Annotated in this window: 54 protein-coding genes (1 of these 54 running past the window's edge); 25 read left to right on the plus strand and 29 right to left on the minus strand. The window is 38.1% G+C overall.

The genetic code is table 11. The features are described 5' to 3' along the window. The first annotated feature begins 47 nt into the window (after nt 1-47). From J8L85_RS11575 to J8L85_RS11585, 3 genes are read left to right on the plus strand one after another with little or no spacing between them, the layout of a single operon-like run. Complete coding sequence (locus J8L85_RS11575) at nt 48-629, plus strand: TetR/AcrR family transcriptional regulator (protein ID WP_211017393.1); 582 nt, start codon at nt 48-50, stop codon at nt 627-629. Between the two features lie 35 nt (nt 630-664). Continuing rightward, complete coding sequence (locus J8L85_RS11580) at nt 665-1,297, plus strand: NAD(P)H-dependent oxidoreductase (protein ID WP_211017394.1); 633 nt, start codon at nt 665-667, stop codon at nt 1,295-1,297. An 11-nt stretch (nt 1,298-1,308) separates the two neighbouring features. Beyond that, nucleotides 1,309-2,307, plus strand: a complete 999-nt coding sequence (locus J8L85_RS11585; RefSeq protein ID WP_211017396.1) for an NADP-dependent oxidoreductase — start codon at nt 1,309-1,311, stop codon at nt 2,305-2,307. Between the two features lie 105 nt (nt 2,308-2,412). On the opposite strand, the gene J8L85_RS11590 is transcribed toward J8L85_RS11585, so the two are convergent. Both J8L85_RS11590 and J8L85_RS11595 read right to left on the minus strand, forming a co-directional pair. Further along, a complete protein-coding gene (locus J8L85_RS11590) occupies nt 2,413-2,952 on the minus strand; it encodes a dihydrofolate reductase family protein (RefSeq protein ID WP_211017398.1) in 540 nt (179 codons plus the stop codon). Nucleotides 2,953-3,100: 148 nt separating this feature from the next. Then, nucleotides 3,101-3,781 carry a metal-dependent hydrolase gene (locus J8L85_RS11595; RefSeq protein WP_211017399.1) on the minus strand — a complete coding sequence of 227 codons (681 nt, stop codon included), beginning with the start codon at nt 3,779-3,781 and terminating at the stop codon, nt 3,101-3,103. 353 nt (nt 3,782-4,134) lie between these two features. Here J8L85_RS11595 and J8L85_RS11600 point away from each other — a divergent pair, with 353 nt between their 5' ends. The 5 genes from J8L85_RS11600 to J8L85_RS11620 all read left to right on the plus strand — a co-directional run bounded on the left by J8L85_RS11600 (nt 4,135) and on the right by J8L85_RS11620 (nt 6,705). After that, a complete protein-coding gene (locus tag J8L85_RS11600; protein ID WP_211017401.1) occupies nt 4,135-4,554 on the plus strand; it encodes a hypothetical protein in 420 nt (139 codons plus the stop codon). Then, entirely contained in the window at nt 4,520-4,993 is a 474-nt protein-coding gene (locus tag J8L85_RS11605) for a helix-turn-helix transcriptional regulator (RefSeq protein ID WP_211017404.1), read from the plus strand. Before J8L85_RS11600 ends, J8L85_RS11605 begins: the two co-directional genes overlap by 35 nt. Beyond that, entirely contained in the window at nt 4,993-5,466 is a 474-nt protein-coding gene (locus J8L85_RS11610; protein ID WP_211017406.1) for a hypothetical protein, read from the plus strand. The genes J8L85_RS11605 and J8L85_RS11610 overlap by 1 nt, the downstream gene beginning before the upstream one ends. A gap of 282 nt (nt 5,467-5,748) precedes the next feature. Further along, on the plus strand, nt 5,749-6,126 hold the full coding sequence (locus J8L85_RS11615) for a DoxX family membrane protein (RefSeq protein ID WP_211017408.1): 378 nt from the start codon (nt 5,749-5,751) through the stop codon (nt 6,124-6,126). A gap of 51 nt (nt 6,127-6,177) precedes the next feature. Next, entirely contained in the window at nt 6,178-6,705 is a 528-nt protein-coding gene (locus tag J8L85_RS11620) for an STM3941 family protein (RefSeq protein WP_211017410.1), read from the plus strand. A gap of 38 nt (nt 6,706-6,743) precedes the next feature. On the opposite strand, the gene J8L85_RS11625 is transcribed toward J8L85_RS11620, so the two are convergent. Then, the gene (locus J8L85_RS11625; protein WP_211017412.1) at nt 6,744-7,067 is read right to left on the minus strand and encodes a hypothetical protein; all 324 of its coding nucleotides are present in this window, start codon (nt 7,065-7,067) and stop codon (nt 6,744-6,746) included. A gap of 328 nt (nt 7,068-7,395) precedes the next feature. Between J8L85_RS11625 and J8L85_RS11630 the strand changes: the two genes are divergently transcribed. Next, nucleotides 7,396-8,106 carry an NAD(P)H-dependent oxidoreductase gene (locus J8L85_RS11630; RefSeq protein ID WP_211017414.1) on the plus strand — a complete coding sequence of 237 codons (711 nt, stop codon included), beginning with the start codon at nt 7,396-7,398 and terminating at the stop codon, nt 8,104-8,106. A 63-nt stretch (nt 8,107-8,169) separates the two neighbouring features. Continuing rightward, nucleotides 8,170-8,634 (plus strand): GyrI-like domain-containing protein, encoded by a 465-nt coding sequence (locus J8L85_RS11635; protein WP_211017416.1) that lies wholly within the window; start codon nt 8,170-8,172, stop codon nt 8,632-8,634. A 31-nt stretch (nt 8,635-8,665) separates the two neighbouring features. Here the strand turns inward: J8L85_RS11635 and J8L85_RS11640 are convergent, their stop codons facing one another. Genes J8L85_RS11640 through J8L85_RS11650 form a run of 3 tightly spaced genes read right to left on the minus strand, consistent with a single transcriptional unit; the run spans nt 8,666 to nt 10,740 of the window. Then, nucleotides 8,666-9,316: an SCO family protein gene (locus J8L85_RS11640; protein WP_247656643.1), complete on the minus strand. Its 651-nt coding sequence runs from the start codon at nt 9,314-9,316 to the stop codon at nt 8,666-8,668. Nucleotides 9,317-9,335: 19 nt separating this feature from the next. Further along, complete coding sequence (locus tag J8L85_RS11645; protein WP_211017420.1) at nt 9,336-9,899, minus strand: toxin-antitoxin system YwqK family antitoxin; 564 nt, start codon at nt 9,897-9,899, stop codon at nt 9,336-9,338. A 52-nt stretch (nt 9,900-9,951) separates the two neighbouring features. Then, nucleotides 9,952-10,740, minus strand: coding sequence for a YHYH protein (locus J8L85_RS11650; RefSeq protein ID WP_211017422.1), 789 nt, complete (start codon nt 10,738-10,740; stop codon nt 9,952-9,954). Between the two features lie 335 nt (nt 10,741-11,075). On the opposite strand from J8L85_RS11650, the gene J8L85_RS11655 reads away from it, so the two are divergent. The 8 genes from J8L85_RS11655 to J8L85_RS11690 all read left to right on the plus strand — a co-directional run bounded on the left by J8L85_RS11655 (nt 11,076) and on the right by J8L85_RS11690 (nt 22,596). Next, on the plus strand, nt 11,076-11,636 hold the full coding sequence (locus J8L85_RS11655; protein WP_211017424.1) for an RNA polymerase sigma-70 factor: 561 nt from the start codon (nt 11,076-11,078) through the stop codon (nt 11,634-11,636). A 158-nt stretch (nt 11,637-11,794) separates the two neighbouring features. Then, the gene (locus J8L85_RS11660; protein WP_211017426.1) at nt 11,795-12,940 is read left to right on the plus strand and encodes a FecR domain-containing protein; all 1,146 of its coding nucleotides are present in this window, start codon (nt 11,795-11,797) and stop codon (nt 12,938-12,940) included. Nucleotides 12,941-13,062: 122 nt separating this feature from the next. Next, on the plus strand, nt 13,063-16,056 hold the full coding sequence (locus J8L85_RS11665) for a carboxypeptidase-like regulatory domain-containing protein (RefSeq protein WP_211017428.1): 2,994 nt from the start codon (nt 13,063-13,065) through the stop codon (nt 16,054-16,056). Nucleotides 16,057-16,087: 31 nt separating this feature from the next. After that, entirely contained in the window at nt 16,088-17,305 is a 1,218-nt protein-coding gene (locus J8L85_RS11670) for a DUF4876 domain-containing protein (RefSeq protein WP_211017430.1), read from the plus strand. Nucleotides 17,306-17,333: 28 nt separating this feature from the next. Continuing rightward, entirely contained in the window at nt 17,334-18,872 is a 1,539-nt protein-coding gene (locus tag J8L85_RS11675) for a DUF6850 family outer membrane beta-barrel protein (protein ID WP_211017432.1), read from the plus strand. 42 nt (nt 18,873-18,914) lie between these two features. Further along, nucleotides 18,915-20,231, plus strand: a complete 1,317-nt coding sequence (locus tag J8L85_RS11680) for a pitrilysin family protein (RefSeq protein ID WP_211017434.1) — start codon at nt 18,915-18,917, stop codon at nt 20,229-20,231. Between the two features lie 9 nt (nt 20,232-20,240). Beyond that, on the plus strand, nt 20,241-21,683 hold the full coding sequence (locus J8L85_RS11685) for an insulinase family protein (RefSeq protein ID WP_211017436.1): 1,443 nt from the start codon (nt 20,241-20,243) through the stop codon (nt 21,681-21,683). A gap of 25 nt (nt 21,684-21,708) precedes the next feature. Next, the gene (locus J8L85_RS11690; protein ID WP_211017438.1) at nt 21,709-22,596 is read left to right on the plus strand and encodes a ChaN family lipoprotein; all 888 of its coding nucleotides are present in this window, start codon (nt 21,709-21,711) and stop codon (nt 22,594-22,596) included. Between the two features lie 133 nt (nt 22,597-22,729). Here the strand turns inward: J8L85_RS11690 and J8L85_RS11695 are convergent, their stop codons facing one another. From J8L85_RS11695 to J8L85_RS11715, 5 genes are all read right to left on the minus strand, one after another. Further along, on the minus strand, nt 22,730-23,359 hold the full coding sequence (locus tag J8L85_RS11695) for a hypothetical protein (RefSeq protein ID WP_211017440.1): 630 nt from the start codon (nt 23,357-23,359) through the stop codon (nt 22,730-22,732). 10 nt (nt 23,360-23,369) lie between these two features. Further along, a complete protein-coding gene (locus J8L85_RS11700) occupies nt 23,370-24,422 on the minus strand; it encodes a YHYH protein (RefSeq protein ID WP_211017442.1) in 1,053 nt (350 codons plus the stop codon). Between the two features lie 48 nt (nt 24,423-24,470). Beyond that, nucleotides 24,471-25,184, minus strand: a complete 714-nt coding sequence (locus tag J8L85_RS11705; RefSeq protein WP_247656644.1) for a hypothetical protein — start codon at nt 25,182-25,184, stop codon at nt 24,471-24,473. A 140-nt stretch (nt 25,185-25,324) separates the two neighbouring features. Further along, nucleotides 25,325-26,764 carry a CotH kinase family protein gene (locus tag J8L85_RS11710; protein ID WP_247656645.1) on the minus strand — a complete coding sequence of 480 codons (1,440 nt, stop codon included), beginning with the start codon at nt 26,762-26,764 and terminating at the stop codon, nt 25,325-25,327. Nucleotides 26,765-26,797: 33 nt separating this feature from the next. Next, nucleotides 26,798-27,082 (minus strand): EF-hand domain-containing protein, encoded by a 285-nt coding sequence (locus tag J8L85_RS11715; protein ID WP_211017446.1) that lies wholly within the window; start codon nt 27,080-27,082, stop codon nt 26,798-26,800. Nucleotides 27,083-27,271: 189 nt separating this feature from the next. Between J8L85_RS11715 and J8L85_RS11720 the strand changes: the two genes are divergently transcribed. The 4 genes from J8L85_RS11720 (at nt 27,272) to J8L85_RS11735 (ending at nt 31,042) form a co-directional block, all read left to right on the plus strand. After that, entirely contained in the window at nt 27,272-28,345 is a 1,074-nt protein-coding gene (locus J8L85_RS11720; protein ID WP_211017448.1) for a sensor histidine kinase, read from the plus strand. Then, nucleotides 28,338-29,012, plus strand: coding sequence for a LytTR family DNA-binding domain-containing protein (locus J8L85_RS11725; RefSeq protein ID WP_211017450.1), 675 nt, complete (start codon nt 28,338-28,340; stop codon nt 29,010-29,012). Before J8L85_RS11720 ends, J8L85_RS11725 begins: the two co-directional genes overlap by 8 nt. Before the next feature lie 189 nt (nt 29,013-29,201). Beyond that, nucleotides 29,202-29,762, plus strand: a complete 561-nt coding sequence (locus J8L85_RS11730) for a DUF4494 domain-containing protein (RefSeq protein ID WP_211017453.1) — start codon at nt 29,202-29,204, stop codon at nt 29,760-29,762. Between the two features lie 173 nt (nt 29,763-29,935). Continuing rightward, entirely contained in the window at nt 29,936-31,042 is a 1,107-nt protein-coding gene (locus J8L85_RS11735; RefSeq protein WP_211017455.1) for a Gfo/Idh/MocA family oxidoreductase, read from the plus strand. A 91-nt stretch (nt 31,043-31,133) separates the two neighbouring features. On the opposite strand, the gene J8L85_RS11740 is transcribed toward J8L85_RS11735, so the two are convergent. The 12 genes from J8L85_RS11740 to J8L85_RS11795 form a co-directional block, all read right to left on the minus strand. Beyond that, nucleotides 31,134-33,143 (minus strand): M13 family metallopeptidase, encoded by a 2,010-nt coding sequence (locus tag J8L85_RS11740; RefSeq protein ID WP_211017457.1) that lies wholly within the window; start codon nt 33,141-33,143, stop codon nt 31,134-31,136. Between the two features lie 64 nt (nt 33,144-33,207). Next, the gene (locus tag J8L85_RS11745) at nt 33,208-34,482 is read right to left on the minus strand and encodes an aminotransferase class V-fold PLP-dependent enzyme (RefSeq protein WP_211017459.1); all 1,275 of its coding nucleotides are present in this window, start codon (nt 34,480-34,482) and stop codon (nt 33,208-33,210) included. A gap of 105 nt (nt 34,483-34,587) precedes the next feature. Further along, nucleotides 34,588-35,325 (minus strand): LytTR family DNA-binding domain-containing protein, encoded by a 738-nt coding sequence (locus J8L85_RS11750; RefSeq protein ID WP_211017461.1) that lies wholly within the window; start codon nt 35,323-35,325, stop codon nt 34,588-34,590. Further along, nucleotides 35,326-36,345: a histidine kinase gene (locus tag J8L85_RS11755; protein ID WP_211017463.1), complete on the minus strand. Its 1,020-nt coding sequence runs from the start codon at nt 36,343-36,345 to the stop codon at nt 35,326-35,328. Nucleotides 36,346-36,373: 28 nt separating this feature from the next. Next, nucleotides 36,374-37,594: an ABC transporter permease gene (locus tag J8L85_RS11760; RefSeq protein WP_211017465.1), complete on the minus strand. Its 1,221-nt coding sequence runs from the start codon at nt 37,592-37,594 to the stop codon at nt 36,374-36,376. Between the two features lie 2 nt (nt 37,595-37,596). Then, nucleotides 37,597-38,340, minus strand: a complete 744-nt coding sequence (locus J8L85_RS11765; RefSeq protein ID WP_211017468.1) for an ABC transporter ATP-binding protein — start codon at nt 38,338-38,340, stop codon at nt 37,597-37,599. A gap of 4 nt (nt 38,341-38,344) precedes the next feature. Continuing rightward, nucleotides 38,345-39,562 carry an efflux RND transporter periplasmic adaptor subunit gene (locus J8L85_RS11770; RefSeq protein ID WP_211017469.1) on the minus strand — a complete coding sequence of 406 codons (1,218 nt, stop codon included), beginning with the start codon at nt 39,560-39,562 and terminating at the stop codon, nt 38,345-38,347. Between the two features lie 5 nt (nt 39,563-39,567). Beyond that, nucleotides 39,568-40,899, minus strand: a complete 1,332-nt coding sequence (locus J8L85_RS11775) for a TolC family protein (RefSeq protein ID WP_211017471.1) — start codon at nt 40,897-40,899, stop codon at nt 39,568-39,570. A 163-nt stretch (nt 40,900-41,062) separates the two neighbouring features. After that, nucleotides 41,063-44,068, minus strand: a complete 3,006-nt coding sequence (locus J8L85_RS11780; protein WP_211017473.1) for a hypothetical protein — start codon at nt 44,066-44,068, stop codon at nt 41,063-41,065. Nucleotides 44,069-44,217: 149 nt separating this feature from the next. After that, nucleotides 44,218-45,075 (minus strand): aminotransferase class IV, encoded by an 858-nt coding sequence (locus J8L85_RS11785; RefSeq protein ID WP_211017475.1) that lies wholly within the window; start codon nt 45,073-45,075, stop codon nt 44,218-44,220. Further along, complete coding sequence (locus J8L85_RS11790) at nt 45,075-45,980, minus strand: sugar phosphate isomerase/epimerase (RefSeq protein WP_211017477.1); 906 nt, start codon at nt 45,978-45,980, stop codon at nt 45,075-45,077. The genes J8L85_RS11785 and J8L85_RS11790 overlap by 1 nt, the downstream gene beginning before the upstream one ends. A 14-nt stretch (nt 45,981-45,994) precedes the next feature. Then, complete coding sequence (locus J8L85_RS11795; protein ID WP_211017479.1) at nt 45,995-47,191, minus strand: PQQ-dependent sugar dehydrogenase; 1,197 nt, start codon at nt 47,189-47,191, stop codon at nt 45,995-45,997. Between the two features lie 303 nt (nt 47,192-47,494). On the opposite strand from J8L85_RS11795, the gene J8L85_RS11800 reads away from it, so the two are divergent. Further along, nucleotides 47,495-49,672, plus strand: a complete 2,178-nt coding sequence (locus J8L85_RS11800; RefSeq protein WP_211017481.1) for a carbohydrate binding family 9 domain-containing protein — start codon at nt 47,495-47,497, stop codon at nt 49,670-49,672. A gap of 1 nt (nt 49,673) precedes the next feature. On the opposite strand, the gene J8L85_RS11805 is transcribed toward J8L85_RS11800, so the two are convergent. Together J8L85_RS11805 and J8L85_RS11810 are read right to left on the minus strand one after the other, a co-directional pair. After that, nucleotides 49,674-50,921: an FAD-dependent oxidoreductase gene (locus J8L85_RS11805; RefSeq protein ID WP_211017483.1), complete on the minus strand. Its 1,248-nt coding sequence runs from the start codon at nt 50,919-50,921 to the stop codon at nt 49,674-49,676. 67 nt (nt 50,922-50,988) lie between these two features. Further along, entirely contained in the window at nt 50,989-52,542 is a 1,554-nt protein-coding gene (locus J8L85_RS11810; RefSeq protein WP_211017486.1) for a DEAD/DEAH box helicase, read from the minus strand. Nucleotides 52,543-52,653: 111 nt separating this feature from the next. Between J8L85_RS11810 and J8L85_RS11815 the strand changes: the two genes are divergently transcribed. After that, the gene (locus J8L85_RS11815; protein ID WP_211017488.1) at nt 52,654-53,235 is read left to right on the plus strand and encodes a pseudouridine synthase; all 582 of its coding nucleotides are present in this window, start codon (nt 52,654-52,656) and stop codon (nt 53,233-53,235) included. On the opposite strand, the gene J8L85_RS11820 is transcribed toward J8L85_RS11815, so the two are convergent. The 3 genes from J8L85_RS11820 to J8L85_RS11830 form a co-directional block, all read right to left on the minus strand. After that, nucleotides 53,224-54,159 (minus strand): EamA family transporter, encoded by a 936-nt coding sequence (locus J8L85_RS11820; RefSeq protein WP_211017490.1) that lies wholly within the window; start codon nt 54,157-54,159, stop codon nt 53,224-53,226. The genes J8L85_RS11815 and J8L85_RS11820 overlap by 12 nt on opposite strands. A 20-nt stretch (nt 54,160-54,179) precedes the next feature. Beyond that, nucleotides 54,180-54,638 (minus strand): cold shock domain-containing protein, encoded by a 459-nt coding sequence (locus tag J8L85_RS11825; protein ID WP_211017492.1) that lies wholly within the window; start codon nt 54,636-54,638, stop codon nt 54,180-54,182. Between the two features lie 1,063 nt (nt 54,639-55,701). Continuing rightward, the gene (locus J8L85_RS11830; RefSeq protein ID WP_211017494.1) at nt 55,702-56,496 is read right to left on the minus strand and encodes a hypothetical protein; all 795 of its coding nucleotides are present in this window, start codon (nt 56,494-56,496) and stop codon (nt 55,702-55,704) included. A 161-nt stretch (nt 56,497-56,657) separates the two neighbouring features. Between J8L85_RS11830 and J8L85_RS11835 the strand changes: the two genes are divergently transcribed. After that, the gene (locus tag J8L85_RS11835) at nt 56,658-57,287 is read left to right on the plus strand and encodes a GntR family transcriptional regulator (RefSeq protein ID WP_211017496.1); all 630 of its coding nucleotides are present in this window, start codon (nt 56,658-56,660) and stop codon (nt 57,285-57,287) included. Between the two features lies 1 nt (nt 57,288). Here the strand turns inward: J8L85_RS11835 and J8L85_RS11840 are convergent, their stop codons facing one another. Then, nucleotides 57,289-57,671: the 3' portion of a hypothetical protein gene (locus J8L85_RS11840; RefSeq protein ID WP_211017498.1), read on the minus strand. The gene runs 220 nt beyond the window's last position; only the last 383 of its 603 coding nucleotides appear in the window; its start codon lies off the right edge, out of view; it ends in the stop codon at nt 57,289-57,291.

Here is a 57,671-nt window from a genome sequence, read left to right on the forward strand (position 1 = left end):
GAACGTTCATTCATTTTTGTAATATCTTTGTACCAGAAATTGAAACAATGGCAAAACTTCAGAAATGTATGGACAAGCGCAGCGCCTTGGTACAGGCGACCATTGAGCTGGTGAACAATAACGGCTTTCACGCCGCACCCATGTCCAAAATAGCCAAAATGGCGAACGTCTCCCCTGGCACCATCTACCTGTATTTTGAGAATAAGCAAGACCTTGTCAACAAGGTATACTTGCAGGTAAAGGAAGTGTTCACGGCCTATGTTTTTGAAACCTACGACCCCAAAATGTCGGTAGAACAAGGTTTTGAAGTGATTTGGAAGCGCATTGCGGAATTTAAGCTCAAGAAGTGCCAGGAAGCCATGTTCTTGGCCCAGTGCGACAATACCCCCATGATCGATGAACCCATACGGCAAGAGGGCATCAAGCATTTACAGCCCTTGCTCGATCTATGGAAACGCGGTAAGGAAGAAGGCATTATCAAGCCCCTGTCCGATTATATCTTGTATGCCTACACCGTAAATCCGCTATCCTTTTTAATGTTGATGCAGCAAAGGGGCGTATTTAAAATGGGGAAGGAAGAACTAAAGTCGGCCTATCTGGCCGCCTGGAACAGTATCAAATCAGAATAACACAAACAACATAACAAATAATAAATTATAACAGAATGGAATTACTTGATAAATTAAATTGGAGATATGCCGCCAAGGCGATGAACGGGGAAAAAGTGCCCCAAGAGAAAGTAGACCGTATTTTAGAGGCGGCACGCCTTGCCCCTACTTCCAGCGGACTGCAACCTTTTGAAATTATCGTGGTGACCAATCCGGAATTAAAGGAAAAAATAAAGAACGTGGCTTGGAACCAGTCCGTAGTGACCGATTGTTCACACCTCTTGGTATTTGCGGCCTGGGACAACTATACCGAGGAACGCATTAATAAAATGTTCGATCTTACCAACGAGATCCGTGGATTTAAGAACGAGGGTTGGGAAAACTACCGGCAGCAATTGTTGGGCCTCTACCCAAAGCGCGATCCGGAGGTTAATTTTCAACATGCGGCCAGACAGGCGTATATAGCCTTCACCGAAGCCCTGACGGCTGCAGCCTTTGAGGGCGTTGATACCACCCCAATGGAAGGTTTTGACCCCGATGCCGTTGATGAGATTTTGGGACTAAGAGAAAAAGGACTTCGCAGCTGTGTACTATTGCCCATCGGCTATAGGAATACGGAAGAGGATTGGTTGGTGAACCTCGTAAAAGTAAGAAGGAGCAAGGAAGACCTTGTGACCGTAATGGACTAAAAAACAAAAAGATGAACAAGACAATTATATTAAAGAAAAGACCGGTGGGCAGGCCCACTTTGGAAGATTTTGAATTTCAGGAAACCTCGGTGGCCCCTACCCTTTCGGACGGCGAACTGCTTCTGGAGACTAAGTACATTTCGGTAGACCCCTATTTGAGAGGGCGTATGAGCGACGCCAAATCGTATGTTCCACCCTTTGAGGTAGGACAACCCATAAGCTCTGGTGTGGTCGCGGAAGTAATCGCTTCAAAAAACACCGATTTTAAAGAGGGTGATTTTGTTTCGGGATTATTGGAATGGAAGACCCAACAGGTAAGCGATGGCAAGGGGCTGCAAAAAGTATCGAAAGACAAGGCACCTCTAAGTGCTTATTTGGGCGTTGTCGGTATGACAGGTCTAACGGCCTTTTTGGGACTTCACGAAATTGGTAAGCCAAAGGCCGGTGAAACCCTTGTCGTATCCGGCGCGGCCGGGGCAGTCGGTAGTGTTGTGGGCCAGATCGGCAAAATTTTGGGACTCACTGTTATCGGTATTGCCGGAAGCGATGAAAAGACCGAAATGCTGACCTCCGAATTCGGTTTTGACCATGCCATCAATTACAAGACCACGGACGATATGAAGGCGGCAATCGAAAAAGTGGCACCCAACGGAATCGATATCTATTTTGACAATGTGGGCGGACCCATTTCCGATGCCGTGTTGTTCAACATTAACAGGTTTGCTCGTATCATCATCTGTGGTGCCATATCGGTCTATAACAATACCGAAACTCCTAAGGGACTGGCGGTACAACCGTTTTTGGTAAAAAACAGTGCCCTGATGCAAGGGTTTATCGTTTCCAATTATGCGGACAAGTTTCCGCAGGCAATCGGCCAATTGGCCCAATGGCTGCAAGAGGGCAAGTTAAAATACAAAGAGACCGTCGTGGAAGGTTTCGATAATACGCCCCAGGCCTTTATCGATCTCTTCGATGGAAAAAACAAAGGGAAGATGGTGGTGAAGATTTAACCCTTCTCCCAAAAACCCATAAATGAAAAAGTGATGAATAATTTTGAATAAAAAAAGCCCGAGAACAACTGTTCTCGGGCTTTTTTTATTTCTTCGTTACTGTTCTCAGGTATATTTTATCGTGTAGGTATGAAATTGAAGACCGCCATCGTGCGATTCGGTTTCCACAAGTTCCAATTGGCAACCTTGTGTCGAATCCCCGAAAAGACGTACCCCTTTGCCCAAGATCAAAGGATTGATCTTGACCTTTAGCACATCGATCAGCTGATGATCAAAGAGCCATCCGGCAAAAATACCGCCTCCGCATACATAAATATCGGTACGGGAGCTTTCTTTCAATTTGTGGATGGTATCCACATCGTAATCGGCTACCAAGTGTACCTTTTCATGGGCATCCTCAAATTTCAAGGATTTTGAAAATATATAATGGTCCATATGCGCATAGGCCGGTTGCCCTGGCTGTAATCCGTAGGCATAGCCAAATTCATAGGTGTTCTTGCCCATGATAGTGGTTTCGTATTGTTGTAGGTCCGCCATGTATTTGACCACCCCACTCCCCTCACTTATGAAGCCGCTGATATCACTATCCTCTCCACAAATAAATCCGTCCAAAGAAATGGCTACATAGTACACAAGTTTTTGCATCTTATTGCTTTTTAGGGCCAATAAGGTACGCATTTACAACCAGATACAAAGAGATACAGGGTAGAACGACATTCTGGTTTAGGCTATGGGAAAACAAAAAAGCCCGAAAACCGAGGTTTCCAGGCCATGTAAACTATTAAGGTTCCGTTTAAACGGAAACGGACTCCCCTACTTCTAGAAGCAGCAGTTCCTTTCCGGCCTTTTTAAACTTTTCCTTGGCCGCTTCGTGGTCTATTTTTATAAAGGGAAAAGAATCGTAATGCACGCCCATAACCCGGTCGCATTCCACAAAGTCGCTGGCGATAATGGCATCGTCGACGCCCATGGTCACCACATCGCCTACCGGTAGAACGGCAAGGTCGATCTTCGTCTGCATGGGGATCAGTTTCATATCCATCGTCAATGCGGTATCGCCCGCCACGTAAATGCTCTTTTCTCCACAGGTAAAGACAAAGCCACCGGGATTGCCACCGTAGCTGCCATCGGCAAAGCTGCTACTGTGTAGGGCGGTAACGTATTTTACCTTTCCGAAATCAAATTCGCGCACCCCACCGAGGTTCATGGGCATGGCGTTGAGTCCCTTTTCGGCATAGTGGCTATAGACCTCAAAATTACTGACGATGGTAGCCCCCGTATTCTTGGCAATGGCCTCGGCATCGAGGGTATGGTCGTAATGGGCGTGGGTCAAGAAAATATAATCGGCCTTCAGCTTCATAATGTCCACCTTGTCCTTTGCCAGGTCGTTATCGGTAACAAAGGGATCTACGATAATGTTCTTGTTTCCTATTTCTATGGCCAGGCAATTGTGGCCGTAATGTGTGATTTTCATGGGTATCGATTTTAAAACGGGAATGAAATTACTAAGGGAAATGTTTTTTTCCAACCCTGGGGCACTAAATAACAAATCTAGCCTTTAAACAAATTCCCATAGAACTTAGGATTAAGGGTTTATGTTGATTATTCTGTTGATAGGATTTATATACGAACGGCCTATAACAACCATGGAATTATTAATTTGGGGAAAAGTATAATTTTATATTAGTATGTATATTCATGACAAATTGTATTAAAGTACAATAGTATACTATTGATACAATTGATTCCATGTTCAATATTCTGTGACTAATAAAACACAATAAAATGATAATTAACTTGTTATTAATTAACCTATAGCTTAATTTTGTGAAAAAGAAAGCAAAAGAAATTACTAAAAGTCCTGATGGCAAAAGAATTATTTGTATTGATGTTGATAATTGGGAAGAGATATTTGAATACATTAATCAAGATGAAAAGCATCAAAAAAAATTCAAATATATATGTGGAGTAATCTTAGATGGACATAGAAATACTGATGTTTATGATAAGGAAAATATAAATAGTAATTGTAAGGATGTAACGGCAATGAAGTTTTTTAAAGGAAATGATAATGACAGGTTATACTGTAAGGAAATATCATTAGAAGATAAAACTTTCGTTATTATTGCTTGTGAATTATTCCAAAAGAAAAAAAGCCAAAAAAATAACAAAAAAAACATTCCAATAATTAACAAGGTTGGAAAATCAGAATATGAAATCATCAGAAAAAAATATCCAAAATCTTGATTCAGCTTTCGATAGTCTTTTTGATAATCACGAAATTGATTATGATATAGAAGCAAAAGTAATTGCTTCAAAGGTGCTATCTCAAATCTCTGAAATAGCCGAAAAAAAACATATGAATAGAAAAACAATTGCAGAGTTAATAGGAACTTCTGCCAGTTATTTAACACAACTTTATCGAGGCAACAAATTACTCAATTTTGTTACGCTAGCTAAATTAAAAGACAAGCTTAATCTAAATATTGAAATTAAAATTAAAGAAAACAGTTATGATAATTTAGACATAGACTTTAATTATCAGAACTTAACTACTGATATTAAACATGGAAATAAAAAGACTAACTGGGGAATATATAAAAATTTAAACCCTAATAATCAAGAGGCATTTATTGGAGAATCAAAAGCTCCAATGAGAATAACAAAAAAACAATTAACAGCCTAATGAAGTTAGTAAAATCAGAGTTGATTTTAGAGGATTTCTTTATAGTAAACTCTAATTATAATTTTATTGAACCAGAAAAGGACAGCTCAATAAATCCAAAAGAATATATCAAAGATTATGATATAGATATTGATTTCGTGGTTAGAGATATCAAGAAAGAGGATAATAAATATTTGGTTTTCGCTAAGGTCAACGTTAATAATATGGAAGAAAAATTACCTGGATATTCTATTTTTGCAGAAGCTGTTTCTATATTTAGTTTTGATACATCAACAAAACTTAATGAAAAACAAAAATCAGAGTTTTTATGGTCGTCTGGTGTTTCGATTTCTATTAATAGCCTTAGAGGCTATTTATCCACAATGACATCTTTTTGTCCATTGGGCAAATACGTTCTTCCTAGTGTTGATTTAACAACATTATTAAATAAAAAAAGAGAATCAATAATTAAGAGTAGTAATAAGAAGAAATAAAACTTTCTTTTAATAATAAAATATATCACAATAACTTCAAATGCCCTAATCCACATTCCCACAAGTCCCTTTTCGGGACTTTTTTTGTGCCCGACACAAAACAGAAACAAAAAGGGCGGGGAATTTGAAAACAAGGTTTGCCGATAGGCAACCCCTGTTTTCCTTAGGTCTTTACAGGCTAAACACAACATCACATAAACAACTGGTTATCAAAAGAACACCGTTGTTTTTATAATCCATAATGATTAACTTTATAACTATTCCAACCCTAACAATAGAACCATGAAAAGCAAAGTACTTACCGTATTGTGTGTCTTATTCGGACTAATGATGATCAATGCCGGATTGAACAAATTCCTTAACTACATGCCCATGCCCGAAGTCTCGGAAGAGATGATGCAGGTGATGAACGGGTTTATGGCCGTAAAATGGATTTTTCCACTGGTGGCCCTTGTCGAAATTATCGGAGGCGCCTTGATCGCCATCCCCAAGACCCGTGCCTTGGGAGCCTTGGTCATCCTCCCCGTAATGGTAGGTATCATGGTCCACCACCTGGTACACGACATGGCGGGCATTGTAATACCCTTGGTCATGTTCGCCATCAACCTTTGGGCCATTGCCGCCAACTGGGACAAATACGCCCCTATTTTTAAGGATTGACAACGAGAGGTTATATTTGTGTTTCCATGTCCTATTGGAAACCAATTATAAATGACTGAAATCAAACTGTACAAATCCAAAAAAAAGGCCATAAAACTGCTCTTGTTATGCACCCCTTTTGTGTTGGGGGGTATTTGGTTGTTAAGGGAAAATCCGATAGTTGGTTGGTGCAGTATCGCTTTTTTTGGAATGGGCTATGTTGCCGGGATCTATAACCTGATGGATAAAAAACCCATGATCATCATTAATGAAATCGGCATTTTTGACCGTAGTACCCATAATGGTTTTATTAATTGGGAATTGATACACAATGCCTACCCCATGAGTATAAGCGGGCAAAAATTTATTTGTCTCGTCATCGACGAAAAATTTAAACCCTCAAAAAAGAAAAGCAAATGGTCTAAGGGCCTTGCCAAGATGAACGAAGCCATTGGGGCACAAGAATTGAATATCCAGCTAGGCCATATTCAGAAAATCGATGAAATTAAACTGATCCATTTTATTCTCTTGATGTCGCGGGCCAACCCAAGCGAAAAGGCCAGATTGGTAAAGGCCTTGGAAAGCGAAGGATTAAGCTAAAAACAGTGCTGTCTTTTCGTTCTACCCTTTGTAAATAGTTATACCCCTAGACAAGAGCCGAAACTTGGACAAATACGCGGTAGTATAACCCAAACGTGAATAAAGAACAGGATAATAAAAAGCAGGCCTATCCAAAGGGCGTGCGTAATATAAATGGCATCGCCCGTAGGTTTGATCTTGGGCCATAACAAGCCGAAAACACCTGTGGTAAACAACAAGAAAGGTATGCCCGATAAAAAAACGAGGGTTTGTACATTAAATTGGTCCTTTAATACAATAAAGAGAAGATATCCTATAAGGATCGATAAGATCAATACGATCCAATAGATTTTTTGGGGTGTATTACTTTTAATTTTGTCCATTTTATACGTTTTTCTAATTAACTGTTGTTTAAAAGTATTGTAAATCAATATTTTATGATATGATATATATCATTCCAATAAAAAACAGAAATAATCTTCTACCGTTGAAAGAGGCAGTTTCTTGTATTCTATAAGTAGATCGTACTTTGTACCGTTACCGACCATAACGTTGGTGGTTCCCCCCAATTTTTAAAATACTATTATGGACCATTCGTATATAATTTCATACACAAATATTAATGTTGTAACTTACAGTAATACAATATATTATAGGCTTTTTTTGAGTGTTTGTAAATTAAACAACGGTCTATGGTAAAAAAGGAATATTATGGACACTATTGATTTTTCGGGACTTAAGGCGATGTACGTGAATTGTACATTAAAACGTACACCAGAAATTAGCCATACCCAAGGGCTTATGGATGTCTCTATAAAAATTATGGAGAAAGAAGGGGTACAGGTAAGTCAACTAAGGTTGGTAGATTACGATGTTGCTACGGGCGTTTATCCGGATATGACCGATTATAACTGGGAAAAGGACGATTGGCCACGATTGTTCAAAGATATTTTTGACGCGGATATTTTGGTAATTGGAACGCCTATATGGCTTGGTGAAAAATCTTCGGTCGCCCAAATGCTCATAGAAAGACTTTATAGTATGAGCGGTGAAAAAAATAAGAAGGGGCAGTATTTGTACTATGGAAAAGTCGGAGGTTGTGTGATTACGGGAAACGAAGACGGGGTAAAACATTGTGCAATGGGGCTGTTATATGCTTTACAGCATATTGGCTATTCGGTTCCTCCGCAAGCGGATTGTGGTTGGCTTGGAGAAGTGGGGCCCGGCCCTAGTTATTTGGACAAGGAATCAAATGCGGCAGAAAATGATTTTACAAACAGAAATACTACATTTATGACCTATAATTTGATGCACTTGGCAAAATTATTAAAGGAAAACAACGGATACCCCGCCTACGGCAATTCTAGAAAAGATTGGGACAACGGTGCTCGCTGGAAATTTGAAAACCCTGAGTATCGATAGTGTAGGGTACGGTCATCATCTAAATAAAGAGGTACCTTATTCTTAAATGTAGGACAAGCAAAAATGAAACAAATAAAAAAAGGGAACTTTAAACTAGTTGGGTTAAAACTAGAAAACAAGACCACAAACGAAAATGGCCGCTCTAGCATAGATTGTGGCAATCTTTGGCAAAAATTTGAAACAGAAAAGATAGTGGAGCGTATTCCCCATAAACTAAGCGAGGAGATCTACGCAGTATATTATGATTATGAAACCGATGAAACAGGTACGTTTTCTTATTTCATAGGTTGTAGAACCGAGGAGCATTCAAAAACACCTATAGAACTGAACGAACTTCTAATACCATCACAAACCTATAAAAAAGTGGTAGCCAAAGGTGCCATGCCAAGTTGTATTGCGGCGGCATGGAAGAACATATGGACTTCGGAAAGGAACCGAAAATTTGGGTTCGACTTTGAGGTCTATGATGAAAGAAGTAGGGATTGGAACAATGCCGAAATTGATATTTTTATTTCGGTAAACGAATAATACCCTTTGGTTTAGTTAAAACATTCTTTCATTAGTACTCCTGCAACAACGCTTTTACATCTGTTATCAATTGTGCGATGGAGGCTCGGTTGAGTCCGTTGTAAATACCTCTAATATGCTTGTTCTTATCTATTAGCAAGAAGTTTTCGGTATGTAAAAAGTCGTTAATATCCTTGGGAATACCAAGATCGTTCTCAACAAAATAATGGTTTCTTCCGAGGTTGTATATTTCTGTTTTATCACCGGTTACCAAGTGCCATTTATTATTTATGACCCCGTATTTATCGGCATATTTTTTAAGCACCGATACCGAATCAATAGATGGGGTTACCGAGTGTGAGAGTAGTAATACATCATCATATTCTTTAAAGGCTTCTTGAACCTTGGTCATATTATTGGTCATTTTAAGACAAATACCAGGACAAGTAGTAAAGAAAAAGTCGGTAATATAAATTTTGTCGTCAAAGGTCTGCTGGGTGATGGTATCGCCATTTTGATCTACCAGCTTAAAATCGGGAATTTTATGAAATTGTTTTTCCTCTTCGGTGTTGGGGGTCAACCAGTGTGGTGTAAACGACTCATCTTGATAATATGGAAGGTAATCTACCCTACTGGTTTCTGTATCTGTCGTATTTGGCCTTTTGGGTGCTTTTTTGCATCCGACGAAACATATCGCAGCCATTGTAAGTATTATAATGTTTCTACTCATCCCTAACAACAATTTCATTTTCTAATTGATAGCAAGAATTGGCTCTTCTTAAACCAAAAATACGTCCGTTCTTGGCCTCGTAGTTTACATATAGTTTCCCATTTTGTAACCAAGCTTTTTGAAGGCCCTCTTCCCTCCCATTCTTTAAATTACGTTCTTTTGCCAATTGTCCGTTCGGGTACCATCTTTTCTCAACACCTTCTATATTTCCATTTACATAGTTGGTTTCCTGTGCCAATTGGCCGTTTTCCCACCAGGTTTTATAACAGCCCTCTAAGCGGTTGTTTTTATAGTGGTAGGCAGCACGTAACATCCCATTTTCTGACCATTTTTTAGTAATTCCTTCTCGCTTACCATTAAAGAACCCTATTTTTTCGACCAAAGTACCATTACCGTGTATACTAATGGAATAGCCATTATATGGTTCGTTTTTATAATACCAAGTGCCTTCCAATTGGTTCAGTGTAAGTTCTTCTTTAAACCTTGTTACGTTTTCTATTACAGGCTCCCCCTCATTTTGGGCTACATCTTGCGAAGTACGTTTGCATGACAGCATTAGTATGAATATCAGACCAAAAAAAATATAAATAGAAGTTGTTTTCATAGGTCTAGTATCCTTGATAAGGTCCTGCGAATGCTAAATAAGATCCAGTGGTGGAATATACCTCGTTGATAATGTGGTAATGGTATTCTTCCTCTCCATCGGTATACTGCGTAGTAGACACATGCCCGCCAGACTCGTCCATATCGGTAGGATAATCGCCTGTAGAGCTACATTTTCTACCATATAGGAATACTCCATCAAGTAAAATACCCACTAAATTATCGTCATCGTTCGAAAAAGCTTTGGGCTCTAGATGGTAATGGTACACCCCTGGGCCAATATGGGCACCTGTCCAGTCTAGACTAGCGGCCGCAGCATCTAGGGGACCACCACCCTCTTGATCATTGAATATAGATGCGCCACTAACGGCAATACCAATAGTGTCAAAATCGGTAGCTACTGAATTACCAGATAGATCTGGGGTGGCATCTACCCTAATGGTAACCGCATTGTTGTTGCTAGACATTATACTGGGGGTAACGTCTACATCTGGTTCTTCTTTGTATAGCGAATGTCCCTCGCCCCAGTACACGGTTTCGTGATTTGGTAGACCGGTGGTTTCTATAACCACCTCTGAACCATCTAAATAAATGGTTACGGCATCTGTATTAAAAGCTGAATATGCAGCATGAAGTTCGGTAACAACGGTCTCGTCCGTGTCATCGTCTTCGGCCATTTCCTCTTCAATATCGGCTTCGTCCATACTGTCATTACTGCAAGCTATAAAGGCGGTTAACGATAACCCCAATAAAAGGATGTATATGGCAAACTTCTCAATTACATTTTTTCTCATAAAAAGACTATTTAGTTGATATTGTTACTTAACGGGTACAAGAATAGCCATAAAATGAAGGGGTAAAAGTAGAATTAAACGAATCGGGGATAGTTTTAAGTAAACGGGTGAATATATGCTGTAATATGATTTTGGTATCTTACAATGGATAGAAAAAACACACTTGTTTATATGCTTTCATCTTTTGATTTTAGAAAATGATGATTGTTCGTACGACGACAACCCTATACAACCCCATAAAAATCAAGGTTAAAAACTGGTTTAAGGTGAAGGTCGGCGACTGATTTTGTTGCTTTTTTTGATATATTTGACACTTCATTTTATTTTGAACCCACTTGTCCCATACAAAAAAGGTATATACTTTATCCTTAAAGTCTTATAAGGATGTTTACGACACATTATATGTTTCATTGTGTTTGTTTGCCAAAAATTATGTCCATGATTTAGATTTAGCAAAAGATTTAGTTCAAGAGGTTTTTATAAAAGTTTGGGAAGATAAAATAGAGTTTAAGAATGAGGTCGCTGTAAAATCATACATGTATATGGCGGTCAAAAACAAATGCTTGGATTTATTAAAAAGCAAGCAGTTTAGATCAACAGAAAATATGTCTGTTGAAGATATGGACGAATTAAATAAGGACTCTTTTTATTTAAAAGAAGTTGTTATCGAAGAAGTTTCTTCTAGAATAGAAGCTGCGATCAACACATTGCCTACAAAGTGTGCTCAGATAATACGATTGAGTATAAATGGGCTCACAAATCCGGAAATTGCCCAACACCTGAACATTTCGGTCAATACTGTTAAGGCCCAAAAAAAGAATGCCTATAAAAGGCTAAGGCCGTTATTAAAAAATTACTTCGCCTTAATGGCTTTTGTATTCGATTATACTACCTGAAAACATTCGTGTTTTTGTCTTTATTTCTTTGGTCAAATGTTAATTTTTTTAATGTTGGTTAAAAAAAATCATTTTTTTTTAACCCTATCCTATGATTTTGTCGTCTTAGATGTAAATAGTAGTGTTGATATATGCTAAACCTTAGTAAAATTATATTGTTGTCTAAGCAGATAGCTGCTTCCTTGTTAAAGGACGAAAAACCTAATACGTTAGATTCTTCAGAGCTATTTTCTGACCAAGAAAAAGAAGAAATACTCGATAGACTTACCAATGAATCAGAGATAGCTTCACGATTACATTCTAAAGCGAAGATCAATAGTAAAGAAGATTGGAAGATATTACAATCTAAGATAGATGCTCCTAGAAAAACGTATTACTGGCGGTATGCCGCAGCGGCAGCTGTGGTGATAGGAATGTTTACTGCGGTATATGTTTTAAAAGATGATTTTTTGAACGATGATGTTGCCAAACCTATAATCGTAAACAACCAAATAGTACCAGGTGATAATAAGGCAATTTTGACATTGGAAACGGGAGAAGAGGTGAATCTTGTTAAGGATGTAAAATATACCGCTGAAAATTTACAAACAAATGGAGAAGAAATAGTGTATAAAGAAAGTTCGGATCCAGAATTGACCAAAGAAGAGATAGCGTATAACTTTTTAACCATTCCGCGTGGAGGTCAATTTCAAATTACACTGTCGGATGGCACCCATGTATGGTTGAATTCAGAATCAAAACTAAAATATCCTGTACGCTTTATAGAAGGTGGCACGCGAGAGGTAGAACTTTTATATGGAGAGGCTTATTTTGATGTATCGCCAAGTACAGAACATAAAGGTGCAAGGTTTAAAGTGATCAACAAATCACAATCGGTAGAGGTTTTGGGTACCGAATTTAATATTAAGGCCTATAAAGATGAAGTTACCGTGTATACTACCCTTGTAGAGGGTAAAGTAAAGGTTCGTTCGCAAGAGCTGGCACAAGACCTTGTTCCAAATCAACAATCGAAATTAAATACAACGACCAATGTTATAGATGTACACCAGGTAGATGTTTATAATGAAATTGCATGGAAGGACGGCGTATTCAGTTTCGAGGATAAGTCGCTAAAAGATATTATGACAGTACTCTCTAGATGGTACGACATAGATGTTGTCTTCGAGAAGAAAAGTTTAGAGTCGGAGAGGTTCGTCGGGGTACTAAAAAAGAATTACAGTATAGAAACAATACTATCAATTTTTCAAGAAGCGAATATTATTAACGGGTTTGAAATTGATACCAAGTCCGTAATTATAAAATAACAAACAAGATTATAACCCTATTGTAAGAAAAAAAGGAGAAATAGTTCAAACGTCCAAATTCAACACTATTTCTCCGGTACTAATATTAATTAAGTGTTAATCAATTAATAATATACAAATTAATGAAATTTAAATTAATTGGCACCACCCCGATATGGGTGAAAGGTGTGCTAACATGTATTATGCGAATATTTGTATTCTTGTTTTGCGCTACCCTGTTTAGTTTTAATCATGTGAGCTCTCAAAACGTCGAGATTAAAATTGCGGAGGATAAAATAGTTACGGTCGACAAGGTTTTTGAGATTATTAAAAAGCAAACGACGGATTTTATGTTCATATATCCCAAAAATCTGTTCGAAGCTTATCCGAAGGTACAGTTGCGTAAAGGAACCATAACAATAGAAGACCTATTGGACTTGGCACTTTCTGAAGGTAATGTTGATATGACATTGACCGATAATAATATTATTATCATTAAAAAGAAAGATGTAAAGGAGAATAGCAAAGTAGTACGAAAAAGGAAAAATGAGGCGGTAGAGATCAAAGGCCGTGTCATAGATGCCGACAAGAATGCCCTGTCATATGTTAATGTAATTGTCAGGGATTTAAATATTGGAACTTTCACCAATATGGACGGGGAGTTCTCTTTAGAATTGCCCCATAAAAACTTTGAACTAGAGTTGAGCCTTATAGGCTTTAAAACAGAGAAAATAGCTGTTTCCACTCTTCCGGATTTATCCAACGTCGTAATAACATTAAAGGAAGACCTGTTAAGTTTAGATGAGATTGTCGTTACCGCCAAAAAGACCGTTAGTAGAGAAGGTACCTCTACATATAAAATAGGAAGCCAGGCAATAAAACAGGTGCAGGCCATGAACTTATCTGATGTTTTAAGTCTGTTGCCCGGTAATAAAATAGAACAAACAGACCTAACAACTACAAAACAGGCCAATCTGCGTAGTGCTGTTCCTTCTAAAGTAAATGCTTTTGGTACGGCAATTATTTTAGACGGTGCCGCCATTAGTACCGATGCGAATATGCAAACCCAGAATTCAGGGTCTTTAAGTGGTGGAAAATCGGTGGTTGCCGGCGGTGTAGATCTAAGAAGTATCTCTTTGGCCAATGTTGAATCTGTAGAGGTTATTTCGGGTATAGCATCGCCTAAATATGGAAATATATCATCTGGAGGTATTTTAGTAAAAAGTAAAGTTGGTAAATCTCCATATATTGTTTCAGCGAATGTTTCTTCTACAAACTACCAGGCATCCGTTGCCAAAGGATATGATCTAAACAAGTTCGGTATTTTAAATTCAGATCTTTCCTATGCCCATTCTTCGGGCTCACCTACGGAACGTAAATTATTTTATCAAAGCTTTAATCTAGGTTTGCGATGGAAGTTGCCCGTTTTTGAAAATTTGGACTGGAACCATTTTACATCCTTAAGAGTTAGTCATTCTGATGACGGAAACCGTCATGAACCAGAAGAGGTATATAAGAACGAGGCCGATGTAAAAAGCACCTCTTATCAGGCAACGCTTTCCGGTAACTTTAAATCTTCTTTGTTAGGAAAGTTAAATTATAACTTTAGCGGTAGTGTGGTAGACCAACATTCTTATTACGATACGTATGTAATTAATGGTCCCTTTCCCATTATAGAAGCTATAGAAAGTGGTACTTATACTACTGGTTTTTCTCCAACGGCATTTAATCAAACAAGAGACATCAAAGGAAGACCGGTGAATCTAAATGGTAGGCTGGATGCTACCCAGAACCTAAGTTTTAAGAACTTGGATTTTAATTTTGAAACCGGTCTGCAATATACTTTCGACGATAATACCGGTAGCGGTAGGGTTGCCACAGGCAATATTGCACACACACAAGATGTGGTAGGGAGTAGATCTGCAACTTTCGAGAAGATACCGGCCTCCAAAACTTTTTCGGCCTATCATCAAACCATTATTAAACGAAAAGCGGAAAACTCAAAACAGCAATTAAATTTAGGATTGAGATATGACAATATGCTGGAGCGTTACAATTTGATTTCGCCGCGAATGTCATTTTCGTCAAATCACCATAATTTCACAGGTAGGGTTGCTTGGGGTGTTTCTTATAAAGCACCGGCAATGATACAATTATACCCCGGTAGGTCTTATATCGATTATATTAACTATCAGTATTACGCAGAAAACCCCGATGAGCGTTTAGCTGTGGTTACCACTTATATCTACCAACCTACGAACGAGCATTTAAAACCCAATTACTCAGATGTAAAAGAAGTCGGTTTCGACTGGTCTCCTTCTTTTATGAATTTGAACGTCACCTATTTTAAAAAAGATATGCGTAGAGGCATTAATACAACCGAAGAGTTGTTATTGTTGCCAAAGGTTATTTATGAAGTAGTAGATGCACCAACAGGACAACAACCTACGGTAGAACCTACAGGGGAGGTTTACAATATTCCTAGATCCGTAAATGTTATGAAAAATAACTATTACGAATCTACGGACGGTGTTGAAGTTACCTTGAATCCGGAACGGATAAAAGCGACCAATACAGAATTCAACTTCAGATATAGCTATTTAAAAAGTGTAGTAACCGACAAAGGGTTTAATATAAATAAATCTGCATATGTTGTTGGGGACAATTCGGTACGCTTTGGTGTTTACGAAAATGCACTGAGAAAGGCGGTAAGAAGTTTTGGTACGGTAACATTAATACAACATATACCTTCTTTACGATTTGTCTTAACATTATCCGCCGAATTAAACTTTAAAGAAAGTAGCGATTATATAGGAACAAGCCTATACCCATTTGCGTATTATGATACGGATGGAAATTATATTGCCATTCCAGAAGAAAACAGAACAGATCCAGAGTTCGCGGATCTAAAGAAAAATGACAATACATACACCACTGTAAGTACCCCGTTTTACAGCAATTTTAACTTACAAATCAGAAAAGAAACAAAACAAGGGCATTCGTTTAGCTTTTTTGCGATAAATGCACCTTGGTATAACCCGACCTATGATTACTTGGGCAATAGAAGAACTTTGAACAGTAAATTATCGGTAGGGTTCAATGCTACAATACTAATCAATAATAAAACCAACAAATAACATGAAATCAAACATTTTTAAAAGAACAAGCATGACAAAATCAATAATAGCAATTTTATTGTTTGCAACAACCTTAATGAGTTGTAGTAGTGATGATGACAGTGTTGCCAATTTAGGTGACTTGCAAGTACAATTAGAATTAGCGGCCGGCCTTAGCGATATTCCGCTTGAAGGGGTCGATGTTAGTATTACGAATACGGTAGATAACGCAACCACAAACCTTACGACCGATGCGAATGGGTCTGTAACGTTTCCGAATATTTCTGTAGGCACCTATAATATTGTTGCTACCAGTACTACTGATGATTATCAATTAAGTGGTACGGCAAATAATGTTTCTGTTACTATCCAAGAAACAACGCAGACTACTTTAGAAGTTAACGCAACAAACTTTAACGGTGGTCTGGTAATCAAGGAAGTGTACAGTGCCGGATCGGGCTATATTACTTTATTTAAAGATTCGTTTATAGAGATTTTTAATAATTCATCGGAAACATTATACGCGGATGGTATGTACATCGCCAATGCATTTGGAGATTCAGGTAAGTCGGGCGATACTCCGGTATCTAGTATATTAACAGATACCGATTATGTATATACAGATGTAATGAGTCAAATACCCGGTTCGGGAACAGACTACCCCGTAGCATCCGGACAAAGCATTGTAATAGCATTAAATGCCATTAACTATAAAGAAGGAAGTACGAATCCAGATGGTGAATTAGATAATACAGATGCTACTTTAGAGCATTATTCTATCGATTGGTTAGAGGCCCAAGGTCGTGTGGGAAATTCGTTCTTCGAATTGGACAATCCGGCGGTACCTAACATGACCAATATTTATATGTTCGAAGAAACTAATTTCTTTAGGTTGTCTTTGCCAGCAAGTGTGGTTTTGGTTAGTAGCGAGGCTAGTTTTGGTGATTCTGATATTGTAGATTATACACCAACAGGATCTACAAGTACCTATAAGGTGATGAAAATATCTGTAGACTTGGTTGTAGATGGTGTCGATATTTTAGACAACTCAGCTTCTGCCGACTTTAAACGTATACCTAGTACTATAGATGCAGGTTTTACCTTTTTAACAGAAGATGGTGCCATTTCTTATACCGGTTTAAGTAATAGAAGAAAAATAGACGAAACCGCAACAGCCCGTTTTGGTAGAACTATTTTATTGGATACAAACAATTCAACGGTAGATTTTGAAGCTATAAATTTTCCAGATAAGTATGGTTACAACAACTAATAAAAGTTATTATTTAATCGTAAAGAGAATGTTTGTAACATTCTCTTTACTTTTTCTTATTGCGAGTACATATGCCCAATCAAAAAAAAATATCGATAGCTTATCGGTTATAGAAAGAGATTTTCAATTTCAATTATTCGAGAACCGTTACTTTGATATTCCTTCGTTGATCAACCATGAAAATATATATAAGTATACCTACGGAGAAGGTAGATTTCTATATTCAGAAGGTTCATTGAGACATCCGCAAGATTATAAGAAACAAAACGGAGTGTATTTGGAAACGGCATCCTTGGCTGATTTGAAAAATACAAATTGGACCCTATACGGTAGTTTGGAATATTTGAATACCAGAAAAGAAGATGTAGAGAACAATTTAACCTACGGTGTTAAAGATTATGGTTCGCCCTACTATTTTTTTCAACAAACAAGTGGTTTATGGAACCATCAAAACTATAATTTTAAAGTAGCCGGAGCCAATAAGGTCAACTCTAAACTTACTTTAGGAGCTTATTTAAATTATGATACCAATTTTTATTTCAGAAAAAACGATACTAGAAATGAACTGACAGCTTTAAAAATTCTAGGAAAGTTATCCGCTAGTTATCAATTTAATGATAAACACTTATTTAGTGTTGTTTTAAGCAATGAGTTTTATAAGGCAAACTCTGAACTATCTAACAAGTTTCCCGAAAACAACACAGAACTTACCGCCGATTATTATTTGAACACCGGTTTGGGTTCTTATATAAAAAACTTAGATAGAGGTTTTGATACCAAAAGAAGTGTACCCGAAGTACAATTGCAATGGTTTTTAACACAGGACAATTGGGACTTATCGATAGAAAGTGATACAAAATTTGGTAGAGAACGCTGGATAGATAAGAATATCTTTAAAGTGGAAGAGAACGACGAGAGAACAAGATATAGTTTTATAGACCAAGAATTTACGATCTTTTACAATAGGTACAAGGCCAATAGTCTTTTCTCGCTTAATTTAAATGCGGCGTATTTAAAAGGAGATGGCAAGGTATGGGATGAAACAAGTACTGTTTATGCCAAAAATTTTACTACCACCAGCTACAGTCTTGCAACGGGCGCTACCCTTTTGTTCTATAATAGCTTTCTTAACAAAGTTAGTTTAGGGGTTAATTATTACAATAAAGAACAGTTCGATTTAAATTATGCCTATACATTCGATTATCAATATTTAGAGCCACAGGTAACTGTAGGTTTTAATAAGGTTATTTCTAAAAAGGCTGCCTTATTTGCCGATGTTTCTTCTACATATCACTATGTATTGGATGTAGAGCACGATCCATTTGCGGCAAACAACATTTTTGTGGATTGGATAGGAAACAAAATTGCCGATTATACGGGAATAAGTACCATAGATTACAGCTTAAAATTAGGGACAGATTTAAGACTTAGAAATAAAAACAGCATAGAATTATCTATCTCTGCAGGTTACTTAAAAGTTACCGAGCTATCTAAAAACAGCCCAAATTTCTATTCTAAAAATGATGATTATTTAAATCTGACAACGGGATTAAAATTACATTTCTAGGTCCTTTTTATTCTAATTTATATTGTTCATAAAATTAAATTAATGAAGAGATTATTTTTTCTGATAATCTTTTTGGTTCCGTTTTTTAATTGGGGTCAAAAGATAGATAAAGTTCATATTGAAGAATATGATTTGCCTAACGGCTTGCATGTTATACTTCATAAAGATGTTAATGAGCCCAACGTAATCGTAGGTACAAAATACCATGTGGGCTCTAAAAATGAAGATGCGGGAAAAACCGGGTTTGCGCATTTTTTTGAGCATCTTTTATTTCATGGTACTAAAAATATACCTCAGGGCGAGTTAGAGAATATAATCTTTAATGCCGGTGGGTATTGTAATGCCTATACCAATTATGATGTTACGTATTATTATCAATTGCTTCCTGCCCATGAATATAAACTGGGGCTTTGGGTAGAATCTGAGCGTATGCTGCACCCCATCATTACCCAAAAAGGTATAGATCGTGAACGTGAAATCGTTAAAGAGGAAAAACGTATGCGATACGACAATAAACCTTTGGGCAATTCATATTTTTATTTAATGTCCAAGTTATTTACCAATGATACTTATGGACACAACATGATCGGGTCTATGGAAGATTTGGACAGGGCTTCTGTAGGAGATTTTGAAGCATTTTTTAAAAAATTCTATGTACCGAACAATGCTTGTTTGGTCGTATCGGGCAATATCGATATTGAAGACACCAAAAAATGGGTCGGTCTGTATTTTACAGATATTCCCAGAGGTGAAAAAATTAAAAGACCCAAAAAAATTAAAAAAACGTCTGGTTTGGACCATTATACGGAGATGGATGTTAAAGGATTACGGAACCAATCTATAGAGATCGGTTATCCTATAATGTCACAAAGCAGTGCTGATGCCCCGGTCATGCAAATAATAACCTCCATTTTATCTGGGAACAGTGATTTTTCCTATTTCGACAATAATCTAAAAGCAGAGCAAGATACCGTTATTAAACGGCTAAATGCTTCTTCAAGTTTTTGGGAAAAAGTAGGAACTTTAAGTGTTAAGGCCGAAATAACAACAAAAGAAAGTGAGGCTTATACACTACAAAGGATAGAAGAACAATTAGAGTTGTTAAAAACAAAATCTGTTGACCCTATGGTGTTGGAACGGGTCAAAAAACAGTACATATCTACTTATATAGACATTTTTTATGATGCACAAACCTTCGCGGACAAGGTGACCGACTATTATCATTTGCATAAAAACACTTCAGATATAAAATCCCTTATAAGTGATATTGAAAAAGTGACAAGCAGTGATATACAACGCGTAGCAAAAAAATATTTGAACATTAATAATCGCATTGTCATTAGCTATCATCCTGAATAATTCTATATAATGAAAAAATTACATCTATTTATATTAGTTGTTTGTTGCGGCTTTTTGGGCCATGCACAGGTAAACCGTACCATACCCCCAGAAGCCGATACACCAAAAACATTGAACGTAGGAAAACTAATTCCTATGGTATTGGATAATGGCCTTCGTGTGTATTTGGCCCCTGTAAAAGACTATCCGAAATTTACAATGTCCGTCAATATCGAATCACCGAGCTTGGATGAAGAAACACGATTGGCCGAGAAAAGGGTTTTGGGATCTGCCTATTCGAACAAGCTATCTAAAAAATATCCAAACCATGAGATAGATTCCATGGAGAACACCTACCCTGCCATGATCAATGTAAATACGTATGGTGGCACGGTCAAAGGAATGAAAAAAGATATAGACGATTTACTGGATGCCTACAGGGATCTTATGTTGCACCCTATTATCACGAAAGAAATTATCAGTGAAAAACATAAGGAATTTTTAGCCCGTAAGAAAAAGGCCAAAAAGCCATTGTCACAACCATCGCCCAAATTCTCTTTGGATGCTATTGTAGATTCATTGCTTTTTGGGGCAAAAAAAGAGGAAGAGAAAACCAAAACAAGGTTAGCGCCCAATTTTAAAGGACTGACCGTGCAGGATGTTTATGATTATAAGAACGACAGAATTTTGTCTAACAATGCATTAGTGGTGATCGTAGGCGATTTTACAGAATCTGAATGTCGTGCACTGATGACACGTTATTTTGGAGCATGGAAGGCTGGGACTAAGTATGTGAAAAAAAATGTCGTAAAAAAGAAAACGGCAATTATAAAAAACAGAAAAATAGTGGTAAAAGATGTGCCCGATGCCGTACAGTCTAAAATTTCGTTTAAATGGCATTTAGGCGACGCCTTTACTTATTTCGAAGACGATATAAAATTGCAAGTTCTAAATAAGATTTTTGGAGAAAGCCAACTCTCCTATTTATATAAAAACCTTAGAGAAGATAAAGGGCTCTGTTATTATATAAGATCTTCGGTGGGCAGTTCGGCAGCCGGGGGTACGGGATCGGTAGCTACCGATGTACGTAATGAGCAAACGGCCTATGCCATAGAAAATATTGTTTTAGAAATGCTGCGGCTAAGAAACGAAGATGTCAGCGCATCTGACTTGAAAATTGCCAAAAACAGTTTAATTGGGGAGCACACGAGGTCTCTAAGTCCTATTGCCCCAATATCATATATAACCTTTGCTATGCAGAAAGATGTTTATGGCCTACCGGACGATTATTTACAAAATAAGGTAAAGCAGTATTACGATGTTACTATTGAAGACGTGAAAACTATGGCACAAAAATATATTGATCCGTTTAAGTGTGTTATAACCATATCTGGCAAGGTGTCGGAACTAAAGGGAACACTCGAAAAATTTGGAGAGGTATTGTACTACGATCAAAATGGAAATAGAATATAAATTTAAATTAAAGCATATTACAGATATGAAACATATTACAGTACTAATAATTTTATGCGCACTCTTTTTTGTAGAAAAAACAAATGCACAAGATAAACAGGCCTATCAATTGTATAAAAATAATGGGGAGATCGTAAATTATGATTTAATGATCTCAGATTTGGCCGAGAGTGATATGGTCTTTTTTGGAGAATATCATTTTAATCCTATTTCACATTGGTTAGAATTAGAGGTTAGCAAAAGTTTGTTCGCTATAAAAGGAAGCAAATTATATTTGGGGGCCGAAATGTTCGAGAGCGGAAATCAATTGGTGTTAGACGAATATTTAAAGGGATTCTACGCAGAATCTAAAATGATTCCGGAAATAACCCAAATGTGGAGTAATTACAAAACCGATTATAGGCCTTTAATAGAATTTGCCAAGGATAATGATTTGCGGTTTATTGCCACAAATATTCCCAGAAGGTATGCATCTATGATAAGTAAAAAGGGATTCGATGCCCTAGAAATACTAAGTCCCGAAGCAAAGGAACTCATTGGGCCCGATCTAAAAAAGTATTTTGACCCGAATGTAAAAGCATATGCGGAAATGGCCAGCAATATGGGCGGACATGTACCTCCGAATATGTTACATATGCAAATGGCCCAAGCGGCCAAAGATGCGACGATGGCACATTTTGCACTTAAGAATTTTAATGCAGGTGATATTTTATTGCATTTTCAAGGTTCTTACCATTCTAATTATGACCAAGGTATTATCTGGTGGATCAATAAGATTCAACCAGGTCTACATATTAAATCCATTACGACCGTTTCACAGTCTGAATGGGACAAACTGACCGTTGAAGAAAGAGAAGGTATCGCAGATTATATAATTGTGGTCGCAAATAATATGACAAGTACTCAAGGCTGATCATAAGCCTGCATGCCCATGTAGCCTTACCTTTTTTACATTTAGCAATATCGTCAAAAGTGTAAGGCTATATTTTTAATATTTTTTATTCGCACAAAAAGTTTCCTAACCTAGAAATGTACAGCCTAAGTTACTAGGGCTTTTTTTTGTGCTTCTTTTTAAGAAACACGAATTGCTGTATAATGAACGCTATGGCGATTACCGCAATCAGTATTATTATTACGTATTTTGAGGATGAAGTTGCCTCTTGTTGTACTACTTCTACAAACGTATTCTCTTTAACAACTAAAGAGACCGTATGGTCATTGGATTGAGAAAGAGTAAAATTACTTTTTTCGAAACCGTCCTTAAAAAGCAAGAAAGTACTCTTGTTTCTGCTAATATCCTTAAAAATGGTATTCTGTACCACTACCGACTCAAGACTTGCGGGGATATTTAAAACTTCAAAAATCACTTTGGTCTCATGTCCCAGTTTTACTACCCCTTTATCTAAGCTTATCTGCTCACCGTTATTAAAAAATAGGTGTAAATTATTTTTAATATGCTCCAACACCATTTCTTGAAACTCTTCGGGTGTTTTATAAGGGGTATCCGCATAATGTGTTCTGACTTCTTGTTGAAATGCGGTCAGGGAAGCATTGATCTGCAAGACCCACACATTGTTTTTTTGTTCGGCCAATACCAAGGTAGAAGCATCGGGGTTATGGGCAAAACCCAGTATAGAAAAGCATAATAAAGCAAATGTTATTATATGTTTTTTCATTTTTATTGAATTAATTGGCATAAGCACCGTGCAGACCATTGATAAAATTATTGTTTCCGGCTTCATCTACATGGTAATGGTATCCTCGTATTTCATCGGTATGGCCACGCAAATCATCCAGATCCGAAGGGGTGCTGCCATCTTCATCGGCATATTCATAAATTCCATATCCGTCCATTGCGTAACCGATCAATGCTGCGTGCCCATCTTCTTGCTCTACTTTAGTGCTAAAACCTGTAGCGGCATGGTAATGGTATCCTTGGTGAACGTTAATATGCCCGCCAGCATCGTCAAATGGTGCCAAGGTATATGCTCCAAGAATATTATCGGTAGGTGCGGGTGCAGAAAATTCTATACCATTAAGGGCTATACCTCGTGTAGACGGAACATTTTCGACCATTTCCGGTGGGCCTGCAGGCGCGTCGTCCGGTGCCCCCCCAACAGGTGCGTCCCCTGCCCCTGCCGTTAGGAAAAATACGGGGTCTGTTTGGGCAACCGGGGTTATAGGTATTAAAAAGGTTTGAGAAACATTGGTAATGTACGAAGGAAGACATTCTACACAGAAATTTTCATATTCATCCCCAACATCCGGATTGGCGGCATTAATACAGTCCTCTTCAGAATCTGTAATATATACGTCTCCGTTAGCGTCGTACATAAGCCAGTTCGAATCGTTATAGAATGTAGCCATATTCTCAATAAAAGCACCATCTACATCATACACCTCTCCATTTTCCAACCAGATACCACCAGCTTCCGCATCATCGGAAATATTGTCCGGGCACCATGGACCCATATTATGATCGGACGGCATACTATTGGTAACTATTTGGTAGCAATCTGTAGAAGTACCATCGGATAATGTGCAGGGTACGGTAGAGATAGTTACGGTACCATCGCTTGTTAGAAAATGGGTAGCGTCCACATTTATGACCAATTCGTCATCGGAACTATCCGTATCATCATCGGTAGAGGTATTGTCACTACTACAACTAACCATGCCTATGGCAAAGAAAGAGTACAGTGAATATCTTAGAATGGAATACTTAAATTTATGTGTCATACTATTTAATTTTAATGAGAAATCCTTGATTTTGGGTTTATTGTTTTATTACGTTCTATGCAGTTCTTCATTTAATTTTGTAGCTATAGTCTTAGTTTTTTTTCTCAAATTTTTTGCGATCTCCAATTGTCCCTTGGTTTGTATTAACCTGTCTATAACACTGTTCTGATACTCTCTGTTCACCAACAGTTCTCCGTAATCAGATTTGTTTCCGTAATTTTCAAGTCTTTTATAGCTGTAGCTGTTTCTTGGTATGATCTCTATTAGGGAAATGTGTTTTTCTATAATCGGTTTTAACCGATCGGTTATAATATTTTCGATCTTCTTTTGTTGATTGTCAAAACTATCCAGTTCATTGGGGTAATCGGCTATCAATCTCTTGAGCGAGTCGCTTTCTATAAATTCGAACTTATTGGTGGCATTTATAGAATTAATGGCCTCGTTACGTACTATGGTTCTTTCATAGTTTAAATTGACTATTAGGGACTTGGCCTCTTGTGTTAATTTATTGGGTTGATACCCAAAATAATTTATGGTGTTCTGAAGGTCTTGAATGTTCTTGGTGTAATCCACGATAGAACTATCCAGAACGTTTAAATTGGTCTGTAATTCTTGGCTTAAGCTTTCATAGATCTTTAATTCTACGATTCTATTTTTTCTACTTTCGTTCAGATTATTGATTTTTAGGGCGATCAGCAATCCTATTACTATTAGTAGAATTTCGCCAAGGGCATACATGAAATAGCTTTTAAACTTTTCCATACGTAATAATTTTTTTCTGACTTTTCTAAACAGTACCATTATCGGTCATAGAAACTTTGTGTTTACAATTGAGGCTTCACGATCAATAGTAATCGTGAAGCCTCGAAACTAACTCTAACAAAAACTAACAAAAACAAAAACTATTCACTCAAATAATTACTTACCGCCGTTGCCCTACTTGTGGCATGTGCGTTTAATTCGTTTATTGCATTCTGAAAATCTGCACTTGAATTCAAGAAAGTATATCCTTCATTTTCAGATGTTGCATAAGGCGCTATCAAAGAAGAATAACTAGCGTACATCGCTTGTACCGTGGCCTCGTCAAAGGCTCCGTTTATTACTTCTTCTACGTAGTTGTCGTATATACTCTTATATACTTCGTCCTCGTACAGATAAGAGATCAAAGGCCATTGGCTTTCAGATACATCGGAAAAATCCAGTTCAGGAGCACCTTGTTGTTTTCCTTCTTGGAGGGCTTCGTTGTTATCCCAAGGAATCCAGGTAAGTTTACCGGTATCGGGATTATTGTACAGAAAGTAGTTGTGAGACATTCTTCCATACGTATCCCAGTTTTGGATGACCGTATTTGTAGCCAAATATTTTAAGAAGACATCGGTATCGAACACCGATTCTAGGTTCGTACGCCAAGTTGCCGGGTCTGTTGTTCTCGAGTCATCATGTAAAATACTGAGCAAGCTCTCTACATCAGAAAAATCGGCCTCGTCCTCATTCGTTTTCTTTACGTATTCATCTTCATCATATGTTCCTAGGGCAAATGTTGCCGCATCGCCATCTGGTTTATAAAGGTTTCCGTCATTATCGTCAAATTGCTCATCGATAACCGTATCGTCGACCTCTTCTACCATGGTGTACAGTCCAAAATAAACGGGTCCATCACCATAGTCTACATAAACGGTGTAAAATGCGGTATTCGAAACTACTAAACCGGCATTTCTAAAAATATCGGCCGCAGCTTTTTCCCTTAGGAAAGATTTATCATCGTAATTGTTTTTAAGGCTTAGTTTTTTAAAGCCGTAAAAACGCTGATTGTCTATTTGAGGATAGTCATCTTCGAACTCGTCAAAATCGAGTTTGAACGAGAGTTTTAGAATACCAGCCTGCCAAGAGGACTGTAAACTGGAATTTCCTTTAAAACGTACCCCTACCCTATACCATTCTTTGTCATTATAAAAGATTTCGGCCGGAACAAATATCGGATCTTCATCGGTAGATGTTGCGGTGCCACGACCTCCTGAGCCAAAGGTTCCGTATAGGTTGGTCATATTGTCCAACATACTTTCCCAACGTTCTTCGGTAATTACGATATCTAACCGTTTTACTTCATCGTCGGCAAATACCTCTTCAAAATTAGGATCGGCATCTTTGCTATGAGTCTCAACGGTCCAGTCGGTAGCTTCAAAATCAGTATCATCTAACGTAATTTCAATTTCTTCCTCTGTGTCCTCCATATCAGAATCTTCGACCGTGTCATCATCGCTACAGGCAATAAAAACAGAAATGAACAAAAGAAGTATCGTTTTTCCCATAGGTATGGGGGGCATCGTTTTATGAAAAATCATATCCTCATTTTTTTATAAATAATTTAGTACTCCTTAGTTTCTTGGTCTTCTTTTTGGCTTGGGAGCATTCTTAAACTCTTCTTCGGAGATATATCCGTCTTCATCGGTATCTATTTCTGAAAAGCTTTCTTTTAAAGGACCCTTCACTTCATCCTCGGCTAATTTTCCGTCTTCATTGGCGTCCATTTCCTCTAAGAGTTTGGCGTATGTAGGCGGCTCTTTTCTGTCTCCCCTAGATTGTGCATTCATGGTAGCGGTTCCAAAGGTTATCAACATACCTAATAATAATCCTGCTTTTAATGTGTTTGTACTTTTCATATTATATTTTTTTGTATTAATATTTCGATTACAAAGATCAATGAAACTTTCATGCACAATGAGCACTTTAAGTAAACACCCAGAGCTATTAAGTAAAATGCCATAGATGTACGGTGAATGCCTTATTAATGCTTGTTTCGAACAAGGTTTTGGGGCTATTGTTGAAATATTATTCCTTTTATTTGTACCATGAATAGACATAAACATTTTATATTTCATGTAATCTTGTGGCTTTTAATTTGGGCCACGGCATGGATTTTTAGTGGAGATCAAATTGGGTTTGTTTCTGAAAATGGATTGTCGTTGGTATTTCAGATCTTGGCCATTGCCGTCTTAATATATTATTCGGCCCCAAAATTATTATTAAAGAAAAAGTATATACTGTTTACATTGGCATCGTTACTTACCATTGTAGTGGTGACTTTGGTCTTAACCAATATAACGCCGAGTGCTATAATCGGTGCAGGTCCATTAAACGGACCTCCAGGTCCTGTTCCCGGTCTATTGGAAGGACCTAATTCAGGTATGGCCCCACCAATGGAAATGAATCGGAGACCCCCTTCAAAATTTTTCGTTAACCTATTATTAGTGGCCATTGCCTATGTAATTGCGACATTGGTGGAAACATTTTTATTCGTACAGCGAAAAGATGAAGAATTGATAATAAATAAAAATGAAGCATTACAGACCGAATTAAAGTTGTTGAAGTCGCAAATAAATCCACATTTTCTCTTCAATGCCCTGAATAATATTTATGCACTATCTGCAATAGATTCTGGTAGAACCCAGCAGAGTATCAGCTATTTATCGGATATGCTTAGATATGTATTGTACGAGTGCGACCATGAAATGGTACCCTTGCAGAAAGAGGTGGATTATATAAAAAACTATGTAAAACTGTTCGCTCTAAAAAGTAGTAAGTCCTACCCTATCACGACCAAGTTCCATATAGAAAACCCCACTATCAATATAGCTCCGATGGTATTGATCCCTTTTGTGGAAAATGCCCTTAAACATAGTAATATTGAAAAAATAACCGGTACGTTCGTACATATAAAACTACATGCAGATTCTAATTTGATAGATTTTGAAATAGAGAATAGCAAACCGGCGAATAATATTATAAAAGATGGTGTGGGCGGTATTGGAATCGAAAATGTAAAGAAAAGACTTGCTATATTATACCCGAATAGCCATCAATTATCGATCAACGAAACATCGGAGGCTTTTAAGGTTAATTTAAAATTAAAATTACATGGCTAATATTAATTGTGTGGTAGTGGATGATGAAGAATTGGCGCGTACCCTTCTTGCCAACTATATAGAAAGAATAGATTTCATTACTCTTGTAGGACAGGCCGAAAATCCACTCGAGGCATTACAATTAATGAGAGAACATACGGTAAATCTTTTATTTTTAGATATACAAATGCCAGAAATAAAAGGAACCGAATTTGCCAAAATGGTAGGTTCCGATACAAAAATCATCTTTACGACCGCTTATTCGGAATACGCCTTGCAAGGGTATGAGTTGAATGCAGTGGATTACCTTTTAAAGCCCATTACTTTTGAACGTTTTCTTACAGCGGTAAATAAGGTAAAAACAAACCAGATAATAGAAAAATCGGAAGCTATCACCATAAAATCGGGCTATGATCTATACAAAGTACAGTATGGGGATATTATATACGTAGTAAGTGATAGCGAGTATGTAACCTACCATACCGTAGATAAAAAGATTATAAGCAATCAGCGTTTAAAGACCGTAGAGCAAGAATTGCCAAGTTCTTTGTTTATAAGGGTACACCGTTCGTATGTGGTTAACCGAAGCTATGTAACAGGACTTAAAGGAAGAGATTTAATACTTTCCGACATAACCATACCGGTAAGCGATTCGTATTATGATCGTGTTAAAAAAGAGCTGTTTTAGTGTACAACAGCTCGTTTCTTTTCTCTTTAAATCAGATTTACAAAAAGAATATCTTCTTGGGTATTTGCTAAGTAACTCAGAGTAAACATGCTATAAGGCCCAAGGTTGAATTGTGAATATCTAATCTCGTTTTTGCCCATTCCAACTATGCTTAAAACTTATATTTGCCACCCCTAAAACAATATAATTATGAGTGCAACATGGTACGAATGCAAAGTAAAATATAGAAAATTAGATGAAGCAAGTGGCATGCAAAAGGTGAAGACAGAACCTTTTTTGGTAGATGCCATATCCTACACGGAAGCAGAAAGTAGAATAACAGAAGAAATGTCGGCTTATTTAAGTGATAGCGATGAGATCAAGATCACCAATATTAAAGTTGCCAATTTTGCAGAAATACATCCGTTCGAAAATTCTGACCGGTGGTTTAAGTCTAAAGTATCTTTGATCGTTTTTGATGAAGAAAGTGGCAAAGAACGTAAGAGCAACCAGTATTTACTTGTTCAGGCCAACGATGTTAAAGAGGCCTATGACAACACGGTAAGCGTTATGAAGGATACCATGGGCGATTATACCATTCCAGCGATAACGGAATCTCCGATCATGGATGTTTTTCCATATTTTTCAGGAGAAGAGGATGATATTGAAAGAGTGGAAAAATTTAAAGAACTAAAAGGTTCCGTACCTGCGACCAATGAAATGGATGAAGCTTTAGAGATGGCAGATGTAATGGGCACCGAAGAAGAGTAGAAGATTTATTTATGGGGTTTCCCCAAATTTTGTAGTAGTGTACAAAAGTAAAAAAGGATCCAATGGGGTCCTTTTTTTTGATATGGTTTGATTTGTTTTGATCATTGGTTACTTATGGCGAACGAAGATTAATTATATTTAGGTACTTAAACATCTGTAAATAAGACACTATTATGGGCTCAAGAAGAGATTTTTTACAAAAACTATCGGTATCCGCCGTTAGCCTCCCCCTTATATATTCCCCCGCGAATTTATTTGCTGCAGACAGTGAACCCTACGATGGGCCAAAGCTAAAAGTTGCCATTATGGGATTGGGGAGTTATGGTACCAGGGTAGCAAAGGCAATGCAAAGCTGTAAGCGCGCTACGTTAGTAGGCCTTATAAGCGGTACGCCTTCTAAAATCGAAAAATGGAAAACCAAATATGGTATTCCAGAAAAGAATTGTTACAACTACGATAATTTCGACGCCATAAAGGACAATCCCGATATAGATGCCGTATATATAATAACGCCCAATGGCTTGCATAAAGATCAGACCCTGCGGGTGGCCAAGGCCGGTAAGCACGTAATTTGTGAAAAACCCATGGGCATCAATGCCAAAGAAGGACAAGAAATGGTAGATGCCTGTAAAGCCGCCAATGTAAAATTACTGATAGGCTATAGAATGCATTTTGAGCCCAAGACCGTGGCGGTCATAAAAATGAGAAAGGAAGGCATGTTCGGCACACCGAAATTTTTTCAGGGACAATCCGGATTCACTATTGGCGACCCTACGCAATGGCGTTTGAACAAAGAATTGTCCGGTGGTGGGGCTATGATGGATATAGGTATTTATTCTATAAACGGGGCGCGCTATATGTTGGGCGAAGAACCTATTTGGGTGACCGCCCAAGAGACAAAGACCGATCCCCAAAAGTTTAAGGAAGGTATAGATGAGACTATACAGTTTCAAATGGGATTCCCCAGTGGCGCCGTGGCCAATTGCCTCTCTACCTACAATATGAATAATTTGGACAGGTTTTTTATGACAGGATCCAAGGGATATGTTGAAATGCAGCCTTCTACAGGATATGGCCCTATTGAGGGGCGTACCCATGAAGGGCCATTAACACAGCCACATGTAACACATCAAACGCTTCAAATGGATGGCATGGCCGCACTTATTTTTGACGGGGTACAACCCATTGTCCCCATAGATGGTGAAGAAGGCGTAAAAGACATGAAAATAATAGATGCCATATTTTTGGCAGCTAAAACGGGAAATAAAATAGAACTCTGATCTTTACTTGTGTATTGAGACCTTTGTAGAGCCATTTTTATTTCCCGTAGTATTTATTGACCAATAAATTTTAGAGATTTTTATTCGTTGACTACCATATTTTTATTCTTTCTTCCATAGGCTTGTAATTTTTTTCTCCCGGTTTTACTTCAAATGCTTCATAAAAAGGGGAAAAGTTCATTAACGGGCCGTTCACTCGCCAAATAGCTGGGGAGTGTGGGTTGGTATTTACATAATTATGCAAGAATGCATCTCTGGTCTTAACCCTCCAGATACGTGCAATAGATAAAAAGAAGCGTTGATCAGGGGTGTATCCGTTGATCTTAACGGTATCTTGCCCCTGTTCTGTCATTTTAAAGGCGTCGTAAGCAATAGAGATCCCTCCGTTATCGGCAGTATTTTCACCAATGGTAAGGGCTCCTTTTACATGAACACTGTCCAATACGGTAAAGGTGCTATAACGATCGATCAGTTGTTGGGTTTTTGCTTTGAATTTTTCAAGATCATCTTTGGTCCACCAGTTTTTTAGATTGCCATCTTTGTCGTATTGTGCACCATTATCGTCAAAGGCATGGGTAAGTTCATGGCCGATTACCATTCCTATACCCCCGTAATTTACCGCATCGTCCGCTTCCATATCAAAATAGGGAAATTGTAAAATTCCCGCAGGAAATACAATCTCGTTCAAAGATGGGTTGTAATAGGCAGTTACCGTAGAAGGTGTAGTACCCCAACGGTCTTTATCGGGAGCCTTGTTCAAATCTTTTACTCTATACTCATAATCGTTTTTGTGAAGGGCGACCACATTTTCATAAAACTTGTCCTTTTCAATGGTTACATCATATTCTCGCCATACATCTGGATATCCAATTTTTTTGGTAATGGCATAAAGTTTTTCCTTGGCCTTTAGTTTGGTACTGTCGCTCATCCAGTCCAGTTCAGAAATCCTATTTTCAAAAGCTTTCTGAAGATTGTTTACAAGGTCGAGTACCCTTTTTTTGGCAGCCTCGTCAAAATACCTTTTTACATACAATTGACCTAGTGCAAAGCCAAGCTTACGATCCACCTGTTGTACCATTAATTGAGCTCTTGGCTTTTGTTTAGATTGTCCGTAAAGTACTTTGTTATATTCAAAAACGGCCATTTCAAAAGGTGAGCTAAGATAGTCCGCGGCATTGTCCAACGTATGGGCCTTTAAATAGGCTTTCCAATCTTGGACAGAAACGGAACTCAACATTTCATTAAGTTTTTGGTAATATGCCGGTTGTCTAACATTTACCGAATCTACGTCCAATGCCAATGTTGAGAACATTTTGGCCCACCCAATATTAGGCTCGTTGGCCGTCATGTCGGATACTGAAAATTTATTGTAATTAGCCTGAATATTTCTACGTTCAATTCTTGTTTTATGGGATTCTGCCAACTGTTTTTCCAATTCATAGACCTTTTCGGCCATGGCCTGTGCATTTTCTTCATCGGTCAATTCTAACAACGTAGCTATATATTTTTTATAGGCTTGTTGAATGCCTAGAGAAGAAGAATCATTTTTAAAGTAATAATCACGGTCCGGAAGACCTAAACCTGCTTGGCTCGCATGTAATATATTGATACTACTATTTTTGGTATCTGCACTTACCCTTAGGCTTATGAAGGAATTATTGCCGTTCTGTATCTCTGTAGTTACAAAATGCATAATGTCGGCCACATCTTTTATATCATCTATTTTTTTTAAAACGGGTACTACGGGCGTGTAACCACGTTTGTTTATTTGGGCCGTATCCATACCGGAGGCATAAAAATCCCCTACTTTTTGTTCTATACTTCCTTTAGGGTGCTCTGTAATGGAAACCTCTTCTAAAATATTTTGAAGTAACTGTTTTTGTGGAATGTTCAAAAAACTATAGGACCCTACCCCTACTTGATCATCCGCAATTTGTATTGTATCGTACCAGATCTTATTAACGTGCATAAAAAAATCATCGCCGGGTTTAATGTTTTCGGAAATACCGGTAAACTCAATTTTTGATGGTTCTTGGGGTTTCTCTTGTTCACATGAGATACATAAGAGTGTTGCGATTACTGCGAAATAAAAGGGTTTCATGATGATTAAATTTAAGTATACCTAGATTATAAGGTGTTTGTTAGTTTTAATGTTAGATATGATACTAAGCCAAACTTTGCACAATTTGTAAGGCTTTGTCTATTTCTTCTTTCGAATTATAAATATGAACTGAATGACGGATCATTTTGTTACCGACAGATCGTGGCTGTAGTTTTTCTCTTTCCCACATTATTTTTTGCAGATCAGGGCCTGAATAGCCCTTTACACCATAACTGGTGATACCGGCGGCCATCTCCTCGTTGGTAGAAGAGTAGATGGTTACATGTGGCATTTTTTTGAGTCCATCGCGCAAGTACATACCTAGTTCCTTGATACGACCCAACCAATTTTCTGCCCCAATGGTGTTAAAAAAATCAACGGCCGCGTTGTAGCCCTCCATAAGACCCGCATTGCCAGTTCCGTTTTGCATTAATCTAAAACCGTGGTCCTCTTGGTTGTCCCAATTGTAACTAGCTATGGTAGACCAAATAGTACTGGCTATGTTATTGTTTACATACAAAAGACCACTACCGGCCGGGGCCAATAGCCATTTGTGTAAACTGGAGTAATAGGCGTCACAGCCTATATCTTTAACATCTACAGGAATATGGCCCACACATTGTGCGCCATCCAATACAGTAAAAATACCCCGTTTTTTGGCTTCTTCACATATGGCTTTTACAGGCATAACGGTTCCATAACCCGATACGATATGCGGAATGGCAATAACCTTCGTTTTTGCTGTAACTTCTTTAAAAATGGCATTAAAAACGGCTTCAGGATCGTTGGCGGGTTCTGGTAAAATGGCCTGTTTGTACACGCAGCCCTTTCGTTTGGCGAGCAATTGCCAAGCTCCAAATCCTCCACCATGCTCTTGGTTGGTGTTCAAAAGTTCGTCACCTTGCTTAAGATCGAGCCCCATGCCCACATAGTTCATCCCAAAGGTTGCATTTTGTACCAGCGAGACCTCTTTATAATCGCAGTTGATAATATTGGCCAATTTGGTCCGTAATTCGGTATACGGAAAATACCCCGTTAAAAGCTCTGGCCCCGAACCATTCTTATAATCGATCGTTGCGGCCTCTATATTGTAATGTAACATATGGTGTACCATACGATCTAGGGCATAACCCGATGTAGGCCCCATGGTACCATTGTTAAAGTAGGTTGCCCCTTCTTTTAAAGGAAACTGTTTGCGCACCGTTTTCCAATAAGCATCATCGACCTCTGTGGTTTTTAATGGTGCCAACGACCATTTTTTGTGTGTATCAAAAGAAATTAAAGGAGCCGACAGCATGGCCATAGCTCCTTGTTTTAAGAATTTTCTACGGTGAAACATAAGGTTATTGGTTGGTACACCTAATGTAATGAAAACCGTAAAATTATCCCGTACGATTCTTGTGAAAATTAAGGGATTGTATTAGGGATCTATAAATTGAAAACCTTAAAGATTCAATGAATTTTTATTGATGAACTCTAAAAACTTGGGCTTATATTGTTCAGATACCGTAATACGTTGATCATTGATAACGATCTGACTTCGTTCAATGACCTCTACATGTTTTAAGGATACGATGAAAGACCTATGGACCCGCATAAATTGTGTTTCCGGAAGTTCTTCGTCTAAGCTTTTTAAGCTCATAAGGGTTAAAATAGGTTTGGGGTTGTCTTTTACCCATATTTTTATATAGTCTTTTAACCCTTCAAAATATAATACATCAGAGAGTTTGATGCGTAATTGTTTGTACTCTGATTTTACAAAAAGAAATTCTTTTTTCTCCGAAATTACAGAAGTTGTTTTACTGCCCCTAAGCAAGGTAAACCATTCCAATGCCTTGTTTGCCGCGGTTAAAAACTCGGCATAGTCAAAAGGTTTTAATAAATAATCCAGCGCTTCTACCTTAAAGCCTTCCAAGGCATACTGGTCAAAAGCCGTAGTGAAGATGACCCGGGTGTTTTTAGGTAGCATTTTAGAAAATTCAAGCCCGGTTAGATCGGGCATTTGAATATCCAAAAAAAGCACATCTATTGACTCGGTATTTATAAATTGCATTGCCTCGATGGCACTGCCACATTTTTTCTTTAGATCTAAAAAAGGTGTTTTTTGTACATAGCTCTCTACTAAATTTAAGGCCATTGGCTCATCGTCTACGATCATACATGTAAGTTGAACAGTATCCATTTACGTCTCTATTTTTAAATTTACGGTGTAAACTCCTTCTTTGAGTTCTCTTTTAAAATAATATTTATTGGGGTACAGTAACTCCAATCGTTTTTCTAAATTCTGTAATCCAATACCGGATCCACTTTTATCACTTTCTTCTTTTGGAAAATTATGGTTTTCCAACATGAAGTTCACTACGTTGTCGTGAACTATCATTTCGAGCGATATGGTACTGTTCTTATTTGCGGATACGCCGTGCTTAAAAGCATTTTCTATCAAAGAGATAAACAATAATGGAGCTATTTCAATATTGTTCTTACCAATAGGAAAAGCCGATTCTACTTGAGTTTTATCGGTTAGGCGTAGTTTCATCAACTCAATATATTTTCGCATGAACTCTATTTCTTTTGAGAGCGGTACCAACTCTGTATTTGTTTCATATAAAAGGTAGCGCATAAGCTTGCCCAAGCTATGGATGGTAGACTTTGCCTTTTCTGGGGAAATATCTACAAGTGAGTAGATATTGTTGAGTGAATTAAAAAAGAAATGCGGCTGTAATTGATACCTTAAATGCTGAAGCTCTGTATGTAATTTAAAGTTTTCGGCCTCTTTGCGCTGTGCTTCCGTTTTTATCCATCTTTTGGTTGATTTAATGGCAATGGAAAAAAGCAGGGGAGCCGCGTAGGTCAATATTTGTATATAAATAAACAATTTGAACGGGGGGCCTACCCTAACCCTATTATCGTTTGACGGACGATTATTGGCCAATTCAGAAAAAAAAGTATCTTCTATCCTTTCTTTTAATAAAATAAAAAAAGCGATTATGGCTATGTTGACCAGAACAAAAACCAATGTTTTTTTTGTAAACAAGAACTTGTCTATGAGAACAAAAAAATTAAGATAAAAAATGATGGCGTAAAATATCATTGGAATAAAGAAATGGGCAATCAACCTGTCCATATTCTGTTCTTCCCTATATGTCAAAATAAAAGGCATACTAAACAGCACCAACCAAATTAGCAGGTGCTGTATAATCATTATTTTCTTGTTTTTGTACATAACTTATTTATTCATATCGTAATGCCGTAATTGGGTCTAACGCCGCTGCTTTTCTTGCTGGGTACCAGCCAAAGAATATTCCCGTGATGGCACACACTGCAAATGATATTATAATAGAATACATGGCGACACTGGTAGGCCAATGTAAGAACTTTTCTATAAAAACAGTTGCACTTAGTCCTAAGAGTACGCCTAAGATCCCTCCGGTGATACTAATTAAAATAGCCTCGATCAAAAACTGCATCAATATATCGGAACCTTTACCACCAACTGCCATTCGCAAACCTATTTCTTTTGTACGTTCTTTAACGGACACGTACATAATGTTCATAATGCCGATACCTCCTATCAATAATGATATTCCTGCAACCGCTACTAGCAGAATTGTGAGCATTTCACTGGTAGAACTGAATGTTGATATCAATTCCTCCATAGAACGTACCGTAAAATCATCATTTTCATAATCCAGAAGTTTGTGTTGTGCACGCAAAATTTCGGTAACCTGTGTTACAGCTTCGGGCGCTTCGTCTTCACTTACGGCCGATGCTATGATCTGGTTTAGGTAATCTATGGCTAAAATACGTTTTTGTACGGTCGTAAAAGGGGCTATGACTACATCATCTTGGTCTTGTCCAAAGGTGTTTTCCCCTTTTTCTTCCAATACCCCGATGACCGTAAATGGAATACTGTTAAAACGGATCAACTTACCGATAGGCTCTTCACCATTAGGGAATATGTTATCTACAACCGTCTGCCCTAATATAACAACCTTAGAAGCCGATTGTACCTCGGCATTGGTAAACATACTTCCACTTTGAAGTCCGACCACTTTAATGTCCAAGTACTCCGGATTTACACCATAAATGGTAGATGGCCAGTTATTTGAACCGTTTATGACTTGTCCGCTACCATTTACAACGGGCGTAATGTAATTTAATAATGTGGATTTTTCTTTTATTGCCTCATAGTCATCGAGCGTCAATGTTTGTACATCGCCACCACTTCCCCTTGCGGGGCCTCTATCATCTTCCCCAGGTCTAACGGTAATCATATTGGATCCCATACTGGAAATCGTACTACGAATACTTTCTTTAGACCCTTCTCCAATGGCGAGCATTGCAATCACGGAAGCAACACCTATGATGATGCCCAACATGGTCAATAAAGTCCTTAACTTGTTAAGAACAATCGCTTTATAGGCTATTTTTAATAGATTTAATATTCTCATGATCAATGGTCTTCTTTAGGTAATTTTGCTAACTCTTCTGCTGCCGATTGTATATTGTCATTCAAATAATCTTGAATAATATTACCATCTTTTAGCACGATGGTTCTACTACTAAAGGTGGCAATATCCGGTTCGTGGGTTACAAAAGTAATGGTGATGCCCTTCTTGTTCAGTTCTTGAAACAAAGACATGATCTCATACGACGTTCTGGTGTCAAGGTTACCTGTTGCCTCGTCCGCCAAGATCAACACCGGGTTGTTCACCAAAGATCTTGCAATGGCTACACGTTGCTGTTGTCCACCAGAGAGCTGTGCCGGTGTGTGATGCAATCTATCTGCCAACCCAACCATTTCTAAAGCCTTTATGGCCCGTTTACGTCTCTCTTCTGTAGAAACCTTACTATTGTATAAAAGGGGTAATTCTACATTTTCGATAGCAGATGTTCTGGCCAATAGGTTATAGGATTGAAAAATAAATCCTATTTTCTCATTTCTTATAGTGGCCAATTCATTTTTACTGAGGTCCTTCATGCTAACACCGTCAATCTCATACCTTCCCGATGTAGGCTGGTCCAGACATCCCAAAATGTTCAGCATCGTACTTTTACCCGAACCACTAGATCCCATGATGGTCACGAACTCTCCTTCTTTTATGCTTAAAGAGATGCCCTTTAACGCATGCACTGTTTCAGTGCCCATGGTAAAATCGCGTTTTAGGTTTTCTATTTTTATTATTTCCTTTTTCATGATGCTATTTTTTTCTGCCTCCCGGTCGCTGTGGCATAAATGGACTTTCATCAGAACCACTAGAGCCCGATACTTGAGCAGAGGTTCCTTTTAAACTGTATACCAGTTTATCCCCTTCATTGATTCCACTCAAAACTTGAACGTTTACCCCGTCACTGGCACCCAAAGTAACTTGTTTTGGGGAAATGGCCCCGTTGGGCTCCAATACCCAGACTTTAGTAGCTTCGTCTCCATCAGATCCTGGGCGGGTGTTTGGTCGCACTGTTTCTAAATTGTGTTGCTCGTTATAGGCCATCATCTCGGGTGGCGTAGGTTTAAAGTTGATAGCTTTGGCCTCTACGGTCAATACATCTTTTAATTCCAATGTATAGATGGAAATGGTAGCCGTTAATCCCGGTTTTAGTTTTAAATCCGGATTGTCCGCTTTGATTACCACAGTGTACGTGATTACGTTGGATGTTTCGGTATAATCTAAACGAACCTGTGTTACGGTACCTTCAAAAATTTCACCTTGAAAGGCATCTACCGTAAAACTAACACGTTGTCCTTCTTTTACATTACCTATATCGGCCTCGTCAACATCGGCCTCTACCTGCATTTGTTTTAAATCTTGTGCAATGGTAAAAAGTGTAGGCGTACTATAACTGGCTGCAACGGTTTGGCCTTCGTCAATATCCCTTGAAAGTATTACACCGTTAATAGGTGAGTAAATATTGGCATATCCCAAATTGGTCTTTGCTTCTTGTAATTCAGACAAACGTTGCGCTGCCGTACCTTTTGCTGTTTCATAGTTATACACGGCGGCGTCATAATCAGCCTTGCTGATTACTTGGTTTTCGTACAGTGTTTTTTGTCTTTCATAGACTTCCTTCATATAATTTCTTTGGCTCACCGCATTGTCATAGGAAGCTTGGGCCTGTACGGTAGCAGCTTTAAGGTTTGTCTTGTCCAACTCGGCAATCAATTGTCCTTCGGTCACTACACTGTTGTAGTCCACATATATTTTTTCTATCACACCGGATACTTGAGTACCCACGTCTACCTGCGTAATAGGTTCAATGGTGCCCGTTGCCGTGACCATGGTGGTTACATCCGCCTTTTTGGCAGCTACCGTTTTTGCTTCAATGATGACGTCATCATTACCTTTTAAAAAGCTATAAGCCACAAAAGCTATTACAGCCAAGGCAATGCCGCCTATTATGATTTTTGTTTTATTTTTCATTTTGATTAAAGTTTAATTTCGTTTCCTTGATAGAATTGTAATAATTGATGGTATAAAATATTTAAATACTTTGCTTGCAAATAGTTTTGTTGTGCACTGGTATAGGTGTTTTGACTTATTACCAGATCAGTGGTACTAAGATCCCCTAGTTCATATTTTTTCTGTGCTAGTTTATAAGACTGTTCCGCGGCTTGCAAAGATGCTTCCGCCGCCACCAATTGTTCTTGTGACGATAATGTATTTTGATATGCCGTTTCTACTTTTTGAATAACTTCTTTTTCTATGCTCTGTTTTTGTAACTGTGCTTTTTCGATGTTTATGGATGCGGTCTGTACCGCCGCCTTTGTTTGGTTTCTATTAAAAATCGGAATGTTTAGGCTTAACCCTAACCGTTGGTTAAAATTTAGGTCCAACTGATCTGCAAAAGAGCTGTTATTGATACTTGTATATCCAGAACCTACACTACCCGTAAGGGTCAATGTTGGTAAATATCCACCTTTGGCAATGTCCAATTCTTTCTCGTTTATGGCGATATTCATACTGCTGGCCTCTACTTCTGGTAGAAAAGAAAGCGCATTGTTATAAATACTTTCTTTGTTGAGTTCTAGATTTAAAAGATCCATATTCTCGTCAATGGTCTCAATTTCCAAATTCTGCAAAGGAGATAGTTCCAGTAATTGTTTTAAAGTAATTATATTTTGTTCGTATTGATTTTTGGCGGCAATCAAATTATACTTGTTGGTCGCCGCTTGGCTCTGTGCTTCGGTATAATCCGTTAGCGCAATGGTACCGGCATCCAATCGTGTTTTTGCTCTAATAACTTCCTGTTCCGAGGCTTCTAGATTGTTTTCGGCGATAGAAATACCTTCTTTACTAAAAAGTGTCTGCAAGTAGGTTTCTAGAATACTGATGACAATGTTGTTCTTGGCCTCTTCCGCCAAAAGACTATTTTGTTCTATCAACAGTTTATTTTGGGCCACCTGGTTCGTAAGTTGATTCCCTTTAAACAGCGTCATAGAGGTATTAACCCCCAGGTTTGTGTTATGGATCTGATCAGACACATAATCACTGGTAATGGGGTCGATAGAGGTACCGTTCGTAAAACTTTGGGTAGCGCTACCATATAAATTGGGAAGCTTTGCCGATTTGGATGTCTTGTAATCCACCTCGGATATACGCTCGTTCAGGGTAGCCTCTTTAATGGTAATATTATTTTCTATAGCATAGTCGATACAGTCCTGTAAAGACCATATTTTAGTACCTGAATCGATTACAGGTTCTTGGGCAAAAGCAAATTGAGCAAATAAAATGCCTGCTATGACGATATATTGTTTCATCTAATGCGTGTTTTAATTAACACTTCAAAAATGAAACATTACCATTATTTAATAAAAGCAAATAGAAGTCTTGGCCATTTGCCTATACGAAAACCATTTTTTTATCGATGGGATTTTTGGGGCAAGTTGTAATATGGACTACTTACTAACTTGCCCCATTTTATTATAGTAGACTTATTTTCTTCTTGATCTCGGCCAATTGACCTTGTAGTTCTTTAAACCTTTCCAATTCCTCGTTTCCGGGAGTTTTGTCGGCCCTACCCACAATATTGGAGAGGTAAGAAATTTGTGCTACCAACATTTGCTGAGGATAAGCACCTTCATCGTTCTTAAGTGCTTTTAATATATTTTGAAGTTGGCCCTTTTTATCGGAATTGGTAGTTTTTTTGATTGTTTTTTCTAAATCGGCCTGTGTTTTTCTCGCATCGGATAACAGGTCGATCACCTTTTTTTGAAAAGACAACTGTTCTTTTATAGTGCCCGTTGTAATCCCTTCGTCCTTTAGTCTAGGGTCTATAAGTATTTCAAAAGGTTGCTCCATTGTTTTGTCACCTACCGTTAACTTGGCAATATAAGAACCTGGGGCCACCATAGGGCCATTTTTAAAGCTTCTTCTCTTATTACTGCTCCATGCTCCTTTTTGCCTTAAATCCCACTCAAAACGATTGATTCCCTTTTTCGTTTCCAATTTATTGTCGGCATATCTAAAGACCATGCTCAATCCCATATCCTCTACTTCTTCAGAAGTTGATTTTAACAAGGTAGAATCACTGACGATGGTGACAACCGGAGCGTTGTTCGCATCCAATATTTCTAATGTAACCCCCTCTTTAAATTCTTTTGGTAAATAATAATCGATGGTAACACTGGTGGTAGGGTAATTTGGAAAAGCACTTGAACGCCAAGGTGTTCTGTACCTAATCGTGTTCTCGGGTTTAAAAAGAACGGCATCGTCTTTTAAATCGGTGATTTTTGGATTTCTTAAAGATGTAATGTTGTCCAAAATCCAAAATCCACGTCCCATAGTACTTAAAACGAGGTCTCCCCTATTTATAATAATATCGGTGATCGGGGTAACAGGCAAATTTTGCTGAAAACTTTTCCAAGTCTTGCCATCATCGAACGAGATAAACATTCCAAATTCTGTTCCTGCGTACAACAACCCTTTGGCTTTAGGGTCTTCCCTTAAAACCCGGGCAGTATGGTCGGAAGGAATTCCATTGGAATCTGTACTGATCAATTCCCAACTTTTTCCGTAATCTTCGGTTTTGTAAATGTATGGTGTCATATCTCCCAACAAGTGCCTATCGACGGTAATATAGGCTTTGGCCGGATCAAATTGTGATGGTTCTATGGACTCTACCCTACCGCCTTTCGGAAGTTTTTTGGGGGTTACATCGGTCCAAGTCTGTCCGCCGTCCTTAGTAATGGATATGACCCCATCATTAGACCCTGTCCAAATTAAACCTTCTACCAATTTTGATTCCCTGATGGAGTATAGCGTACTATAATATTCTTCTCCGGTAATGTCTCTAGTTATAGGGCTTCCGGATATTACCTGCTTATCCTCTTCGAAAGCTGTAAGGTCGGGTGAAATAGTTTCCCATATTTGACCGCCATTTCTGGTCTTATGTAAGTATTGCGATCCCATATACACGACATCGGGATCATGTGGAGATACATGTACGGGGGCAACACGCTGAAAACGATACTTTAAATCTTTTGGATTGTGACCATAAATGTTAGAGGCTCCAATGGAATATTCCCTATCCATTCCCGTTCGTTTATCATAAACACTAAAACGGCCTTTACAGTTGTTATAAACGATGTTATGATTACCTGGTTTGGGGATGGTAGGGCCTGTTTCACATCCTCCCGTGGCGATCATCACCTGTGTTCCTTGTGGAGAAGTGGCACTTGGCGATGAACTTGGTATCGCAATGGTCGTATTGTCTTGCTGCGCTCCATATACCCAATATGGGTATTGGTCATCTACGGCTACCTGATATATTTCTGCTGTTGGTTGGTTAAACTGCGTAGACCAGGTCTTACCCCCATTATGGGATACATTGGCACCACCATCATTACATTGGATCAATAGGTCTGGATTATCCGGGTTTAACCATATATCATGATTATCGCCATGTGGAACGCTCATTCGTTTCCATGTTTTCCCTCCGTCCACAGATTTTAATAAAGGGTTTGCATTGGAGTAAACGATATCTGGGTCGGTAGGATCTAGCTCTATATTGGTATAATAAAAAGGTCTGTTTACTAGACCTATATTGCTAGATGTTTGTTTAAACGTTTTTCCTTGGTCGACCGATTTATAGACACCTCCTTCTTTTTCGGGTGCTTCTATAACGGCGTATAAAATGCTGGAATCTGTCGGAGATACGGCCAAGTCTATTTTGCCGATCAATCCCTTTGGAAGTCCATCTTCCAATTTTACCCAATCTTTACCACCATTAATTGATTTATAGATGCCTCCTTCATGGTTCTCACCACCCGAGATAATGGTCCATGGGGTACGTTGTGCCTTCCAGGCTGCCGCATATACAATATTCGGATTACTGGGTAATAACTCTAAATCGGCAAAACCTGTTTTATCTGAAATATATAGTACTTTTTCCCAAGTCTCACCCCCATCCGTAGTCTTATATATACCACGTTCCTCATTTGGTTTAAAAGCATTTCCTATGGCAGCGACCCATACTATATTATGGTCGGTGGGGTCGATTTCCACAGCTCCTATCTGACCGGCATTTTCCAACCCTATGTGCTTCCAAGTTTTTCCGCCGTCAATAGATTTGTAAACACCTTTGCCGCTAATAATATTACTTCGCAATCCGTCAGAACCAGTGCCTACATAAACAATATTGGGATCGTTATGTGCAATTTCGATGGCTCCAATAGAAGGAGTGTCAAAATAGCCATCAGATACGTTGTTCCATGTAGTCCCGTAATCATCAGTCTTCCAAACACCACCACCCGATGCTCCTAAATAAAAGGTGCCCGGTAACATTGCAGTGCCTGTTACAGTGGTTACACGTCCTCCTCTAGAGGGGCCTATGGTACGGTATTGGAACTCAGAAAAATCTTGGGCCGAAGTTGAATGGTTAACAAGTGTAAAAACAAGAATCGTGGTAAAAAGAAATAACTTCTTCATAATGAATTTAAAGAATTGGTTGGTTTTGCTTTAAAGTTAATAAATGAATATCGCAATTCGGTAGTGAGAAACCATTTTTTAGAATTTCTAATAGAAAGGGGCCTTGGTATGGAAAAAAGAAAAAAGAGGGCTATATATTTAAAGAAAAACTATCCCTTTTGATTACGTTTGAGATTTAAGAAAGCTTCTTGCAGTTTTTTTGTGATAGTACCGGTATCATTACCCGAATAATACTTGTGGTCGTCTATTTGTTGGATAGATGCGATCTGTGTACTGGTACCTGTTAAAAATGCTTCTTGCATCTTATCGATATCATCTAAAGAAATAGGGGTTTCTTTAAATTTAATACCCAATTGCCTACATAATTGCAGTACCACGATTCTCGTAATGCCATTTAAAATAAATTCATTGGCAGGATGGGTATACACGGTATCGTTCTTCACAAAAAATACATTGCAGTGCGAAGCTTCGGTTATTATACCGTTTCTTACCAAAATCGTTTCAAAGCAATTGTGCTGCATGGCCTGTTCGTTCAGCATTACATTACCTAAAAGTGACGTCATTTTTATATCGCACCGAGACCATCTAAAGTCGTTGGCGGTCATGACCTTGGCATGCATTTCATTAATATCCGGATATACCTTTGGAACCGCATACATCATTACCGTAGGAGTAATATCTTTTGGGTAGGAATGTTGACGGGGAGCAACACCTCTAGTTATATGTATGTAAAGAAAGCAGTCTTTATTTACCAAATCGGTAGCCTCTAACAGTCTATCGATTTCTTTAGGTAACCGTTCAATATCGTAAGTAATATTGATTTTCCGAAGCCCGTCGGCCAATCTGTCAAAATGTTCTTTTTTATAAAAGAAGGCTCCGCCAATTTGGGCCATGGCCTCATATATACCATCCCCAAATATAAAGCCTCGGTCAAAAACGGAGACCTTGGCATTTTCAACCGCTACAATGGCTCCGTTCAAATATATTTTTTCAGGAAACCCTTTCATTATATAAGATGTTGTAAATGCTTTTTAAAATAAGTTGCGCTATCGCTAATGCTTTGCATAGAATTTTCGGCAAAATTGCCGCCCTGTTCTATATAATAGTAATCTAGGCTTTCTTTGTTCAACCCTTGCAGCATTTTTTGGTAATCTATGCTGCCATTGCCCAATTCCGAATAGTCGCGGGTTACCTTGTCCATATCCTTTATGTGCCACATGACATAGCGGCTTGGGTTTTGCGCTATCCATTCTTCCGGACTTTTTGTAGAAGAATGTTTTACCCAATAAAGGTCTATCTGTAATTTCACCAATTCGGGATCGGTTTCCCTTAAAATAATGTCGTACCCGACCTGTCCGTTTTCTTCCTCAAATTCAAAACCATGGTTGTGATAGGCAAAATGAAGCCCAGCATTAGTTACCCGCTCCCCTATTTTGTTCAGTTTGCCAGATAATAATTTAAAATTGTCCAGGTTTCTATATTCGGGCGCCAACCAGGGCCATGTAATATATTTTGCCCCGATGGCATGTGAACCTTCTATACATTTGTCTACATAAGAAAGAAGCTCCTCTTCCGGTTTTTTAAAGAAATCGGAAAAATTGTAATGACCACTGGATATACTAAAGTTTATATCGTCCAATACCTTTTTAAACTCTTTGGCCTTTAACCCATAGTAAGCCCCCTCTTTTTCATTAAAACCATACAGTTCACCATCTTCATAACCAAGTTTTGTTACCTGCTTTAAGGTTGCAACGGGATCTATGGCCATAGCATCTCGGATGGTGAACAACTGTAGTCCCATTTTATAATTTTTCTTTTTTATGAAATTGGGAATCGGCATTAATAATGCAGCGGAAGCTAGGCTAGATTGTTTTAAGAACGATCGGCGGCTACTGTTTGCACAAGTTTTCATATTAGAACCATCTTTTAATTAATACTTGCTACTTGGGTGTTTGTATACGTAACCCTGTAGATGGCATCTGCGTAGTCATCGGAAATCAATAAAGAGCCATCTTTTAGCCACAACAGATCTACGGGCCTTCCCGTTACTTTTTGTGTTTCATCATTTAGCCAACCGTCTATAAACGGTTTCATGTCTTTTACTTCGCCATCTTGAATATCGGCCAACATAATACGGTAACCTACTTTTTCGCTTCTGTTCCAAGAACCATGCTCTGCTATAAAGGCTTTTCCGTCATAAGAGGACGGAAACATATTGCCAGACTTAAATTTTATGGATAAAGGAGCAACATGTGCTCCCAATTGTTGTGCCGGGGCCACAAAATCTGAACAAGGGCGATCATTGCCAAACTCGGGGTCTTGTACTATACCTCCATGACAAAACGGATACCCAAAGTGCTGGCCCATTTCTGTAATACGATTTAATTCGCATGGCGGAGTATCATCGCCGAGCATATCCCTACCATTGTCGGTAAACCACATTTCTCCGGTGTCTGGGTGCCATGTAAACCCGACCGAATTACGAACACCCCTCACATAAATTTCTCTATTGCTCCCATCTGGATCCATTCTGGTAATTGTAGAAAAACGCTCGTCCTCATCGGTACGGTTACATATATTGCATGGTGCGCCTACCGGAACATATAATTTGTCGTCCGGTCCAAAAGCGATATATTTCCATCCGTGGTGAAATTCTGTAGGATAATCATCATATATCAATTCTTTTTTTAACTCTCCGTTCAACTGACTTTCGATAGCTGGATATTTCCAAAGACTTCCTACCTGGGCCACATATAGATCTCCATTTCTCATGGTAACCCCATTTGGCATTTCCATGGTATCCAACACTATAATCGTTTCTGCATTGTAATCTCCATCGTTATCTTGAATGGCATAAACCGTATTCTCATTTCTTGTGCCTACAAATAGGGTGCCTTCATCTCCCATAGCCATAGAGCGGGCACCATCTATGCCGCGAGCATATACTTTTATTTCGAAACCATCAGGTAAATTCAGGTCCATAAGGGCTAGGTCCGTACTGTCCAATGGAACTTTTTTCTCGGTACCTTTAGTTTCTTTGTTCTCCGGTTTTGTTTCCTTGCATGCCAATATCATTAACGATATAAATACTAAAAAAGAAACTCTGTAAAATTGTTTTTTCATTTTGGTGGTTGTTTAATATTGCTAAGATACACAAGCCATGTTATTATGCCCAAGATAATATGGTTAAGCGGTTATAGATCTATTCTACTTTTATAAGGCTGGTTATGCCCTATTTTTCTTTACGCATTTATTTTAACGTGTTTATGGGTTTTATGACCTGCCTTTTCTATTTGTAGACCAAAGAAAAATAATTCTATTATAGTGTTTAATTATTATATACTTGAATTTTAGGGTATTTTTTTATCATTTTAATAAATAGTATGATCGATTTTAATTAAGTTGTGCGCACCAACCGAACAACCAATGAAATTTAAAATATACTCTTTGTATGTTTTTTTGGCATTTACCATTACGACATATGCACAAAAAAAGAACCAGGCATATAAACTACATATCAAAAAAACCACTGTTCCCGTCAAAATAGATGGTAAAGGTGATGATCCTGCATGGCAAGAGGCCGATGAGGCAAAGGATTTTTTTAGGGTGTTGCCTATGGACGATGGTTTGGCCAATGAGCAAACCGTTATTAAAATGACCTATGACGAAAAGAACCTTTATTTGTTGGCAACGTTTTATAATGCTACCAAGGCCAATTATTTTGTAGAATCGTTACGGCGTGATTTTAGCTTTGGAAAAAATGATAATTTTCTACTTTTTTTAGACCCTTTCAATAACCAGACCACAGGTTTTTCATTTGGGTCGAATGCCTATGGCGCCCAATGGGACGGTACCATGTTCAATGGTTCTTCCATAGATCTTAATTGGGACAGCAAATGGATATCTGAGGTTACCCGTGATGATGATAAATGGGTGTTCGAAATGGCGGTCCCCTTTAAATCTATTCGGTATGGTGAAGGGGTTACAGAGTGGGGCATTAATTTTAGTAGGCTTGACTTAAAATCGAGTGAAAAATCTAGTTGGACCCCCATCCCTAGACAGTTTCCTACCGCTGCCTTAGCATATACGGGGACTTTGGTATGGGATGCCCCACCACCTCCGCCCGGCACCAATTTTTCTATAATACCGTATGTTCTAGGGGAAGTTAACAGAGATTTGGAAGCGGATGGAGATACCAAGACAAATGGAAAAATTGGAGGAGACGTGAAGTTTAGCTTAACCTCTTCCCTAAATTTGGATCTTACGGTAAATCCGGACTTTTCTCAAGTAGAAGTAGACCGTCAAATTACCAACCTGGATCGGTTTGAGCTGTTTTTTCCCGAGAGAAGGCAATTTTTTCTAGAGAACGGAGATCTTTTTGCCAACTTTGGTTATGAAAACATTAGACCGTTTTTTTCTAGAAGAATTGGTCTTGGAATACCCATACAGGCGGGAGCCCGGGTAAGTGGGAATTTAAACGACAAATGGCGTTTGGGCATTATGGATATGCAGACGGCCAGTGATAGCGAAAGTGGTCTGCCTAGTCAGAATTTTGGCGTACTGTCTTTGCAACGCAAGGTATTCGGGCGAAGTAGTATTGGGTTTATGTTCGTTAACAAACAGTCTATTAACTATCCACAGGAAAATGATTCCATTAACAATTTGTACCCTAAGTATAATAGAAACTTCGGAATGGAATATAATTTAGCTTCGTCCAATAACCTATGGAGCGGAAAGGCATTTTTTTTAAAGTCGTTTGCCCCAGACGAAATAGGAAATGGTGTAACACAGGGAGCACATATAGAATACAATAGTAGAAAATGGAATTGGAGAGTACAAGAAGAATGGGTTGGTGAAAAATATACGGCCGAAGTGGGGTACGTACCTAGAAGAGGGTATGTGAACTTGAGTTCTAAACTAGGGCATGTATTTTTTCCAAAGTCCGGACCTATCGTAAGTCACGGTCCAGAGTTGAATATATCGTACTTTTTTAACGAGGCGTTTAGACAAACGGATCATTTGGCCTATGTTGTCTATCAATTCGATTTTAGAACAAGAAGTAATTTAATGTTCTTTCTGTCCGATGATTATGTAGAACTATTGTCTCCTTTTGACCCTACCAGATTAGGTCTAGAGAGTTTGGCAGTGGGCACCAAGCACCAATGGAACGCTTTTGGGTGGGAATACGAATCTAAACCTCAAAGTTTGTTCACCTATGCGTTTGCCGGTCGTGTCGGAGGATATTATCAAAATGGTAACCGAACAAGCCTTACCGCGGACCTGGGCTATCGTTTTCAACCATATGTGAGTTTAAACGCTAATTTAAATTATAACCATATTGATCTTCCGGCACCTTGGAACAAGAACGAATTTTGGTTGATCGGGGCCGAGGCGGATATAACCTTTACCAACAAGTTGTTTTTTGCGAACCTGTTTCAGTATAACGAGCAAACAAGGAACCTTAACGTAAATTCGCGTCTTCAATGGCGTTATAGCCCTGCTTCAGATTTGTTTCTGGTATATACCAATAACTATTTCATAGAGCCTTTTGAGGGGAGAAATTGGGGGGTGACCTTAAAATTCACCTATTGGTTGAATAATTGATTCAACCCATTGCAATCACTTCCATTATTCCTTTTGCGGCTGTTTCGCCAGAAGTCATGGCTGCGTTCAAAGAACCGTTTAGAAGGTAGTCTCCGGCAAGAAAAATACGGTCGGTAAGCCGGGTCTCTGTAGGTATCATGCTATATCGTAAATCTTTTGTATCGGGAAGGGCTTTTTTAATGCTGTACCTTTTTAAATAACGATCTACATCAATGTTGGCGAATTTTTTAAGCTCCTTTTTTACTTCCTGTATCAATTGGTATTCCGTTAGATCATGATTTTTTACAACCGTCACAGAAAGTAGCTCATCTTCCCCTTGTTGAAGACATTGTAGCGAGGTGTGATAAAAGAAGTTGTTGATAAGGGCCCCTTTATCGGCTATTAGCCCGATCAAGGGTTTTTTGATTGATTTTTTTAAGCATGTAAAATAGAGCGTATCAGAAGAATGCCATGCTATCTGTTGTGTTTTTAGATTGGGCATTACCTGAGAAGCTTCGGTGGCAATAATGGTATAGTCCACAAATTCTTTAGTGTCATCAGAAAAAAGTAGCTCTCCATTTCTACAACTGGTAACGGTAGTATTGAATTTAAAGGAAGTGCGCCTTAACCTATTCTTTAACTGTAAGGGAATAGCTTCTATACCGGCTTTGGGTACCGCCGCATGGCCCATACCGAACATTTTGTATACAAATTGAAACATACGGCTCGATGTCTCTAAATTTGGCTCTAAAAAAATACCGTTAAAAAAGGGCTTAAAAAAAGTGCTTATCATTTCTTCCGAAAAACCAAGGTCTTTTAGATAACTTATGGTGGAGGTTTCGGGCTCCATGAAAATTTTTTCTAAGGTCTTGCGCTTTAGGCTATTGTTCAGCTTAAGAATCTTCCATTTATCTTGAATATTTCCAATACCAGAAAACAATGTGGAAAAGAGAAGGTTTGGTTCTCTTAGGGGATCACCAATGGATACGGACTTTCCTTTTTTAAATATTTGTGCTCCCGGCAGAAAGTTCTGAAGCTCTAAAGAATCATAGTCCAAATATTTAGAGGCCATTGGGTAGGCATCCAACAAAACTTGAAAACCATGGTCCAATTGGTAACCATCGATAATTGATGTTTTGACCCTACCACCTACGCTGTCGGTCTTTTCATAGATTACAGGAGAATATCCTTGTTCCTCAAGGTTTAGGGCTGCAATCAAGCCACTTATGCCTGCACCTATAATCGCTATTTTGGGTGATTCCGTTTCCATAGTTTAAAAGTAAGAAAAGAAACGACCTTAGCGGTATGCTAAAATAGAAATGAAATGCTTCTTTGTTTTAATCTTCGGGTGGATGTCCGTGGATATCTTCAAAAACAGAATCAAAGTTTTCACGTAAATAGGCGTTCAATTTCTTTTGATAGTCCTCTTTAAGCCAACTTAGGAAATTGTGGGTACTTTTACTGATACATTTTCCGTAGACGTGAATTCTATTATCAATATCTTCCTTTAATAACTTGGCAAGGGCAAGGGCATCATACACATCTTCACTGTTTTCGATACAGATATAGGCATGTTGTGCAATAGATCTTTCTAAGACAACCTTTGACGATTCACCTGCATAGGTGGCCTGCTCATAAGTTTTCTTGATATCAAAATATGTTTCCTCCGAATTTTTGAACTCTTCTTTTATTTCATCGGAAAGTTCATGGCGAAAAGCACTTTCTATTTCTTCGTCATCTTGTATACGATCCATGTAGTAATTGGGCGATTTAAAAATCGATACCCAATCCAGATCTGCTCCCCACGGACCAAAACGATACATGTTGTTACCAAGGTCTATTACGGTAAATTTGGATTTATTGTTCAACACACGAGATCCCCTACCGATCATTTGATAATACAAGGTCAAAGATTTGGTGGCCCTGTTCAAAATAATGGTTTCTATGGTAGGCTCATCAAAACCGGTCGTCAAAATACTTACCGATGTTAATATGGCGTCGGGTGTTTCCTTAAACCATTTTAAGATTTGTTTTCGTTGTTTTTTAGTAGCCGTATTGTCTAGGTGCATGATAGGCAGCCCGGCATTTTTAAATGTATAATAGACTTGAATAGACGTTTCTATACCATTATTGAAAATAAGGGTCTTTTTGCCTTTTGAGTGTTTTGTGTAAGCTTCTAAAAGCTTGTTTAACATGGACGGACTCGTATATAGGTCCGCCGAAGATTTAACGGTATAGTCCCCATTGGAACCGACTTCCAAAGAGGTTAGCCCCATGTCGTATTGAAATACTTCTGCCCTGGCCAAAAAATCGTTCTCAATTAGGTTCTGAATAGATTCGCCCGGTATCAGCTCATCATAATTGCTGTTCATGGGTAAATCTTTGTTCGAACTTAAAGGCGTGGCGGTAACCCCCAGAATAAAAGATTTCTCAAAAAACTTGAATAATTTTGTGAAAGAATTGTAATGGGCCTCATCGACAATGACAAGACCTACGTCCGAAATATCCAATTTATCGTCGTTAAGCCTATTGTTCAATGTCTCTACCATGGCCACGTAACAACTATATTTCTCTTGATCGTCAAGATTTGCCTTACTGTTGACCACTTTATTGACCACACCAAAACTGGTTAACATTTCAGAAGTTTGGTTACATAGTTCTACCCTATGTGTCATAACCAAAACTTTCTTTGAGTGGTTTTTAAGGTATTGCCGTACTATTTCGGAAAAAATAACGGTTTTACCACCCCCTGTAGGTAGCTGGTAAAGTAAGTGGTAATCTTCCCGTTCGTTCTCGAACTTTTCAAAAATTTGTTGAATTGCGCCTTGCTGATAACTATAAAGCTCTTTGTCCGTCTTTTTTTCCTGTAATTCAAAAACTGTCTCTTGCATTATATCTTTTTCTGAAGGATGCAAAGGTAAGGCGTTCCACCTGCGAATGCTAATGAAATGGGATAAAAAGGGTATCTTTCCGACCAATGAAACTGTTGGCAGGATAAAAAAATGATAGGTCACCACCATTTTAAAATCTATAAGCCTTTTGGAATGTTAAGCCAATTAACTTCTGGAGAGGAACGACAATTACGTAAAAAGAAATTTCTTAGAGAGCTATATGAGTTTCCGCAAGGAACAATGCCGGTAGGTCGATTAGATGAGAAGTCGGAAGGCTTAATGTTGATGACAACCGATGGAAAATTAACCGATCATATAAATAATTCAGGGGTAGAAAAAGAGTATTTGGCGCTTTTGGACGGAGTAATAAACGATGCTGCCATACAAAGGCTGCAACAAGGGGTATCCATTGGTCTGTTCGGAAAAAAATACACAACAAAACCTTGTGTGGTAAGGCGGCAGCAACCCCTTTTAGGTCTGCCAGCTGCAAATTCTAAATTAAGAATAGGGGCCCATAGAGAAAATTCTTGGATCAGTATCGTATTAACGGAAGGAAAGTTTAGACAGGTACGTAAAATGACCGCAGCCGTTGGTTTCCCTACCATACGATTGGTGCGTATAAGAATCGGTGATTACAGAATAGGGAATATGAAAGAAGGAGAAGTTATAAAACTCGACAAGCTAATTATTTAGTTTTTTAGACGAGAACCTCGAAAACAGTGTCAGTCTTTTCTTGGTGTTGATAAAATATACGCCCGTTAAAAGTATAATGGCCGCCACTGCAGATTGTAGGGTTATTTCCTCTTGTAGAAAATACCACCCCAACAACATTGCAATAATGGGATTCACATAAGACGAGGTAGCCACTTTTTCCGGTGACACCACTTTTAGAAGGTAGTTGAACGCGGTAAAGGCCACGATACTTCCCAACAGCACCAAAAGAATCATAGACCATTTCACAGGGGTACTCCAATTAACTGGGGAAACCCACTTTTCTCCTATCGCCAAACTAATGACAAATAACATTACACCACCGGTTACCATTTGATATCCTGTGTTCACAAAATAATTTTTGGGTAAATTGGCCTTACCTACAAATAGGCTACCATAGGCCCAACTTAGCATGCATGTAAATATTAAGATCATTCCGGTCAGGGCTCCCTCTTTTGATATAATTTGTTGTTGACTTACAAGAAGGTAAATGCCGACCATGCCGAGAGCCACCCCCACTAAAGACATAGCCTTTATCTGTTTTCCTTGTATGACTCTCATTAATAAAAGAACAACCAAGGGTTGCGCGGAAATTTCCAAGGCCGCGAACCCACTGTCCACATATTTTAAGGCCCAGACCACTACCCCATTACCAAAGGTTAAAAAAAGAAAACCGGCAATAATGGTGTTGATCAATTGCTGTCTGCTGATCTTTAGCGGTATTCCAGAAAATTTGGCTATCAAAAAAATAAGACAGCCGGCCGTTACAAAACGCATTCCGGCGAGCATAAATGCAGGAAGTTCTGTAACCGCGATTTTATTAAGTAGGTAGGTAGAGCCCCAAATAACATAGATAGCAAAAAAAGCCAGTATAATTAGACCTGTATTGCGCTTGGGGCCAGTCATTTTAAAAAAATGTAACTAGGTTAGATTTTTTTTACTCTTACGGCGTTCATGCCTTTCATGCCTTTTTCCAACTCATAAGAAACTTTATCGTTTTCCATGATCTCATCTATAAGGCCGCTAACGTGTACAAAATATTTTTCGTTGTTTTCAGCGTCGATGATAAAACCGAACCCTTTTGAGGAATCGAAAAAGGATACTTTTCCGTTTCTTACCGGATCAAATTCCTCTATATCACCTTCTTCTTTTTTAGGTATTCCCAAGACAATGTCTTCTGCGTCTATTTCGACTTTCATTGTTGGGTCTGGTGGAGTGTCCACTAAATTTCCATTGTAATCCACATAGGCAAGAGGTATACCAGAAGTTCCGCTTTCTTTGGCAGCTTGTTTTCTGGCTAATTTTTTCTTTTGTTTCTCTTCCCTTTTCTTTAAGCGTTTTTTTTCTTTCTCTGTCTTGTTAAATGTTTGTTGCGATTTTGCCATTCGTAATTTTAAAGTAGTATCTAATTAATGTTAAAGAAGAAATAGAAATTCATGTTCACTATCATGAAATGTAATTGTAATCAGAACTACAAAACCGTTCACTTTGAGGTCGGAGCAAGATTCCCCTGTTTCCCTTAAACTTTGTCAAAGATAAGTTATGTTTTTGGATTTATGATGTCATTAACGTTAAGTATTATAACCAGAATTGTATTTACTAGCCATTTTGTGGTACCCTATTGCACAATTTAAGACTAAAAAAATGTTTAGATGCCTCATATAAAAAATTATAATTTTCATATTTTTTATGATAAATTTATTTAAATAACTGTAATTCAGATACATATGTTCCATTGTCGCCAATTGAATATGTTAAATAATGCTTAAAACAGTACCTTTTATAACATAGTACTGTAACAAAAATAATACTTCTTCGTCTTCTAGATATAACAACTTAATAATCATCAATTAAAAATCAATATCATGAGAACTTTTATCAATCAATCACCGACAGAATCAAGAAGACATTCATTCTTTTCAACTTTTAGAAACAGTAAAAGAGTACAATGGGCAGAAGTTAGAAACCATACCCATTAAATTTTAAATTAATCAATCGTCAATTATCAATCATCAATTAAAAATCAATATCATGAGAACTTTTATCAATCAATCACCGACAGAGTCAAGAAGACATTCCTTTTTTTCAACTTTTAGAAACAGTAAAAGAGTACAATGGGCAGAAGTTAGAAACCATACCCATTAAATTTTAAATTCATCAATTATCAATCATCAATTAAAAAACAATATCATGAGAACTTTTATCAATCAATCACCGACAGAATCAAGAAGACATTCATTCTTTTCAACTTTTAAAAACAGTAAAAGAGTACAATGGGCAGAAGTTAGAAACCATACTCATTAAATTTTGAGGTATGTGCAAACAAAATCCCAAGAATATTGTGATTCTGACAAAATGAAAAAGGATAAGATCTCATCAATCTTATCCTTTTTTTTATGTGCTATTTTCGTTGCTGTTATTTCTTCATGTCAAAGAAATAAAGTGTAACTAATCTCTAAGATTAATTTCTTCTACGGCTCCGTTCGGATAGGTTATGGTCGCAACATCGTCACAAGTACCATCTCCAAAATCAACGATTAAAGTAAGACCATTTTTAGCAACGGTCATCGTACCATCGTTTAAATAACTGCAAGCATAGTTGCCTTCTAAAGTAGAGCCTACGGTAACATTATAAGTATTTCCATCGTCCACTACGGTCCAAGTACCGTCTATACCAAAGGTGGTGGTTTCTAAACTGTCGCCAAAACTTAAGGTAAAGGTTTTTGTTCCGTCTTCCTCGATAACACTACCATCTTCCATAACTATACTCATGTCGCTTGTGGTAGTAAATGAGACGGAATTGTTCTCAGAATTGGTGCCGATATCATAGGTTCTGGTACCATTGATCTTAATTTCCCCAACATAAAAATCATTGTATGTGGCGGTAAAGGAGCTTGATTCGCTTTCAAAATTATAGGTTACCGTCAAGGTTCCGTTTACATTGTCCGTACCGTTCAAAACACAATTATTGAAGGTGGCCGTATAACCGGTATCTGTATAGGTAGCATAATAGCATTCTTCACTACTAATAGTTTTAGCCGTAGTACTGTTATTCATATAAAGGTCATACAAAGCGGTATCTACGACGCCAGATACATCATCGGCCTCTAAAATGGTCTTTAGCTCGGTATTGGTGAGCATTACTTCTTCTTGTGTCTCGGCATCATCGCTACAACTGTAGGATACGGTCAAAATGGCTGCAAAAAAGCCTAATTTTTTTAAAGTGGGAGTTACAATTTTCATTTGGTTTCTTTTGTAGGTTTCAGCATAGGAACGTAGAATGGTTGTTTTTAGTATTGCTTCGCAGGTACATTGAGCTTATTTTAGATAAACGGTAAACTTTGATCCACAATAAATTACCTTCACAATAAGTTAAATCGTATACGATACGTTATATTTGATGGATGTCTATTAAAACTAATTTACGAGATCGGGTACGTGATTACCTTTTGCAACAAATGCAAAGTGGCCATTTAAAAATTGGTAAAACCATAAATTTGGCGGCCCTTTCAAGAGAGTTGAACATTAGCGTAACCCCTATTAGGGAAGCATTGACCCAGTTACAGCAGTCGCGTATAATTAAAGCGGTACCCAACAGAGGTTTTATAGTATCCGATTTAGATGTAAAAGAGGCAGAAGAGTTATATGGTTTGGTTGCAAACCTAGAGGTTATGGCCATTGAAAGCTCTGAATTTGACGAAACCAGAATAGCAGAACTAAAAAAGCAGCAAGAAGTTTTTGAAAATGCGCAAGATGCATTGTCACGAATTCAGGCAGATCTAGAGTTTCACCATCTTTTGACCAAAGGATATCACAACAGTCTTGCCCTTGAGATTCTTAAGAACCTAAAAACAAGAATATTTTTTTATGAGCGTGCGTTTACCTCGGACGATTCTTTTTATAATAAATCCGATAATCAGCATGAGGCCATTATTTCTGCCATAGAAGACGATAATGTACCAACGGCTTCCCTCCTACTTAAAATGAACTGGATGCTTATTTTAAATTATATACAGAAAAAACTGACCGAGTAAATTATGCTTCTAGATCTTTGAGTACTTCGGCTGCATTATCCGTAATTTTCTTATAGCTTCTGTAGCCCCATCGAGTAATTACCGTTACGAACAAAAGCGCAATTATTATAGCAAACCATTGTATCGGTTCAGGTTTGACAAGAAAAACATTCTTATTGGATATAATTTTTGAAGATACGGGAACCACAATGAACATTAATAAAAAACTAAAGGCTATGCCTATTTGCTGTAGTTTTAGAAGATGGTTTTTTTCTTTTGTATAGGTTATCAATGTTTCGCGATACGTACCTTTTAAAATATTAAGATTTTTAATTTTTTTAAGGGACCGCAATACCAAGGTCGGCATTATTATAAGAAACCCTAAGGTAATGGCACCGCATAGCT

This window comes from Maribacter sp. MMG018 (assembly GCF_018100785.1).
Classification (GTDB): domain Bacteria; phylum Bacteroidota; class Bacteroidia; order Flavobacteriales; family Flavobacteriaceae; genus Maribacter.

Excerpts from the sequence above, each read along its gene's own strand:
- J8L85_RS11575 (WP_211017393.1), top strand. The coding sequence starts at position 48 with ATGGCAAAACTTCAGAAATGTATGGACAAGCGCAGCGCCTTGGTACAG.
- J8L85_RS11580 (WP_211017394.1), top strand. The coding sequence starts at position 665 with ATGGAATTACTTGATAAATTAAATTGGAGATATGCCGCCAAGGCGATG.
- J8L85_RS11585 (WP_211017396.1), top strand. The coding sequence starts at position 1,309 with ATGAACAAGACAATTATATTAAAGAAAAGACCGGTGGGCAGGCCCACT.
- J8L85_RS11590 (WP_211017398.1), bottom strand. The coding sequence starts at position 2,952 with ATGCAAAAACTTGTGTACTATGTAGCCATTTCTTTGGACGGATTTATT.
- J8L85_RS11595 (WP_211017399.1), bottom strand. The coding sequence starts at position 3,781 with ATGAAAATCACACATTACGGCCACAATTGCCTGGCCATAGAAATAGGA.
- J8L85_RS11605 (WP_211017404.1), top strand. The coding sequence starts at position 4,520 with ATGAAATCATCAGAAAAAAATATCCAAAATCTTGATTCAGCTTTCGAT.
- J8L85_RS11610 (WP_211017406.1), top strand. The coding sequence starts at position 4,993 with ATGAAGTTAGTAAAATCAGAGTTGATTTTAGAGGATTTCTTTATAGTA.
- J8L85_RS11615 (WP_211017408.1), top strand. The coding sequence starts at position 5,749 with ATGAAAAGCAAAGTACTTACCGTATTGTGTGTCTTATTCGGACTAATG.
- J8L85_RS11620 (WP_211017410.1), top strand. The coding sequence starts at position 6,178 with ATGACTGAAATCAAACTGTACAAATCCAAAAAAAAGGCCATAAAACTG.
- J8L85_RS11625 (WP_211017412.1), bottom strand. The coding sequence starts at position 7,067 with ATGGACAAAATTAAAAGTAATACACCCCAAAAAATCTATTGGATCGTA.
- J8L85_RS11630 (WP_211017414.1), top strand. The coding sequence starts at position 7,396 with ATGGACACTATTGATTTTTCGGGACTTAAGGCGATGTACGTGAATTGT.
- J8L85_RS11635 (WP_211017416.1), top strand. The coding sequence starts at position 8,170 with ATGAAACAAATAAAAAAAGGGAACTTTAAACTAGTTGGGTTAAAACTA.
- J8L85_RS11640 (WP_247656643.1), bottom strand. The coding sequence starts at position 9,316 with ATGGCTGCGATATGTTTCGTCGGATGCAAAAAAGCACCCAAAAGGCCA.
- J8L85_RS11645 (WP_211017420.1), bottom strand. The coding sequence starts at position 9,899 with ATGCTGTCATGCAAACGTACTTCGCAAGATGTAGCCCAAAATGAGGGG.
- J8L85_RS11650 (WP_211017422.1), bottom strand. The coding sequence starts at position 10,740 with ATGAGAAAAAATGTAATTGAGAAGTTTGCCATATACATCCTTTTATTG.
- J8L85_RS11665 (WP_211017428.1), top strand. The coding sequence starts at position 13,063 with ATGAAATTTAAATTAATTGGCACCACCCCGATATGGGTGAAAGGTGTG.
- J8L85_RS11670 (WP_211017430.1), top strand. The coding sequence starts at position 16,088 with ATGACAAAATCAATAATAGCAATTTTATTGTTTGCAACAACCTTAATG.
- J8L85_RS11675 (WP_211017432.1), top strand. The coding sequence starts at position 17,334 with ATGTTTGTAACATTCTCTTTACTTTTTCTTATTGCGAGTACATATGCC.
- J8L85_RS11680 (WP_211017434.1), top strand. The coding sequence starts at position 18,915 with ATGAAGAGATTATTTTTTCTGATAATCTTTTTGGTTCCGTTTTTTAAT.
- J8L85_RS11685 (WP_211017436.1), top strand. The coding sequence starts at position 20,241 with ATGAAAAAATTACATCTATTTATATTAGTTGTTTGTTGCGGCTTTTTG.
- J8L85_RS11690 (WP_211017438.1), top strand. The coding sequence starts at position 21,709 with ATGAAACATATTACAGTACTAATAATTTTATGCGCACTCTTTTTTGTA.
- J8L85_RS11695 (WP_211017440.1), bottom strand. The coding sequence starts at position 23,359 with ATGAAAAAACATATAATAACATTTGCTTTATTATGCTTTTCTATACTG.
- J8L85_RS11700 (WP_211017442.1), bottom strand. The coding sequence starts at position 24,422 with ATGACACATAAATTTAAGTATTCCATTCTAAGATATTCACTGTACTCT.
- J8L85_RS11705 (WP_247656644.1), bottom strand. The coding sequence starts at position 25,184 with ATGGAAAAGTTTAAAAGCTATTTCATGTATGCCCTTGGCGAAATTCTA.
- J8L85_RS11710 (WP_247656645.1), bottom strand. The coding sequence starts at position 26,764 with ATGATTTTTCATAAAACGATGCCCCCCATACCTATGGGAAAAACGATA.
- J8L85_RS11715 (WP_211017446.1), bottom strand. The coding sequence starts at position 27,082 with ATGAAAAGTACAAACACATTAAAAGCAGGATTATTATTAGGTATGTTG.
- J8L85_RS11720 (WP_211017448.1), top strand. The coding sequence starts at position 27,272 with ATGAATAGACATAAACATTTTATATTTCATGTAATCTTGTGGCTTTTA.
- J8L85_RS11725 (WP_211017450.1), top strand. The coding sequence starts at position 28,338 with ATGGCTAATATTAATTGTGTGGTAGTGGATGATGAAGAATTGGCGCGT.
- J8L85_RS11730 (WP_211017453.1), top strand. The coding sequence starts at position 29,202 with ATGAGTGCAACATGGTACGAATGCAAAGTAAAATATAGAAAATTAGAT.
- J8L85_RS11735 (WP_211017455.1), top strand. The coding sequence starts at position 29,936 with ATGGGCTCAAGAAGAGATTTTTTACAAAAACTATCGGTATCCGCCGTT.
- J8L85_RS11740 (WP_211017457.1), bottom strand. The coding sequence starts at position 33,143 with ATGAAACCCTTTTATTTCGCAGTAATCGCAACACTCTTATGTATCTCA.
- J8L85_RS11745 (WP_211017459.1), bottom strand. The coding sequence starts at position 34,482 with ATGTTTCACCGTAGAAAATTCTTAAAACAAGGAGCTATGGCCATGCTG.
- J8L85_RS11750 (WP_211017461.1), bottom strand. The coding sequence starts at position 35,325 with ATGGATACTGTTCAACTTACATGTATGATCGTAGACGATGAGCCAATG.
- J8L85_RS11755 (WP_211017463.1), bottom strand. The coding sequence starts at position 36,345 with ATGATTATACAGCACCTGCTAATTTGGTTGGTGCTGTTTAGTATGCCT.
- J8L85_RS11760 (WP_211017465.1), bottom strand. The coding sequence starts at position 37,594 with ATGAGAATATTAAATCTATTAAAAATAGCCTATAAAGCGATTGTTCTT.
- J8L85_RS11765 (WP_211017468.1), bottom strand. The coding sequence starts at position 38,340 with ATGAAAAAGGAAATAATAAAAATAGAAAACCTAAAACGCGATTTTACC.
- J8L85_RS11770 (WP_211017469.1), bottom strand. The coding sequence starts at position 39,562 with ATGAAAAATAAAACAAAAATCATAATAGGCGGCATTGCCTTGGCTGTA.
- J8L85_RS11775 (WP_211017471.1), bottom strand. The coding sequence starts at position 40,899 with ATGAAACAATATATCGTCATAGCAGGCATTTTATTTGCTCAATTTGCT.
- J8L85_RS11780 (WP_211017473.1), bottom strand. The coding sequence starts at position 44,068 with ATGAAGAAGTTATTTCTTTTTACCACGATTCTTGTTTTTACACTTGTT.
- J8L85_RS11785 (WP_211017475.1), bottom strand. The coding sequence starts at position 45,075 with ATGAAAGGGTTTCCTGAAAAAATATATTTGAACGGAGCCATTGTAGCG.
- J8L85_RS11790 (WP_211017477.1), bottom strand. The coding sequence starts at position 45,980 with ATGAAAACTTGTGCAAACAGTAGCCGCCGATCGTTCTTAAAACAATCT.
- J8L85_RS11795 (WP_211017479.1), bottom strand. The coding sequence starts at position 47,191 with ATGAAAAAACAATTTTACAGAGTTTCTTTTTTAGTATTTATATCGTTA.
- J8L85_RS11800 (WP_211017481.1), top strand. The coding sequence starts at position 47,495 with ATGAAATTTAAAATATACTCTTTGTATGTTTTTTTGGCATTTACCATT.
- J8L85_RS11805 (WP_211017483.1), bottom strand. The coding sequence starts at position 50,921 with ATGGAAACGGAATCACCCAAAATAGCGATTATAGGTGCAGGCATAAGT.
- J8L85_RS11810 (WP_211017486.1), bottom strand. The coding sequence starts at position 52,542 with ATGCAAGAGACAGTTTTTGAATTACAGGAAAAAAAGACGGACAAAGAG.
- J8L85_RS11815 (WP_211017488.1), top strand. The coding sequence starts at position 52,654 with ATGATAGGTCACCACCATTTTAAAATCTATAAGCCTTTTGGAATGTTA.
- J8L85_RS11820 (WP_211017490.1), bottom strand. The coding sequence starts at position 54,159 with ATGACTGGCCCCAAGCGCAATACAGGTCTAATTATACTGGCTTTTTTT.
- J8L85_RS11825 (WP_211017492.1), bottom strand. The coding sequence starts at position 54,638 with ATGGCAAAATCGCAACAAACATTTAACAAGACAGAGAAAGAAAAAAAA.
- J8L85_RS11830 (WP_211017494.1), bottom strand. The coding sequence starts at position 56,496 with ATGAAAATTGTAACTCCCACTTTAAAAAAATTAGGCTTTTTTGCAGCC.
- J8L85_RS11835 (WP_211017496.1), top strand. The coding sequence starts at position 56,658 with ATGTCTATTAAAACTAATTTACGAGATCGGGTACGTGATTACCTTTTG.